Annotated in this window: 48 protein-coding genes, 1 rRNA gene and 2 riboswitches; of the genes, 30 read left to right on the top strand and 19 right to left on the bottom strand. The window is 73.6% G+C overall.

Going from position 1 to position 56850, the window contains the following annotated elements:
* The 12 genes from rrf to ACFQ6N_RS23630 all read left to right on the top strand — a co-directional run.
* Nucleotides 1–92 (top strand): 5S ribosomal RNA (gene rrf / locus ACFQ6N_RS23575); the annotation flags it as partial.
* A 98-nt stretch (nucleotides 93–190) separates the two neighbouring features.
* Nucleotides 191–811, top strand: a complete 621-nt coding sequence (locus ACFQ6N_RS23580) for a CDP-alcohol phosphatidyltransferase family protein (RefSeq protein WP_380652302.1) — start codon at nucleotides 191–193, stop codon at nucleotides 809–811.
* A 124-nt stretch (nucleotides 812–935) separates the two neighbouring features.
* Nucleotides 936–3431, top strand: coding sequence for a sugar phosphate nucleotidyltransferase (locus ACFQ6N_RS23585; protein ID WP_380652305.1), 2496 nt, complete (start codon nucleotides 936–938; stop codon nucleotides 3429–3431).
* Between the two features lie 178 nt (nucleotides 3432–3609).
* Nucleotides 3610–4695, top strand: a complete 1086-nt coding sequence (locus ACFQ6N_RS23590; protein ID WP_380652308.1) for a DUF881 domain-containing protein — start codon at nucleotides 3610–3612, stop codon at nucleotides 4693–4695.
* Nucleotides 4692–5024: a small basic family protein gene (locus ACFQ6N_RS23595; protein WP_030062488.1), complete on the top strand. Its 333-nt coding sequence runs from the start codon at nucleotides 4692–4694 to the stop codon at nucleotides 5022–5024. The genes ACFQ6N_RS23590 and ACFQ6N_RS23595 overlap by 4 nt, the downstream gene beginning before the upstream one ends.
* A 280-nt stretch (nucleotides 5025–5304) precedes the next feature.
* Entirely contained in the window at nucleotides 5305–6213 is a 909-nt protein-coding gene (locus tag ACFQ6N_RS23600; RefSeq protein WP_380652489.1) for a DUF881 domain-containing protein, read from the top strand.
* A gap of 226 nt (nucleotides 6214–6439) precedes the next feature.
* Nucleotides 6440–7321, top strand: a complete 882-nt coding sequence (locus ACFQ6N_RS23605; protein ID WP_380652311.1) for an FHA domain-containing protein — start codon at nucleotides 6440–6442, stop codon at nucleotides 7319–7321.
* Between the two features lie 179 nt (nucleotides 7322–7500).
* The gene (locus ACFQ6N_RS23610; protein ID WP_380652492.1) at nucleotides 7501–8196 is read left to right on the top strand and encodes a MerR family transcriptional regulator; all 696 of its coding nucleotides are present in this window, start codon (nucleotides 7501–7503) and stop codon (nucleotides 8194–8196) included.
* Between the two features lie 97 nt (nucleotides 8197–8293).
* Nucleotides 8294–8770, top strand: coding sequence for a bifunctional nuclease family protein (locus tag ACFQ6N_RS23615; protein ID WP_030303568.1), 477 nt, complete (start codon nucleotides 8294–8296; stop codon nucleotides 8768–8770).
* Between the two features lie 223 nt (nucleotides 8771–8993).
* Nucleotides 8994–9638, top strand: a complete 645-nt coding sequence (locus tag ACFQ6N_RS23620) for a MerR family transcriptional regulator (RefSeq protein ID WP_380652313.1) — start codon at nucleotides 8994–8996, stop codon at nucleotides 9636–9638.
* Nucleotides 9639–9731: 93 nt separating this feature from the next.
* A complete protein-coding gene (locus ACFQ6N_RS23625) occupies nucleotides 9732–10454 on the top strand; it encodes a vancomycin high temperature exclusion protein (protein ID WP_380652315.1) in 723 nt (240 codons plus the stop codon).
* A 129-nt stretch (nucleotides 10455–10583) separates the two neighbouring features.
* Nucleotides 10584–11993 carry a DNA polymerase IV gene (locus tag ACFQ6N_RS23630; protein ID WP_380652318.1) on the top strand — a complete coding sequence of 470 codons (1410 nt, stop codon included), beginning with the start codon at nucleotides 10584–10586 and terminating at the stop codon, nucleotides 11991–11993.
* Between the two features lie 143 nt (nucleotides 11994–12136).
* Here the strand turns inward: ACFQ6N_RS23630 and ACFQ6N_RS23635 are convergent, their stop codons facing one another.
* Nucleotides 12137–13633, bottom strand: a complete 1497-nt coding sequence (locus ACFQ6N_RS23635) for an MFS transporter (RefSeq protein ID WP_380652321.1) — start codon at nucleotides 13631–13633, stop codon at nucleotides 12137–12139.
* A 164-nt stretch (nucleotides 13634–13797) separates the two neighbouring features.
* Nucleotides 13798–15003: a PRC and DUF2382 domain-containing protein gene (locus ACFQ6N_RS23640; RefSeq protein WP_380652324.1), complete on the bottom strand. Its 1206-nt coding sequence runs from the start codon at nucleotides 15001–15003 to the stop codon at nucleotides 13798–13800.
* A gap of 152 nt (nucleotides 15004–15155) precedes the next feature.
* Nucleotides 15156–15259: riboswitch (glycine riboswitch) on the top strand.
* 238 nt (nucleotides 15260–15497) lie between these two features.
* Here ACFQ6N_RS23640 and gcvP point away from each other — a divergent pair.
* Nucleotides 15498–18398 carry an aminomethyl-transferring glycine dehydrogenase gene (gene gcvP, locus ACFQ6N_RS23645; protein ID WP_380652327.1) on the top strand — a complete coding sequence of 967 codons (2901 nt, stop codon included), beginning with the start codon at nucleotides 15498–15500 and terminating at the stop codon, nucleotides 18396–18398.
* A gap of 146 nt (nucleotides 18399–18544) precedes the next feature.
* Here gcvP and ACFQ6N_RS23650 read toward each other — a convergent pair whose 3' ends face one another.
* Together ACFQ6N_RS23650 and ACFQ6N_RS23655 are read right to left on the bottom strand one after the other, a co-directional pair.
* Nucleotides 18545–18736, bottom strand: a complete 192-nt coding sequence (locus ACFQ6N_RS23650; protein WP_380652330.1) for a DUF5999 family protein — start codon at nucleotides 18734–18736, stop codon at nucleotides 18545–18547.
* Between the two features lie 418 nt (nucleotides 18737–19154).
* Entirely contained in the window at nucleotides 19155–19727 is a 573-nt protein-coding gene (locus tag ACFQ6N_RS23655) for a hypothetical protein (RefSeq protein WP_380652333.1), read from the bottom strand.
* Between the two features lie 379 nt (nucleotides 19728–20106).
* Here ACFQ6N_RS23655 and ACFQ6N_RS23660 point away from each other — a divergent pair, with 379 nt between their 5' ends.
* Complete coding sequence (locus tag ACFQ6N_RS23660) at nucleotides 20107–21612, top strand: glutamate--cysteine ligase (RefSeq protein ID WP_380652336.1); 1506 nt, start codon at nucleotides 20107–20109, stop codon at nucleotides 21610–21612.
* A 110-nt stretch (nucleotides 21613–21722) separates the two neighbouring features.
* Nucleotides 21723–22511 (top strand): CPBP family intramembrane glutamic endopeptidase, encoded by a 789-nt coding sequence (locus ACFQ6N_RS23665; RefSeq protein WP_380652339.1) that lies wholly within the window; start codon nucleotides 21723–21725, stop codon nucleotides 22509–22511.
* On the opposite strand, the gene ACFQ6N_RS23670 is transcribed toward ACFQ6N_RS23665, so the two are convergent.
* The 5 genes from ACFQ6N_RS23670 to ACFQ6N_RS23690 all read right to left on the bottom strand — a co-directional run bounded on the left by ACFQ6N_RS23670 (nucleotide 22489) and on the right by ACFQ6N_RS23690 (nucleotide 26971).
* A complete protein-coding gene (locus tag ACFQ6N_RS23670) occupies nucleotides 22489–23049 on the bottom strand; it encodes an HAD domain-containing protein (RefSeq protein ID WP_380652342.1) in 561 nt (186 codons plus the stop codon). The two genes, ACFQ6N_RS23665 and ACFQ6N_RS23670, sit on opposite strands and share 23 nt — an antisense overlap.
* 227 nt (nucleotides 23050–23276) lie before the next feature.
* On the bottom strand, nucleotides 23277–23978 hold the full coding sequence (locus ACFQ6N_RS23675; protein ID WP_380652345.1) for a dienelactone hydrolase family protein: 702 nt from the start codon (nucleotides 23976–23978) through the stop codon (nucleotides 23277–23279).
* A 57-nt stretch (nucleotides 23979–24035) separates the two neighbouring features.
* Nucleotides 24036–25448 carry a sugar porter family MFS transporter gene (locus ACFQ6N_RS23680; RefSeq protein ID WP_380652348.1) on the bottom strand — a complete coding sequence of 471 codons (1413 nt, stop codon included), beginning with the start codon at nucleotides 25446–25448 and terminating at the stop codon, nucleotides 24036–24038.
* A 116-nt stretch (nucleotides 25449–25564) separates the two neighbouring features.
* Entirely contained in the window at nucleotides 25565–26287 is a 723-nt protein-coding gene (locus tag ACFQ6N_RS23685; protein WP_380652351.1) for an FMN-binding negative transcriptional regulator, read from the bottom strand.
* A gap of 12 nt (nucleotides 26288–26299) precedes the next feature.
* A complete protein-coding gene (locus ACFQ6N_RS23690) occupies nucleotides 26300–26971 on the bottom strand; it encodes a pyridoxamine 5'-phosphate oxidase family protein (protein ID WP_380652354.1) in 672 nt (223 codons plus the stop codon).
* 34 nt (nucleotides 26972–27005) lie between these two features.
* Between ACFQ6N_RS23690 and ACFQ6N_RS23695 the strand changes: the two genes are divergently transcribed.
* Together ACFQ6N_RS23695 and ACFQ6N_RS23700 are read left to right on the top strand one after the other, a co-directional pair.
* Nucleotides 27006–28343, top strand: a complete 1338-nt coding sequence (locus ACFQ6N_RS23695) for an aminotransferase class I/II-fold pyridoxal phosphate-dependent enzyme (protein WP_380652357.1) — start codon at nucleotides 27006–27008, stop codon at nucleotides 28341–28343.
* A 226-nt stretch (nucleotides 28344–28569) separates the two neighbouring features.
* On the top strand, nucleotides 28570–29763 hold the full coding sequence (locus ACFQ6N_RS23700; RefSeq protein ID WP_380652360.1) for a GDSL-type esterase/lipase family protein: 1194 nt from the start codon (nucleotides 28570–28572) through the stop codon (nucleotides 29761–29763).
* Between the two features lie 49 nt (nucleotides 29764–29812).
* Here ACFQ6N_RS23700 and ACFQ6N_RS23705 read toward each other — a convergent pair whose 3' ends face one another.
* Nucleotides 29813–31171, bottom strand: a complete 1359-nt coding sequence (locus tag ACFQ6N_RS23705) for an NAD(P)/FAD-dependent oxidoreductase (protein ID WP_380652363.1) — start codon at nucleotides 31169–31171, stop codon at nucleotides 29813–29815.
* Nucleotides 31172–31354: 183 nt separating this feature from the next.
* On the opposite strand from ACFQ6N_RS23705, the gene ACFQ6N_RS23710 reads away from it, so the two are divergent.
* From ACFQ6N_RS23710 to purB, 4 genes are all read left to right on the top strand, one after another.
* Nucleotides 31355–32110 (top strand): HipA family kinase, encoded by a 756-nt coding sequence (locus tag ACFQ6N_RS23710; protein WP_380652366.1) that lies wholly within the window; start codon nucleotides 31355–31357, stop codon nucleotides 32108–32110.
* On the top strand, nucleotides 32107–32523 hold the full coding sequence (locus ACFQ6N_RS23715) for a DUF3037 domain-containing protein (protein WP_380652369.1): 417 nt from the start codon (nucleotides 32107–32109) through the stop codon (nucleotides 32521–32523). The genes ACFQ6N_RS23710 and ACFQ6N_RS23715 overlap by 4 nt, the downstream gene beginning before the upstream one ends.
* Before the next feature lie 158 nt (nucleotides 32524–32681).
* A complete protein-coding gene (locus tag ACFQ6N_RS23720) occupies nucleotides 32682–33137 on the top strand; it encodes a MarR family winged helix-turn-helix transcriptional regulator (RefSeq protein ID WP_380652372.1) in 456 nt (151 codons plus the stop codon).
* 111 nt (nucleotides 33138–33248) lie between these two features.
* Nucleotides 33249–34679, top strand: coding sequence for an adenylosuccinate lyase (gene purB, locus ACFQ6N_RS23725; RefSeq protein WP_380652375.1), 1431 nt, complete (start codon nucleotides 33249–33251; stop codon nucleotides 34677–34679).
* A 23-nt stretch (nucleotides 34680–34702) separates the two neighbouring features.
* Here purB and ACFQ6N_RS23730 read toward each other — a convergent pair whose 3' ends face one another.
* Nucleotides 34703–36238 (bottom strand): MFS transporter, encoded by a 1536-nt coding sequence (locus tag ACFQ6N_RS23730; RefSeq protein ID WP_380652378.1) that lies wholly within the window; start codon nucleotides 36236–36238, stop codon nucleotides 34703–34705.
* Between the two features lie 282 nt (nucleotides 36239–36520).
* A riboswitch (cyclic di-AMP (ydaO/yuaA leader) is annotated at nucleotides 36521–36731 on the top strand.
* A 2-nt stretch (nucleotides 36732–36733) separates the two neighbouring features.
* On the opposite strand from ACFQ6N_RS23730, the gene ACFQ6N_RS23735 reads away from it, so the two are divergent.
* Entirely contained in the window at nucleotides 36734–37699 is a 966-nt protein-coding gene (locus tag ACFQ6N_RS23735) for a peptidoglycan DD-metalloendopeptidase family protein (RefSeq protein ID WP_380652381.1), read from the top strand.
* A gap of 597 nt (nucleotides 37700–38296) precedes the next feature.
* On the top strand, nucleotides 38297–39733 hold the full coding sequence (locus ACFQ6N_RS23740) for an APC family permease (RefSeq protein WP_380652494.1): 1437 nt from the start codon (nucleotides 38297–38299) through the stop codon (nucleotides 39731–39733).
* 65 nt (nucleotides 39734–39798) lie between these two features.
* On the opposite strand, the gene ACFQ6N_RS23745 is transcribed toward ACFQ6N_RS23740, so the two are convergent.
* From ACFQ6N_RS23745 to ACFQ6N_RS23760, 4 genes are all read right to left on the bottom strand, one after another.
* Complete coding sequence (locus ACFQ6N_RS23745) at nucleotides 39799–40518, bottom strand: DUF2470 domain-containing protein (protein WP_380652384.1); 720 nt, start codon at nucleotides 40516–40518, stop codon at nucleotides 39799–39801.
* 196 nt (nucleotides 40519–40714) lie between these two features.
* On the bottom strand, nucleotides 40715–41143 hold the full coding sequence (locus ACFQ6N_RS23750) for a RidA family protein (RefSeq protein ID WP_380652387.1): 429 nt from the start codon (nucleotides 41141–41143) through the stop codon (nucleotides 40715–40717).
* Nucleotides 41144–41171: 28 nt separating this feature from the next.
* Nucleotides 41172–41921, bottom strand: coding sequence for an IclR family transcriptional regulator (locus tag ACFQ6N_RS23755; RefSeq protein WP_380652390.1), 750 nt, complete (start codon nucleotides 41919–41921; stop codon nucleotides 41172–41174).
* A 31-nt stretch (nucleotides 41922–41952) separates the two neighbouring features.
* Nucleotides 41953–43074: a sugar kinase gene (locus ACFQ6N_RS23760; protein WP_380652393.1), complete on the bottom strand. Its 1122-nt coding sequence runs from the start codon at nucleotides 43072–43074 to the stop codon at nucleotides 41953–41955.
* Between the two features lie 222 nt (nucleotides 43075–43296).
* Between ACFQ6N_RS23760 and ACFQ6N_RS23765 the strand changes: the two genes are divergently transcribed.
* The 5 genes from ACFQ6N_RS23765 (at nucleotide 43297) to ACFQ6N_RS23785 (ending at nucleotide 49979) form a co-directional block, all read left to right on the top strand.
* Entirely contained in the window at nucleotides 43297–44628 is a 1332-nt protein-coding gene (locus tag ACFQ6N_RS23765; protein WP_380652396.1) for an amino acid deaminase, read from the top strand.
* Nucleotides 44628–46325, top strand: coding sequence for an amidohydrolase family protein (locus tag ACFQ6N_RS23770; protein ID WP_380652399.1), 1698 nt, complete (start codon nucleotides 44628–44630; stop codon nucleotides 46323–46325). Before ACFQ6N_RS23765 ends, ACFQ6N_RS23770 begins: the two co-directional genes overlap by 1 nt.
* Nucleotides 46322–46954, top strand: coding sequence for a bifunctional 4-hydroxy-2-oxoglutarate aldolase/2-dehydro-3-deoxy-phosphogluconate aldolase (locus ACFQ6N_RS23775; protein WP_380652402.1), 633 nt, complete (start codon nucleotides 46322–46324; stop codon nucleotides 46952–46954). Before ACFQ6N_RS23770 ends, ACFQ6N_RS23775 begins: the two co-directional genes overlap by 4 nt.
* A 200-nt stretch (nucleotides 46955–47154) precedes the next feature.
* Nucleotides 47155–48756 (top strand): alpha-amylase family glycosyl hydrolase, encoded by a 1602-nt coding sequence (locus tag ACFQ6N_RS23780; protein WP_380652405.1) that lies wholly within the window; start codon nucleotides 47155–47157, stop codon nucleotides 48754–48756.
* A gap of 170 nt (nucleotides 48757–48926) precedes the next feature.
* Nucleotides 48927–49979: a hypothetical protein gene (locus ACFQ6N_RS23785; RefSeq protein ID WP_380652408.1), complete on the top strand. Its 1053-nt coding sequence runs from the start codon at nucleotides 48927–48929 to the stop codon at nucleotides 49977–49979.
* Nucleotides 49980–50110: 131 nt separating this feature from the next.
* Here ACFQ6N_RS23785 and ACFQ6N_RS23790 read toward each other — a convergent pair whose 3' ends face one another.
* The 3 genes from ACFQ6N_RS23790 to ACFQ6N_RS23800 are packed head-to-tail and all read right to left on the bottom strand — an operon-like array spanning nucleotide 50111 to nucleotide 54065.
* Complete coding sequence (locus ACFQ6N_RS23790) at nucleotides 50111–51283, bottom strand: acyl-CoA dehydrogenase family protein (protein ID WP_380652411.1); 1173 nt, start codon at nucleotides 51281–51283, stop codon at nucleotides 50111–50113.
* Nucleotides 51280–52461 carry a CaiB/BaiF CoA transferase family protein gene (locus tag ACFQ6N_RS23795; RefSeq protein WP_380652414.1) on the bottom strand — a complete coding sequence of 394 codons (1182 nt, stop codon included), beginning with the start codon at nucleotides 52459–52461 and terminating at the stop codon, nucleotides 51280–51282. The genes ACFQ6N_RS23790 and ACFQ6N_RS23795 overlap by 4 nt, the downstream gene beginning before the upstream one ends.
* Nucleotides 52458–54065: an APC family permease gene (locus ACFQ6N_RS23800; RefSeq protein ID WP_380652417.1), complete on the bottom strand. Its 1608-nt coding sequence runs from the start codon at nucleotides 54063–54065 to the stop codon at nucleotides 52458–52460. The genes ACFQ6N_RS23795 and ACFQ6N_RS23800 overlap by 4 nt, the downstream gene beginning before the upstream one ends.
* A 294-nt stretch (nucleotides 54066–54359) precedes the next feature.
* Here ACFQ6N_RS23800 and ACFQ6N_RS23805 point away from each other — a divergent pair, with 294 nt between their 5' ends.
* Nucleotides 54360–55112 carry a FadR/GntR family transcriptional regulator gene (locus ACFQ6N_RS23805; RefSeq protein WP_380652420.1) on the top strand — a complete coding sequence of 251 codons (753 nt, stop codon included), beginning with the start codon at nucleotides 54360–54362 and terminating at the stop codon, nucleotides 55110–55112.
* Nucleotides 55113–55164: 52 nt separating this feature from the next.
* Nucleotides 55165–55896 (top strand): hypothetical protein, encoded by a 732-nt coding sequence (locus tag ACFQ6N_RS23810; RefSeq protein ID WP_380652423.1) that lies wholly within the window; start codon nucleotides 55165–55167, stop codon nucleotides 55894–55896.
* Between the two features lie 102 nt (nucleotides 55897–55998).
* Here ACFQ6N_RS23810 and ACFQ6N_RS23815 read toward each other — a convergent pair whose 3' ends face one another.
* Complete coding sequence (locus tag ACFQ6N_RS23815) at nucleotides 55999–56823, bottom strand: (2Fe-2S)-binding protein (RefSeq protein ID WP_380652426.1); 825 nt, start codon at nucleotides 56821–56823, stop codon at nucleotides 55999–56001.
* Nucleotides 56824–56850 lie beyond the last annotated feature (27 nt).

A 56850-nucleotide genomic window follows, 5' to 3' on the forward strand; every position in this document is an offset into this window, starting at 1 on the left:
CGCCCGGTTACATTCCGAACCCGGAAGCTAAGCCTCACAGCGCCGATGGTACTGCAGGGGGGACCCTGTGGGAGAGTAGGACGCCGCCGAACAATTCTTCTAGAGAAGCCCCCGCCGGGTGAACCGGACGGGGGCTTCTCTGTTGTAGGGTCAATGTGCATTGTCATCGCACCGGACAGGAGGCCCCCGGGTGGAGGTCCAGGAGACGCGGGTCCAGACCGATCGCGTCCTCACCATCCCCAACCTGCTGAGCATGGGTCGGCTGGTCGGCGTCCCGTTTTTTCTCTGGCTCATTCTGTGGCCGGTCTTCGACGGCCCCAACAATGACGGCTGGGCGCTGCTGATCCTGATGCTGAGCGGCATCAGCGACTACCTGGACGGAAAGCTCGCCAGGCGGTGGGGGCAGATCAGCCGGGTGGGCCAGGTGCTCGATCCGCTGGCCGACCGGCTCTATGTGCTGTCCACGCTGGTCGGATTGACCTGGCGTGAGATCCTGCCGTGGTGGCTGACGGCGATTCTGCTGGCCCGCGAGGCGTTCATCGCCGTGCTTCTGCCCATTCTGAACAAGCACGGCTACGGGCCCTTGCAGGTGAGTTTCCTCGGCAAGGCCGCCACCTTCAATCTGATGTACGCGTTTCCGCTTCTGCTGCTCGGCAGTGTGGACAGCTGGATCTCGCGGCCGGCCGAGGTGGTGAGCTGGGCCTTCATCTGGTGGGGGACCACGCTCTACTGGTGGGCGGCCATTCTTTACGCGGTTCAGGCGCGCCGGATCGTCAAGGGCAGCCAGGCCGGCCCGGCGTCCGCAGTCTGAGACGTGATCTGAGAGAAGCCCCACGCTCCATCGGTGCGTCGGACGATACCTTCCGGGTAGAGAACCCTCTGGAACGGTTTGATGGACCTGCTGGTCCACCACCGCGAAGGAGGACGCACCCGTAATGAAAGCCGTAGTAATGGCAGGGGGCGAGGGCACTCGACTCCGCCCGATGACCTCCAGCATGCCGAAGCCGCTGCTTCCGGTCGCCAATAGGCCGATCATGGAGCACGTGCTTCGGCTGCTGAAGCGGCACGGCCTCTCCGACACCGTCGTCACCGTGCAGTTCCTGGCGTCGCTGGTCAAGAACTACTTCGGAGACGGCGAAGACCTGGGCATGCATCTGACGTATGCCCATGAGGAGACGCCACTGGGCACCGCGGGGAGTGTCAAGAACGCCGAGGACGCGCTCAAGGACGACTCCTTTCTGGTGATCTCCGGTGACGCGCTGACCGACTTCGATCTCTCCGAATTGATCGAATTCCATCGCAGTAAGAACGCTCTGGTCACCGTCTGTCTCACCAGGGTGCCGAACCCACTGGAGTTCGGTATCACGATCACGGACGACGACGGACGTGTGGAGCGGTTCCTGGAGAAACCGACCTGGGGGCAGGTTTTCTCCGACACCGTCAATACCGGGATCTACGTCATGGAACCCGAGGTCTTCGACTACGTCGCGGCGGGTGAGTCCGTCGACTGGTCGAGTGACGTGTTCCCACAGCTGCTGAAGGAGGGCAAGCGGGTCTACGGCTACGTGGCCGAGGGCTACTGGGAGGACGTGGGTACCCACGAGAGCTACGGCAAGGCCCAGGCGGATGTCCTGGAGGGCAAGGTCGACGTCGAGATCGACGGCTTCGAGATCTCGCCGGGCGTGTGGGTCGCCGAGGGCGCCGAGGTGGACCCCGAGGCGGTGCTCCGCGGCCCGCTGTACATCGGGGACTACGCCAAGGTCGAGGCCGGCGTCGAGATCCGCGAGCACACCGTGCTGGGCAGCAACGTGGTGGTCAAGCGCGGTGCCTTCCTGCACAAGGCGGTGGTGCACGACAACGTCTACATCGGGCCGCAGTGCAATCTGCGCGGCTGCGTGGTCGGCAAGAACACCGACGTGATGCGGGCCGCGCGGATCGAGGACGGCGCGGTGATCGGGGACGAGTGCCTGATCGGCGAGGAGTCGATCATCGGGGCCAACGTCCGGGTCTACCCGTTCAAGACCATCGAGGCCGGCGCCGTCGTCAACACCTCGGTGATCTGGGAGTCGCGCGGTCAGGAGCACCTCTTCGGGGTGCGCGGCGTCTCCGGGATCCTGAACGTCGAGATCACCCCTGAGCTGGCCGTCCGGCTGGCCGGCGCCTACGCCACGACGCTCAAGAAGGGAGCCACCGTCACCATTGCGCGTGACCACTCCCGTGGTGCGCGTGCGCTCAAACGGGCGATGATCTCGGGGCTGCAGACCTCCGCGATCGACGTCCGCGACCTGGAGAACGTGCCGATGCCGGTGGCCCGGCAGCACACCGCCCGGGGGAGCGCGGGCGGGATCTTCCTGAGGACCACGCCCGGGGTGCCGGACTCGCTGGACATCCTCTTCTTCGACGAGCGCGGCGCGGACCTCTCGCAGGCCGGGCAGCGCAAGCTCGACCGCGTCTACGCGCGCCAGGAGTACCGGCGGGCCTTCCCCGGCGAGATCGGGGACCTGACCTTCCCGTCCAGCGTCTTCGACGCCTACGCGGGCAACCTGCTGCGGGCGGTGGACACCACGGGGGTCCGGGAGGCCGGGCTGAAGGTGGTCGTGGACACCGCGCACGGGAGTGCGGCGCTTGTTCTGCCGAGCATCCTGGGCAGGCTCGGGGTGGAGGCGCTCACCGTCTCCAGCGGGCTCGACGAGGCGCGTCCGACCGAGGACGCGGAGGCGCGGCGGGCCGGGCTGGCCAGGCTCGGCGAGCTGGTCGCCTCCTCCCGGGCGGCCTTCGGCGTCCGCTTCGACCCGGTCGGCGAGCGCGTCGCGTTCGTGGACGAGCTGGGCCGGGTGATCGACGACGACCGGGCGCTGCTGGTGCTGCTGGACCTGGTCGCGGCCGAGCGGCGCAGCGGGCAGGTGGCCCTGCCGGTGACCACGACCCGGATCGCCGAGCAGGTCGCCGCGTACCACGGCACCCAGGTCATCTGGACCACGACGACACCGGACGACCTCGCGAAGGCCGCGTCCGCCGAGGGCACGGTGTTCGGCGGGGACGGGCGCGGCGGGTTCGTGGTGCCCGAGTTCAGCGGGGTGCTGGACGGGGCCGCGGCCTTCGTCCGGCTGGTCGGCCTGGTGACGCGGACCCAGCTCACGCTGAGCCAGATCGACGCCCGGATCCCGCAGGCGCACATCCGGCGGCGGGACATCGCGACGCCGTGGGCGGCCAAGGGCATGGTGATGCGCTCGGTGGTGGAGGCGGCCGGCAGCCGACGGCTGGACACCACCGACGGTGTCCGGGTGGTCGAGGCCGACGGGCGCTGGACGCTCGTACTGCCGGACCCGGCCGAGGCGACCACGCACCTGTGGGCGGAGGGCCCGGACGACGAGGCCACCGAGGCGCTGCTGGACGAGTGGGCGGCGGTGGTCGAGGGCGCCGGACGGTGACGGCCGGGAGCTGAGGACGCAACGGCCCCGATCGGCGGGGCGCACGGCACGGTCCGTGCGCCCCGCTGTCCGTTTTCGCATCATTCGGAATGGTCCGTCACTTCCGGCATGTGTGCAGCGTGTGTGCAGCTCAGGGGGCGTGCGCGGGCCCCCTCGCCGTCATGGGACGATGGTCTCCATGCCAGCGACGCCGACGCCGAGTGCCCCGAACGGGCGGTACAACCGCCCGGACGCCTCGATGTCCCTGCTGACCGGTGTGATGGACCACAGTCTGGACGAGGGCTACGCCGAGGCGGCCGCGGCCAGGGGCGGGGCGCGCGACAGCCGGATACCCGGAACGCTCCAGGGGCTGCTCACGCTGGGCGCCGGGCTCGCGCTGGTCGGAGCGGTGGTGACGGTGGGCGCGGTGAACGCGCACAAGGCCGAGCCGACGCTGGCCAAGGAGCGGGACGCGCTGATCCACCGGATCAACGACAGCAACACCTCGGCCGACCAGCTGCAGAAGCAGGTCCAGGAGCTGAGGCGCAAGGTCGACAGCACGCAGCAGCAGGCGCTCGCCTCGGGGGACGCGGGCCAGGGCGGACTGGCCGGCAGCGTCGGCCTGGGCGAGGTGGCCGGGCCGGGCGTGAAGCTGGTCCTGGAGGACGCGGCAGGAACGGGTCTGGGCGGCAACGTCGACCCCCGGGCTGGGCAGGGCTTCTCCAACAGCGGCCGGCTGCGTGACCGCGACCTGCAACTGGTGGTGAACGGCCTCTGGGGATCCGGGGCCGAGGCGGTGTCGATCAACGGCCAGCGGATGACCGCGCTGTCCGCGATCCGGGCCGCGGGCGAGGCGGTGCTGGTGGACAACCGGCCGCTGGTGCCGCCCTACACGATCCAGGCGATCGGGGACGGGCCGAAGCTCCTCACCGCCTTCGAGAACGACATGGCCGGGCAGTACCTGCGGCTGCTCCAAGAGAAGTACGGCATCAAGTCGACGCTCTCCACGCAGAAGAGCCTGACGCTGCCGGCGGCGGTGGGGGTGACGCTGCGGACCGCGCTGCCGGTCACGCCGGAGCCCTCGGCGACGGTGACTCCCTCGTCCGTGCCGGCACCGGGTGGAACGTCCTCGCCCGGCGCCGGAACCCCGGAGAGCCCGAACGCGTCCGTCTCACCATCGGCCTCAGCTTCACCATCCGCGCCCGGCGGTGGCCCGACCCCCAAGCGGCGGCCGTCGACCGGAGCCGCCAAGACCACGACAGGGACAGGAGCAGCCAGACCGTGATTGCCGTACTGGGTCTTGTGATCGGGGTGGTCGTCGGCCTCTTCGTCCAACCCGAGGTGCCGGACGCCGTCGTTCCCTACCTGCCGATCGCGGTGGTCGCGGCGCTGGACGCGGTGTTCGGCGGCGTCCGGGCGATGCTCGACGGGATCTTCAACGACAAGGTGTTCATCGTCTCGTTCCTGTCGAACGTGGTCGTCGCCGCCCTGATCGTCTTCCTGGGCGACCAGCTGGGCGTCGGCTCGCAGCTGTCCACGGGTGTGGTCGTCGTCCTCGGCATCCGCATCTTCTCCAACGCGGCCGCGATCCGGCGTCATGTCTTCCGTGCCTGAGCCGGGCCGCGAGCAGGCGGAGGAGAAGCGGGAGAAGGAGCGGGAGCCGGCTGCCCAGACGACCGTCGGGGAGACCGCCGGGAAGCCGGTCGAGGCGCCCGTGCCGGAGCCGGACGGCGAGGCCGGTCCGGACGGGGCGGCGGACGCCGACGGGGCGGCCGTGGAGCCGCCGGAGCCTGCCGAGGACGCGACGCGGGCCGCGGCCGGGGCGGAGTCCGACGCCGAGGCCGAGGTCGAGGCTGAGGTCGAGGTCGATTCGCCGCCGGAGCCGACGCTGCGGCTGCTGAAGCCGGTCCGGCCGGAGCCGGTGCCGGGTCCTCGGGCCGAGCCCGTTCCCGAGCCTGACGCTGAACCTGAACCTGAGCCTGAGGCCGTTCCCGAGCCTGAGCCCGAGCCCGGGCCCGAGCCCGGGCCGGGCCCTGCCGAGGGGGAGGCCGTCGAGCCGCCGCCCGCGGCGGACCGGAACGCCGGGCGGCAGCGCCTGCAAGCCGCGCTGTGGCCCCCGCGACTGTCGCGCGGGCAGCTGGTGGTGGCACTGCTGCTGTTCTCGCTCGGCCTGGCACTGGCGATCCAGGTGCGGTCGACCAACGACCACCACAGCCAGCTGCGCGGGGCCCGCCAGGAGGACCTGGTCCGGATCCTCGACGAACTGGACAGCCGTCAGCAGCGTCTCCAGCAGGAGAAGGCCGAGCTGGAGCAGTCCCTGGCGAAGTTGGAGAACAGCTCCAACCAGGCCAAGGAGGCCCAGGAGCAGACCAGGAAGAAGGTGACCGAGCTGGGCGTGCTGGCCGGTACGGTCAAAGCCACTGGTCCGGGCATCGTACTCACGGTCGATGATCCCCAAGGGCAGGTGAAGGCAGATATGCTGCTGGACACCCTGCAGGAACTTCGAGCGGCGGGGGCGGAGGCGATTCAGATCAACGATGTGCGCGTGGTGGTCAACACCTACTTCACCGACCTCCCGGGCGGTGGGGTGCAGATCGACGGGAAGAAGGCCTCGCAGCCCTATCGGTTCACCGTCGTGGGGAACCCGCAGGACCTGACGCCCGCGCTGAACATCCCGGGTGGTGTCGTCCGCACGCTGGAGAGCCACCAGGCGCGGGCGACGATCACCCAGCAGCAGAAGGTCGTCGTGGACGCGCTCGTGGATCCGAAGACGCCGCAGTACGCCAAGCCGGCTTCGAAGTGACGCGGCGCTCGACGAACGGCCCGTCACGGGCGGGCGGCACCCGGTGCGGGGCGCCGCCGTCACGTGGGCGAGACTGGTTCGGACCAGTACGCTCCGCAGCAACAACCGCCGCACCAACCGTCGGAGTACCACTCCAGCGGGCCCGAGCCGCAACCGGGCTCGCGGCCTGTCCGAGGTTCTCACCCTGCCCCGCGGGCGGGTCTGTCACACGCAAGGGGATTCGCCCGTGAGTTTCTTCTCGAAGTTGTTCGGTCGCAACAAGGGCCGCGACGCGGCCGCCGTCGAGGCGCCGACCGCGCGCCACCGCCGGCCAGAGGACGAGCCCGCCGTGCCGGGCATGCGACCCGCCCCCGAGGCGGCGCCGTACGCGGGACAGCAGGCGTACCGCGACGGCGGCGCCGCCCAGTACGCGGGGAATCCGGCGGGCTACGGCGCGTCGGTTGACCCCTCCGGCGACCCGCGCATAGGTTTCCCGTCAGCACCCTCAACCTCTGGTGGAGGGTTTGCTCCGGACCCGTACGCCGGGCACAACCCGTCGGGTGTGCCGCGCCAGGAGGCTGTGAACATGGCTGGCCCCTCTCCGTGCCCCAGGTGCGGCAACCGGAACCCGGCCGCGGCCCGGTTCTGTTCCAACTGCGGTACGGCGCTGCGCGGCGGCCTGCTGCCGGAGGGGGCGGCGGAGACCACGTCGACCATCTCCATCTCCGGCCTGGAGTCGTACGACCCCACTACGACGACCGGTACCGGTGCCACGCCGGCCCTGTCGGCCGAGGTGCTGTCGGCGATCGACGCCCTGCCGCCGGGCTCGGCCCTGCTGATCGTGCAGCGCGGTCCGAACTCGGGCAGCCGCTTCCTGCTGGACTCGGACGTCACCACGGCGGGGCGTCACCCGCAGGGCGACATCTTCCTGGACGACGTCACGGTCTCGCGCCGGCACGTGGAGTTCCGTCGCACCCCGGTCGGCTTCAGCGTCGCGGACGTGGGCAGCCTCAACGGCACCTACGTGAACCGGGAGCGGATCGACGAGGTGTCGCTGAACAACGGCGACGAGGTCCAGATCGGGAAGTACCGGCTGGTGTTCTTCGCCGGCCACAACCGGGGGTACTGAAACCAACGTCGGCAGGAGCCCGAGTGAATACGAATACCCCTTCCTCTTCTCTCGGGGCGACCACCCCATCCCCGTCCGGTCCGTCTGCGGACCGCGGCGGGCGCGGGGTGGTCGCGGGCCCCAGGCAGCCGGTCCGCGCCGAGCGGGCCGTCGGGCGCCGGCGCGGCGGTGACGAACTGCTGAGCATTGGTGCGGTGCTGGCCTTCCTGCGCGACGACTTCCCCGAGGTGACCATCTCCAAGATCCGCTTCCTGGAGGCGGAGGGGCTGGTCGAGCCGCAGCGCACGCCCTCCGGGTACCGCAAGTTCAGCCCCGCCGACGTCGAGCGGCTGGCCTACGTCCTGCGGATGCAGCGTGACCACTACCTGCCGCTGCGGGTGATCCGTGAGCACCTGGACGCCATCGAGCGCGGCGAGGCCCCGCCCGCCCTGCCCTCCGCGGCCGACACCCGGCCCGGGCCGATGGAGGAGGCGGACCGGGAGCTGGTGGCCTCCGCCGAGGTGTCGTCCGGGGTCAGGCTGGGTCGCGCCGAGTTGCTGGCCGCGGCCGAGGCCGGGGAGCGGGAACTGGTCGAGTGGGAGGCGTACGGGCTGGTCGCACCGGGGCCGGACGGCGGGTACGACGGCGAGGCGCTGCAGGTGGCCCGGCTGGTCGCGGAGCTCGGCCGGTACGGGCTGGAGCCGCGGCACCTGAGAGCCATGAAGGCGGCGGCCGACCGCGAGATCACGCTGGTGGAACAGGTGGTGGCGCCGTTGCGGCGGCACCGGAACCCGCAGACCAGGGCGCACGCGGAGGCCACCGCGCGGGAGCTCGCGACGCTGTCCGTACGGCTGCACGCGGCCATGGTCCAGGCCGGTCTGCGAACCCGCGGGTAGCCGCCGAGGCGGCTACCAGGCGCCGGGGGCAGCGCGCTGACCAGCGGCGTCGGCCCTGCGCTTTCATATCCGGGATCGGAGCCATAGGGTTGCGTGTGTGAATGAGCTCGACGTCGTGGGTGTCCGAGTGGAGATGCCTTCCAACCAGCCGATCGTGCTGCTGCGGGAGGTCGGGGGAGACCGCTACCTGCCGATCTGGATCGGCCCCGGCGAGGCGACCGCGATCGCCTTCGCCCAGCAGGGCATGACGCCGGTGCGCCCGCTGACGCACGACCTGTTCAAGGACGTCCTGGAGGCGCTCGGGCAGCAGCTCACCGAGGTGCGGATCACCGACCTGCGGGAGGGTGTGTTCTACGCCGAGCTGGTGTTCGCCGGCGGTGTCGAGGTGAGCGCCCGGCCGTCCGACGCGATAGCGCTGGCGCTGCGGACCGGGACGCCGATCTACGGGAGCGAGGAGGTGCTCGCCGAGGCGGGCATCGCGATCCCGGACGAGCAGGAGGACGAGGTCGAGAAGTTCCGCGAGTTCCTCGACCAGGTGTCGCCCGAGGACTTCGGGGGCAGCGGCCCGCAGTAGCGGGGACCGGTTGCTCGACTGTTCGGTCTGCCGTTTTGCCAAAAACCGTCGACCTACCCACACTAGGGGCACGAAAAACCACTCTCCTGAGTGAAGTGGTTTGCCCGGCCCGGCGTGGCGATCGTTGACGGGTCATAGGGGACTGCCTACCGTCAGGAGTGGCTGTCCGGGTGGCCGATGCCCGCAGTCGGGATGCCCGCAGCACAAGTGGACGGAGGCAGGCATGAGCAGCACCGGCGATGACGCGGCAGTGGGAGGCCTGTGCGCCGTGCACGTACCGCGCACCGCTCGCACCGTCACGGACCTGTCCCGGGTGGGCAGGTTCCCGGCCGTGCAACCGGGCCAGCCGGCCATCGAGCGGCTGGCCCCGACATCCGAACTGATCGGTTTCCGCGGCCCGACGGCCTGCGCGGCGGCCGGGATCACCTACCGCCAGTTGGACTACTGGGCCCGCACCGGGCTGCTGGAGCCCAGCGTCCGGACGGCGTACCCGGCGACCAGCCAGCGGCTCTACAGCTTCCGCGACGTCCTGCTGCTGAAGATCGTGAAGCGGCTGCTCGACGCCGGCGTCTCGCTGCAGAACATCCGCGTGGCCGTCGCCCACCTCCAGGCCGCCGACCAGGCCGGCCTGGCCGGGATGACGCTGATGTGCGACGGCGCGACGGTGTACGAGTGCACCACCCCGCAGCAGGTGGTGGATCTGCTGAAGGGCGGTCAGGGGGTCTTCGGCATCGCGGTGGGAGCGGTCTGGCGGGAGCTGGAGCTCACCCTCGGGCGGCTGCACGCGGAGCGCACCGACACCGGCGAGACGCTGGTCGGGCAGGACCCGGCCGACGAACTGGCCCAGCGGCGCAACCGGGCGGTCTGAGCAGGCTTTCGACGGGGCCGCGGGCCCGGACGGGGAACCGTTCGGGGCCGCGGCCCCGTCGTGTTGCCTGGCGAAACGATCGAGGGAGGGCACATGGGGGTCGGCACCGGGATAGCCGGGCTGCTGCGGCGCAGGGCCGGACTGCTGCGGACGCGGCTGCGGCAGCGGAGGACGCAGCGCAGGGTGTTCCAGGCCGGGACGGTGCTGTGCGCGCTGGCGCTGGCGCCGAGCGCCTGGGTGTGGCTCTCAGCGGGGGACCGGGTCGGCACCGTGGAGAGCGCGCCGTCCGCGCCGGTCGCGGTGGTCTTCGGCGCCGGGCTGGACGAGGGCAGGCCGTCGCCCTACCTGGAGCACCGGCTGGTCGCGGCGGTCGACCTGTACCGGACGGGCAAGGTGCGGGCGATCCTGGTGACCGGGGACAACGGGCGGGTCGAGTACGACGAGCCCGACGCGATGTTCACGTACCTGACCGGGCACGGGGTGCCGGCGGACCGGGTCGTCCGGGACTACGCGGGCTTCGACACCTGGGACTCCTGCACCCGGGCGCACCGGATCTTCGGGGTGGACCGCGCGGTGCTGGTCAGCCAGGACTTCCACGTCCGGCGGGCGTTGGCGCTCTGCGAGGCGGCGGGGATCTCCTCGTACGCGGTCGGGGTGCCGGAACTGCACGACACGACCTGGCTGTACGGCGGGCTGCGGGAGGTCGCCGGGGCGGGCAAGGCGGCGGTCAACGCCTGGCTGCGGCCGGACCCGGTGTTCCTCGGGCCCAAGGAGGACGGCATCCCGAAGGCGCTGGCGGAGGCCGCGGGGGAGTAGCCGGCACCGCCCCGGCCACAGGGCTTCGGGCGGGGCGTCGGCCGGGGCCGACGGGGGGCGACGGCGGGACGGCCGCCGGCACCGGCCGGGTTCGCACGCACTGTCGGACCCGTACGCGATGATCGGCGGGTGCGATCACTGCCGAGCATCATCCACCTCGACATGGACGCCTTCTTCGCGGCGGTGGAGCAGGCGGCCAAGCCGAGCCTGCGCGGAAAGCCGGTGATCGTCGGCGGGCTCGGCGGGCGCGGGGTGGTCTCCACGGCCTCGTACGAGGCGCGGAAGTTCGGGGTGCACTCGGCGATGCCGATGGCGCAGGCGCGCCGGCTCTGCCCCAACGCGGCGTTCCTGTCCGGCCGCTTCGAGGCCTACCGGCAGGTCAGCGAGATCGTCATGGGCCTGCTGCGGGAGCTGTCGCCGCTGGTGCAGCCGCTCAGCCTGGACGAGGCCTTCGTGGACCTGGAGGCCGGTCCGTACGGCCCGGTGCTGCTGGAGGCGGACCACGAGACCGGCGAGCGGCTGGTGCTCGCGCTGGCGGAGGACCTGCGGGCGGACATCCGGCGGCTGACCGGGCTGACCGGCTCGGTGGGGGCGGCCGGGACGAAGCTGATGGCCAAGGTCGCGTCCGAGCAGGCCAAGCCGGACGGCCTGGTGCTGATCGAGCCGGGGCAGGAGCGGGCCGTGCTGGGGCCGATGCCGGTGCGGGCGCTGCCCGGGATCGGGCCGGCCACCGAGCAGGTGCTGCGGCGGGCCGGGCTGGCGACGGTGGCCGACCTCGCGGAGGCGGGGGAGGCGGAGCTGGTCCAGTTGCTCGGGCGGGCGCACGGCGCCGGGGTCCACCAGATGTCGACGGGGGTGGACGAGCGGCCCGTGGTGGCCGACCAGGACGCCAAGTCGGTCTCGGTGGAGGACACCTACGAGGTGGACCTGGCCGACCGGGAGCGGGTGCTGCGCGAGGTCGAGGCGCTGGCCGCGCGGTGCGTGCGGCGGCTGCGGGCGGCCGGGCGCTCGGGGCGGACGGTGGTGCTCAAGGTCCGCCGGTTCGACTTCTCGACGCTGACCCGCTCGGAGACGCTCGGCGGGCCGACGGACGACGAGGCGGTGATCACCGCGACCGCCCGGCGGCTGGCCGAGCAGGTCGACATCACCGGTGGGGTCCGGCTGCTCGGTGTCGGTGTCGCCCAACTCGCCGACTACACCCAGGAGGACCTGTTCGCCCAGGCCCTGCGGGAGGAGGCGGCGGAGCACGCGGAGGCGGTGGCCGAGGCCGCGGAGGCCGAGGAGGAGCCGGAGGCCGTCGTGGTGCGCCGCTGGATGCCCGGACAGGACGTCCGGCACGCGGAGTTGGGGCCCGGCTGGGTGCAGGGCAGCGGGGTCGGGCGGGTCACCGTGCGGTTCGAGACGCCGTGGAGCGGGCCGGGGCGGGTGCGCACCTTCGCGGTGGAGGATCCGGCGCTCGAACCGGCCCGGCCGCTGCCGCTGCGCCGGCCCGAGGGGGAGGGCGACGACGGGGGAGCGGCCGGGGGCGAGGGGCCGTGAGACACGAAACGGCCCCACCCGGTGGGGGAGTACCGGGTGGGGCCGTATCACCGTGCCGGTCCCCGTACGTTCGTGATGCCCTCGCGACGTACGGAGGCCGGGGCCCCGCGCCCTGTCCCTGAGCGCGGGGGCCGGACGCCCTGTCAGGCGTCGGTCTTGACCAGCTTGTCGCTGGAGTCCTGCCGGGCCGAGCCGCCGATGACGGTCGAGACGGCGGCCGGCTTGGCGGTGCGGATCAGGAACGGGACGACGCCGGCGACGAGGCAGACGACGGCCGCGGTCCAGAACGCGTGCTTGTAGGCGTCCAGGGTGGGCAGGGTGAGCGGGATCTGCGGCGGCAGCTTCATGGTGTCGCCGGTCAGGATGGCGGCCATGACGGCGGTGCCGATGGCGCCACCGACCGTGCGCAGCACGGAGTTCATGCCGTTGGCGATGCCGCTCTGCTCGACCGGGACGGCGCCGTTGATGTAGGCCGGCATCGCGGCGAACGCGAGGCCGACGCCGAGGCCGAAGATCGCCGACGAGGTGTAGAGGTCACCCTCGTGGCCGTGCCGCAGGGCCAGGTAGGCCATCGCGACGGCGCCGAGGACGCCACCGAGGACCAGCGGAAGGCGCGGGCCGCGACGGGCGATCAGCAGGGCGCCGACCGGGGCGGCGACCATCGAGCCGATCGCGGACGGCAGCAGCAGGATGCCGGCGTGCAGGACGGTGGCGGTGAAGCCGTAGTGGGTCAGCTTCTCCGGGGTCTGGGCGAAGTTGCTGATGACCATGAAGGAGCCGTACATGCCGAAGCCGATGAGCAGGCCGGCCGTGTTGGTGAAGGCCACGGCCGGGCGGGACATCATCTTCATGTCCACCAGGGGGTGCGCGACCTTGGTCTCGATGACGCCCCAGACCAGGGCGACGACGGCCGCGACCGCGAACAGGCCGAGGGTCTTGGTGGAGGTCCAGCCCCAGTGGTTGCCCTGGCTGACCGCGACCAGCAGGGCGGAGAGCCAGCCGGCCAGGGTGATCGCGCCGAGCGGGTCGGCGCCGCCCTCCTTGTCGGTGACCGGGTCGGACGGGACGCGGACGGCGACGAGCGCGATCGCGATCAGGCCGAAGACCAGGCCCATCCAGAAGATCGACTTGTAGTTCCAGTGCTCCAGCAGGAGACCGGTGGCGACCAGGCCGAGCCCGGAGCCGACGCCCATCGAGGCGCTGATGGCGGCGACGCCGCCGGTCACCTTCTGCTTGGGCAGCTCGTCGCGGACGATGCTGATCGCCAGCGGCATCACGCCACCGCCGGCGCCCTGGAGGACGCGGGCGACGACCAGCCAGGTGAAGGAGTGGGTGCTGACCGCCAGCGCGGAACCGGCGACGAGGCCCGCCAGCGAGATCAGCAGCATCGGCTTGCGGCCCCGGAGGTCGCCGAAGCGGCCCAGGAGGGGAGTCAGCACGGCTGCGGAGAGCAGGTTGGCGGTCATCAGCCAGGTGACGCTGGAGGCCGAGACGCTCAGTTCCTTGGCCAGCGAGGGCAGGATCGGGACGACCGCGGTCTGCACCACGCTGAACGACAGCATCGCCAGGATGAGGGCCGGCAGGACCCGGGCGCTGCTCTGCTTCTCGGCCGCGGTGGTGGGCTGTGGTGCCTCACTCACGGTTGCTTCCTCCCGTACATAGTGAATGAACTGAAGTAACCATGCAGGGAGATACTTCAGAGTGTCAAATATCGAGCGGTTAAGCTTTGGCAAAGGCGGAGGACCCCGGCCGTGACGGCCGGGGTCCTCTCGTGTGCTGGGGTCGGGTCTGTACGGTGGTCGGGTCAGACGAGGGGGCGCAGGGCGGCCGTACGGGCGGTGTCCGGCGCCGGTGCGGCGGTCGCGTGCGGGGCCGGGGCGGCCGAGTGCGGCGGGGTGGCGGTGGCCGCGGGCGGGGTGCCGTCGTGGATCTCGACCTGCTCGCGGCGGAGTTCCTCGCGGATCACCTCCTCCTCGGTGTAGCGCTCGACGACGAGGCGGACGCGCTCGACCGGGGCGAGGTACTTGCGGACCACCGCGCGTTCCTCACGGAGGGTGACCTCTTCGACAGCCTCGGCGATGTCCCGCTCGGTCAGCGCGGCCCGCTCGGCCTCACCGACCGGGATCCGCTCGACCCGGACGCGCTCGCGGACCACCGGGACGCGGCGCTCGACCTGTTCGGTCGTCACGTACTTGCGGAGCTTGGCGGTGCCCACCGTGTGCCACTCGGTGGTGACGTCCAGCCGCTCCTCGCGGCAGGTGATCTCGACCGGGCCGCTCGGGGCGGTCCGGGGCGTGCCGGCGGCGGGGGCGGCGGCGGTCGACGCCGCGGTGGGCCGGGGCTTCGGTTCCACCACCGGGCTCGGGGCCGGGGCGGCTGTCGAGGCCACGGGTGCCGGGGGCGTGACGACCGGCGCGGCGGTGGAGAGGGTGCGCACATCGGCCTCCGGGGCGTGGTCGGTGGTGGTGGTGGAGGTGGCGGCCGGGCCCGGCTCCGAGGAGTGGAAGGCGAGCGGCTTGACGGCGGCCGCCGCGGCCGGGGCGGCCGCGGTGACGGCCGACGTGGTGCCGAAGTCGAGGTCGGGCTCGGCCCGTTTGCCGTTCCGGTCGGCCGGGTGGCCGTCCACCGGGGTGTCGAGGCCGTAGTAGCGGTAGAGCTGGAGCTCCTGGGCGGGGGACAGGTGCTGGCCCACGCCGAAGTCCGGCGACTCCTTGACCAGCGACTTGTCGTACGGCACCCGGAGCTCGTCGCCGGAGAACTCGCTCGTGGTGAGCGGGACGAAGGCGTCCCGGCCGAAGATGCCGGTGCGGACGGCGGCCCACTCGGGCCGGCCCGTCGCGTCGTCCAGGTACACCTCGTCGACCGTGCCGATCTTGTCGCCGTTGCGGTCGACCGCCTTGTGGCCGATGAGGTCCCGGGGGTCGATGTCGGTCTGCACTCTTTCCTCCAGTGCGCTGCGCTTGCGGAACTCCCGCAGGAAGGCGGCCGGATCACCCGTGCCCTCGGCCACTTCACACCAAATGCCATGAATCGGGCGGGCGCGACCGGGGGTGCGCCGGACGGGGTGCTTGCTGGGCCGTCCGGGGGACGCGCGTAGATCCGGGGTGACCTGAAGCACCCGTGATCGGGGGGCCTCCCGCTGGTACCCTGGGCGGCGACCGCAGAGCCCGCTCGGGAGAGTCTCCGATCGCGAAAAGCGCTGGTCGGAGCGCCGAAGGAGCAACTCCTCCCCGGAATCTCTCAGGCATCCGTACCGTGTGGGGTAGGTCACTCTGGAAAGCAGGGCAGGAGTGTCGGCGCGGGAGCCGGCCACCACCACCCTCACCGACGGTGCAAGCCGACGGAGCGCCCACAGCGCGCCGTGCGGGTGAAGCTCTCAGGTCCCGATGACAGAGGGGGAGGCCTGTCGGGTCCGTTCGTCGTGGTCGAGCCGCTGTCCGCAGCGGGGATGGCCGGTCGGCGTGCGCACCCCAGCCGGTCCGTGACCAGGAGGCCTCGACCACCATGAACGCCCAGCCGAACGCGGGACGCCCCACCGGCGCCTCGACCCTCACCGAGCTTGAGCTGGCCAGTCCCTTCGAGAACCGCCACATCGGCCCCGACGCCGCCGCGCAGGAGAAGATGCTGGCGTCCGTCGGCTACGCCTCGCTGGACGAGCTCTCCGCCACCGCCGTGCCCGAGGCGATCCGCTCCATCACCGGCCTGGACCTGCCCGCCGGTCGGAGCGAGGCCCAGGTCCTCGCCGAGCTGCGCGAGCTGGCCGGCCGCAACCAGGTGCTCCAGCCGATGATCGGCCTGGGCTACTACGGCACCTTCACGCCGCCGGTGATCCTGCGCAACGTCATGGAGAACCCGGCCTGGTACACCGCGTACACCCCGTACCAGCCGGAGATCTCGCAGGGCCGCCTGGAGGCGCTGCTCAACTTCCAGACCATGGTCTCCGACCTGACCGGTCTGTCGACCACCGGCTCCTCGCTGCTGGACGAGGGCACCGCGGCCGCCGAGGCGATGGCCCTGGCCCGCCGCGTCACCAAGGTCAAGGGCGGTGTCTTCCTGGTCGACGCCGAGACCCTGCCGCAGACCATCGCCGTGATCAACACCCGGGCCGTGCCGACCGGTGTCGAGGTCGTCGTCGCCGACCTGTCCGAGGGCATCCCGGCCGAGATCGCCGAGCGCGGCGTCTTCGGCCTGCTGGTGCAGTACCCGGGCGCCACCGGCGTGGTCCGCGACCTCGCCCCGGTGATCGAGCAGGCGCACGGCCTGGGCGCGATCGTCGCCGTCGCCGCCGACCTGCTGGCGCTGACCCTGCTCAAGTCCCCGGGCTCGCTGGGCGCCGACATCGCCTGCGGTACCTCGCAGCGCTTCGGTGTCCCGATGGGCTTCGGCGGCCCGCACGCCGGCTACCTCTCGGTGCGCGCCGAGTACGCCCGCTCGCTGCCCGGCCGCCTGGTCGGCGTCTCCGTCGACTCCGACGGCAACCGCGCCTACCGCCTGGCGCTGCAGACCCGCGAGCAGCACATCCGCCGCGAGAAGGCCACCAGCAACATCTGCACCGCCCAGGTGCTGCTCGCCGTCATGGCCTCGATGTACGCGGTCTACCACGGCCCGGACGGCCTCGCCGACATCGCCCGCCGCACCCACCGCTACGCCGCCGCCCTGGCCGAGGGCCTGCGGGCCGGCGGCGTCGAGCTGCTGCACGGCGAGTTCTTCGACACCGTCACCGCCGTCGTCCCGGGCCGCGCGGCCGAGATCGCCGCCGCCGCCCGCGCGAACGGCATCAACCTGTACCAGGACGGCGCGGACCGGATCTCCGTCTCCACCGACGAGACCACCACCCGCGAGCACCTGGCCGGTGTCTGGGCCGCGTTCGGCGTGCCGGCGGTCGAGGCCGCCGAGGGCGCCGAGGCGCTGCCGGGCGCGCTGCTGCGCGAGGACGAGTACCTGACCCACCCCGTCTTCCACAGCCACCGCTCGGAGACCGCCATGCTGCGCTACCTGCGCCGCCTGTCGGACCGGGACTACGCGCTGGACCGCGGCATGATCCCGCTGGGCTCCTGCACCATGAAGCTCAACGCGACCACCGAGATGGAGGCGGTGACCTGGCCGGAGTTCGGCCAGCTGCACCCCTTCGCGCCGATCGAGCAGGCCCAGGGCTACCTGACCCTGATCCGCCAGCTGGAGCAGCAGCTGGTCGAGGTGACCGGCTACGACGCCGTCTCGATCCAGCCGAACGCCGGTTCGCAGGGCGAGCTGGCCGGCCTGCTGGCCGTCCGCGCCTACCACCACGGCAACGGCGACACCCAGCGCGACGTCTGCCTGATCCCGTCCTCCGCGCACGGCACCAACGCCGCCTCCGCGGTGATGGCCGGCATGCGCGTGGTCGTGGTGAAGACCCTGGTCGACGGCGACGTGGACGTCGAGGACCTGAAGGCCAAGATCGAGCAGCACCGCGACAACCTGTCGGTGCTGATGGTCACCTACCCGTCCACCCACGGCGTGTACGAGACCCAGATCACCGAGATCTGCGCCCTGGTGCACGAGGCCGGCGGCCAGGTGTACGTCGACGGCGCCAACCTGAACGCCCTTGTCGGCCTGGCCAAGCCGGGCAAGTTCGGCGCGGACGTCTCGCACCTGAACCTGCACAAGACCTTCTGCATCCCGCACGGCGGTGGCGGCCCGGGCGTCGGCCCGGTCGCGGTGCGCGCCCACCTGGCGCCGTACCTGCCGAACCACCCGCTGCAGGAGGAGGCCGGCCCGGCCACCGGCGTCGGCCCGATCTCGGCCGCGCCGTGGGGCTCGGCGGCGATCCTGCCGATCTCCTGGGCGTACGTCCGGCTGATGGGCGGCGAGGGCCTCAAGCACGCGACCCAGGTCGCGGTGCTGAACGCCAACTACATCGCCAAGCGCCTGGCCCCCCACTTCCCGGTGCTCTACACCGGTCCGGGCGGGCTGGTCGCGCACGAGTGCATCATCGACCTGCGCCCGCTGACCAAGGAGACGGGCGTGACGGTGGACGACATCGCCAAGCGCCTGATCGACTACGGCTTCCACGCGCCGACGATGTCCTTCCCGGTGGCCGGCACGCTGATGATCGAGCCGACCGAGTCCGAGGACCTGCACGAGATCGACCGGTTCTGCGACGCGATGATCGAGATCCGCGCCGAGATCGACAAGGTCGGCTCGGGCGAGTGGGCGGCCGACGACAACCCGCTGCGCAACGCCCCGCACACCGCCGCCGAGCTGGCCGGCGACTGGGCGCACGGCTACTCGCGGCAGGACGCCGTCTTCCCGGCGGGCGTCAACCCGGCGGACAAGTACTGGCCGCCGGTGAGCCGGATCGACGGTGCGTACGGCGACCGCAACCTGGTCTGCTCCTGCCCGCCGCTGGACGAGTACGGCGTCTGACGGATCCCGGCAGCGCGCGGCGTCCGGAAGGATCGCCGCGCGGCGCGGACGGACGGCAGGGCCCCGGCGGAGACTTCCGCCGGGGCCCTGCCCGTTCTCGTGCGTCGGTTCGGCGGCTGCCCCCGCCGTACGGCCGGACCGAGGGGTCAGGCCGCGTGGGCGACAGGGCGGCGCGGGGCGATGACCCGGCCGTCGGGCAGCAGCTCTCCGGTGTCCTCGAACAGGACAACGCCGTTGCAGAGCAGGCTCCAGCCCTGCTCCGGGTGGCAGGCCACCGATACGGCGGCCTCGCGGTCCTCGGACTCGGCCGACGGGCAATCAGGACGGTGCTGGCACATGCGTACCCTCGCTTCGCTCTGCGATCCTCCCCGTGGTGCGGTCGCCGGAGGTCGTGCCGGTCCGGGGCCGCCGCGGTAGTCGGATCCTGTCCGGGCACCGACCAGGTGTTGACCGGCGCTCAAGTGGGTAGGACAGGTGGTCCTTCCACGCTGGTTCCCAGTGTCGGCATCGGCGGACGTGCGCGCAGGTATTTCGTGACATGCGCCACAACTCCCGGGCAGAGATCACCCGTTCAGGTGGCGAAGAGGGGACGATCCGCACCGGTGGGCCAGGCGGGGGATGACCCGATCGGGCCATGGCGGGTGGCCTGTCCGGGTGCTCGCCGTTCGAGTGGGGCACCCGCCGACGGGCGCCGGGGCACGGCGGAGGGCCGCCGGGCGGGTGGTCCGGCGGCCCGTGCGTACGGCTGCGGACGGCTCAGGAGGAGCCGAGCAGCAGCGGCCTGACGAGCGGCGCCCGGGCCAGCAGCGGCAGGAGCTCGGCGGCGGGGTAGGCGCGGTGCGCGGTGACGCCGAGTGGGGCCGGGGCGAGCGGGATCAGCAGGTCGGCGGCCGGACCGGTGTCGGGGCTGTGCAGCCAGAGCGCGGTGGCGTACTGGCCCGGGAAGGTCAGCAGCCGGGGCTGCCGGCGGCCCGGGGAGGTCTGGGCGAGCTGCCAGGCCTCACGCAGCGCCCGGACCGTCGAGTCGAGGTAGGGGCCGGCGGTGAAGTGGGAGAACGTGTGGCCTTCGACGCCCTGTACCACCTCGGCGGCGGCGGCCACCTCGGCGCCGTCCTTGATCAGGAAGCGCCAGCCGGTGCGGCGGGCGGCGGGCAGTTCGGGGCGTGGGCCGTCCAGGACGTGCACCGCGAGCGGGTGGGCGGGGACGAGTGGGCCGGCCGGGTGACGAAGCGCTGCGGCGGCGGGCTGGCGCAGCGCGGTCTCCGAGTCGAGTGCGCCCAGGACCGCGCGCAGGGCGCTCGGTGGGGGCTGGGGGGTCTGCAGGGTCATGGCGGTGTCCGCCTCTCCAGGCGAGATCGGCGTGCGAGTGCGGCATACCGGCATGGCGCGGCGCGTCATCGGTGACGGGGCCTGGCCGTGTCCGGTTGTGCAGGATCGCGGTGCCGGCGCGGTCGCCGCCGTCGAGAGGGCGTCGGGGCGGGAGCGGACCGGCCGGAGCGCTGTGCGAATTCCATCGAACAGATGCGCAGGGTGATCTGTTTATCACAGGCAGTGGCGCCGGGCAAGTCTGCAGATGGTCTGAATTTCCGTCAGTTGCCTTGCATTGCAAGCCAGTACAAGCATTCGGGTATCGATCTTCGAGCCGGGCATGATGGTTGCACGGTCGGTCGGCCGGTGGCTCGACAGGGTGTCTCAGGAGGAGGGGACCGTGGGCGAGAAGGTCGTGGCGACTCGGGCGGATCTGGCGGACCGGCAGTTGTACCGGCGCAAGCTCCAGGCCTGTCAGGAAGCACTGGGACGGATGCTGCGGGAGGACCGCTTCGACCGGCCACGGGCCGTGATGGGGCTGGAGATCGAGCTCAACCTGGCCGACGAGCAGGGCCTGCCGGCCATGAGCAACGCCCAGGTGCTGAGCGCCATCGGCTCCAGCGACTTCCAGACCGAGCTGGGAAAGTTCAACATCGAGGTCAACATCGCCCCGCACCGGCTCTGCGGGCACGTCTTCGAGGACCTGCGCGAGGAGATCGACACCGGGCTGCGCTACGCCGACCGGCGGGCCGCCGAGGCGGGCGCCCGGATCGTCATGGTCGGCATCCTGCCGACCCTGGAGCACGCCCACACCGGGCTGGACGCGATGAGCCACAACCAGCGGTACACCCTGCTCAGCGACCAGATCCTGGCCGCCCGGGGGGAGGAGATCGCGCTGGACATCGACGGCGTCGAGCACCTCCAGCTGGAGTCCATCACCATGGTCGCCGAGGCCGCCGCGACCTCGCTGCAACTGCACCTCCAGGTGACCCCGCAGCGCTTCTCCTCGGTGTGGAACGCCGCCCAGGCGCTCTGCGGGCCGCAGCTCGCGATCGGGGCGAACTCGCCGTTCCTGTTCGGGCGGGAGCTGTGGCGGGAGACCCGTCCGGTGCTCTTCCAGCAGGCCTGCGACACCCGTTCGGCGGAGCTCAAGGCCCAGGGCGTGCGCCCGATCACCTGGTTCGGCGAGCGCTGGGTCGACTCGGCGTACGACCTGTTCGAGGAGAACCTGCGCTACTTCCCCGCGCTGCTGCCGATCTGCGACGACGAGGACCCGCTGAAGGTGTTGGCCTCCGGCGGCGCGCCCAAACTCGCCGAGATGCGGCTGCACAACGGCACCATCTACCGCTGGAACCGGCCCATCTACGACATCGCGGGCGGGGTGGCGCACCTGCGGGTGGAGAACCGGGCGCTGCCGGCCGGGCCGACGGTGGCCGACACCCTGGCCAACGCCGCCTTCTACTACGGGCTGGTGCGGGTGCTCGCCGAGCAGCCCCGGCCGGTCTGGACCCGGCTGCCGTTCGAGCGGGCGGACGAGAACTTCCGCCAGGGCGCCCGGTACGGCATCGACGCGGTGTTCCAGTGGCCGCGCCCCGGCCGGGCCGGGCGCGGCGGCGGGCTGCAGACGGTGCCCGCCGTCGACCTGGTGCTCAACGAACTGCTGCCGATGGCCTACCAGGGGCTCGACGAGTGGGGCGTGGAGCCCGCCGACCGGGACCGCTACCTGGGCATCATCGAGCAGCGCTGCCTGCGCCGCACCAACGGCGCGTCCTGGCAGAGCGCGACCTTCCACCGGCTGCGCGAGCAGTACGGGATGGACCGGCCGGCGGCGCTCGCCGCGATGACCCGGCGCTACGCCGAACACATGCGCGGCGGGGAGCCGGTGCACACCTGGCCCGTCGGCTGAGGCCGCTGATCGCTGATCGCCGGACCCGGCCCGGTCGGGGCGCTGTGTCAGGATGATCGCTCCCGCGGTCGGCCGACCGCCGGAGCGACCGCCCGTCCGCTGGAGCCCCCGTGACCACCGTCCCGACCGCACCGGAGACCGAGCAGCCCACCCGCCGGCTGCTCGGGGCCGAGCTGCTGATCGTCCTCGGCCTCTCGCTCGGGGCCAGCGGGATCAGTGCGCTGATCAGCTTCACGGGCTCGCTCACCGAGCCGCTCAAGCTCGGCCGGCAGGTCGCCACGCTGAACGGCTCGCGGGCGCCCGGGCGGCCCTGGCTCGACCTGGTGTGGCAGCTGTACTACATCGGGCGCGGCCTGATGCCGGTGGTGCTGGTCGGCTACCTGCTGGTGCGCGAGGGCGTCACGCTGCGGGTCCTGGGCTTCGACCTCGGGCAGAAGCTGCGCGACCTCGGCCGCGGCGCCGCCGTCGCGGCCGCGATCGGCGGGTCCGGGCTGGCGCTCTACCTGGCCTCGCAGGCGGCCGGGTACAACCTGACGGTCGCGCCCTCGGGGCTGCCGGACGTCTGGTGGCGGGTGCCGGTGCTGCTGCTCTCGGCCTGGCAGAACGCCGCGCTGGAGGAGGTCGTCGTCCTCGGCTACCTGCTGCGCCGGCTCGGGCAGCGCGGGTGGTCCTGGCCGGCGGCGGTGGCGGCGAGCTCGGTGCTGCGCGGGTCGTACCACCTGTACCAGGGGGTCGGCGGGATGGTCGGCAACATGGTGATGGGGGCGGTGTTCTGCCTGCTGTACCGGCGGTGGGGGCGGGTGATGCCGCTGGTGGCGGCGCACGCGCTGATCGACACCGTGGCCTTCGTCGGGTACGCGCTGCTCGCCGGGCACGTCAGCTGGCTGCCGACCCCCTGAACGGCGCCCCCTTGAGGGCCGCCGTCCGCAGGGCCGACCCCTTGAGCGGGCCCGGCGGGCGGGCGAGCAGCCGGTCGACGTGCCGGCGTTCCAGGCCCTGGCCGGGGTCGACCGGCACCAGCAGGCGGTCGCGGCGCCAGAGGGACTTGCGGAGCAGCCGGGAGGGGATGACGTCGTCCACCCAGGCGAACGGGCGGCCCTCGGCGTAGCGCAGCAGCGGGGCCCACTTCTGGGCGGAGAACAGCTCCATCAGCGGGACGCGCGGGTCGCCGGGCTGTGGGACGTAGCCGGCGAAGCGGACCACCGGGAGTTGGTCCAGGCCGATCGCCGGGGCGACGTGGGTGTTGGCCTCCTCCTCCCAGGTGGTGGCCCAGACCAGTTCGTACGTCCCGGCGAGTTCGCGCAGCCACTGCCCGTGCCGGGCGGAGAGCAGCACGGAGTAGCCGAGCAGGGTGTGGGTGTCGAACCCGGCGTCCGGATGGGGACAGACCGGGTTCAGGACGCCGTCGACGTCCAGGAACAGCAGTGGCTTCGGCACCGGTGGCCCCCCAGAGCGGTTGTGCTTCCTCCCTGTGCGACGCACCATCCGTCCCTTTGGTTGCCCACGGGTGGGCGCACGCGGGGGCGCAGAGGGCGCTCAGGACGTGGACGGTGCTTCGGTGGCGGGCATCAGTGCGTCCGCCGTGCTCCGGCGGGCGGCGCGGCCCGCCCGCCCCGGGGCGGTGGTGCGTGGCGCGTGCGGTGGGCCCGGTGGGGCCGGGGCGGTCAGCCGAGGTGGCCGGAGAGGAAGGTGACGGTGCGCCGCCAGGCGATCCGGGCCTGGAGGGGGTCGTAGGTGCCGAGCAGGTTCTCGTCGTTCATGAAGGCGTGCCCGGCCGGGTAGAAGTGGATCTCGGGGCGGACGTCGGTGGCCTCCCCGATCCGGATCGCGGCCTCGTCCACCGCGGCCATCGGGATCGAGCCGTCCAACTCGCCGAAGTGGCCGAGGACGTGGGCGGTCAGGCCGCGGTAGTCGAAGTCCGGGTCGGGCGGCAGGCCGTAGAAGGGCACCACGGCGGCCACCGCGTCGCCGGCCCGGGCGGCCAGCAGCAGCGCGAAGCCGCCGCCCATGCAGAAGCCGACCACCCCGACGGCGTCGCCGACCACGCCGTCCAGCGAGAGCAGGTGGCCGACGGCACCCGAGAGGTCCTCGACGGCCTGCTCGACCGGGAGTTCGCGCCTGAGCCGGGCCGCCTCGGCGCGGTCGTGGGTGGTCGCGCCGCCGAACAGGTCCGGGGCGAGGACGGTGAAGCCCTCGGCCGCGAAGCGGTCGGCGACGGCCGCCATGTGCGAGGTGAGCCCCCACCACTCCTGCACCACCACCAGGCCGGGTCCGACGCCCTGCGGCGGGCGGGCCAGGTACCCGTGCGCGGTGCGGCCGTTGCTCGGGAAGGTGACGTTCTGCCGGGAGCCGCGCTGCTCGGGCATGGCTTCCTCTCGGTGGGTCGGGCCGCGTGCGGCGGGGGTACGGCGGGGCGGGCGGGGTCAGCCCATCTCCTCCAGGGCGCGGCCCTTGGTCTCCTTGATGCAGAAGGCCACGAAGGGGATGGAGAGCAGGGCGAAGGCCGCGTAGATGACGTACGTCGCCGAGAGGTTCCAGTCGGCGAGGTCCGGGAAGCTGACGGTGATCGCCCAGTTGGCGAGCCACTGGGCGGAGGCGGCGACGGACAGGGCGAGCGCGCGGATCCGGTTGGGGAACATCTCGCCGAGCAGGACCCAGACCACGACGCCCCAGGAGAAGGCGAAGCACAGCACGAAGACGTGCGCGGCGATCAGGGCGACGGTGGCGTGGGTGTTGTCCAGGGTGGCGGTGTCGCCGGTGCCGTTGCGGAAGGAGAACGCCCAGGCGGCGGTGCCGAGCGCGGCGGCCATGCCGATCGAGCCGGCCAGGGCCAGCGGCTTGCGGCCGATCCGGTCCACCAGGACCATCGCGATCACCGTGCCGATCACGTTGATGATCGAGGTGGAGAGGCTGATCAGCAGCGAGTTGGACTCGTTGATGCCGACCGACTGCCAGAGGAAGGACGAGTAGTAGAAGATCACGTTGATGCCGACGAACTGCTGGAACACCGAGGCGCCGATGCCCACCCAGACGATCGGCAGCAGGCCGAAGCGGCCGCCGAGCAGGTCCTTGAGCCGGGGCTTGTGGGAGGACTCCAGCACCGACCGGATCTCCGCGACCCTGGCGTCCAGGTCCACGCCCTCGCCCTCGACCTCCACCAGCACCTTGCGGGCCTGCGCCTCGCGCTGGTCGGCGATCAGGAACCGCGGCGACTCCGGGATGGAGAGCGCCATCAGGCCGTACACCAGGGCCGGGATGGTCTCCACGCCGAGCATCCACTGCCAGGCCTGGACACCGCCGAGGTGGCCGGTGGACTCGCCGCCCGCGGCCTGGTTGAGTGCCCAGTTGGCGAGCTGGGAGACGGTGATGCCGAGCACGATCGCCATCTGCTGGAACGAGGCGAGCCGGCCGCGGTAGGCGGTCGGCGCGACCTCGGCGATGTAGGTGGGCGCGATCACCGAGGCGATGCCGATCGCGATGCCGCCGACCACCCGCCAGGCGGCGAGGGCCTCGATGTTCGGCGGGAACATCGAGCCGATGCCGCTGGCCGCGAACAGCACCGCGGCCAGCAGCATCGTGCGCACCCGGCCCAGGTGGTCGGCGAGCCGGCCGGCGGCCACCGCGCCGGCGGCCGAGCCGAGCAGCGCGATGGCCACCACGAAGGCGGTGGTGCCGTGGCCCACCGCGAAGTGCTTCTGGATGCCCGTCACCGCGCCGTTGATCACCGCGCTGTCGTAGCCGAACAGGAAGCCGCCCATGGCGGCGGCCGCCGAGATGAAGACCACGTGGCCGAGGTGGGCCTCGCCGGACTCCCGTCGGCTGTTGAGTGAGGACACGCGCGCTCCCGGGGTGGACGGGCCCGCTCTGACGCGGAGTGGGCAGGGCTCGTCTCACATTCGAGCAGCGCGGGGACCGACCTGCGCGAGTTCGCGGCCGATCGGGTGAGGCGGGGTCAGTCGGCGGCGCGCGGTGCGGCGGTGCGCCGTGCGCCGGCGCGTCCCCCGGTGCCGGCCGGCCCGGCGGCGGCGGCCGCGGCGTCGACGCGTCGGCGGTGGCGGCGGAGCAGCTGGCCGCGGGCGGCGGCGTACTGGTCCCGGGCGCGCCCGCCGCCGTCCGCGCGTTCGGCGAGGCGGTCGGCGATCGTGTGCTGTGCCTCGACGGGCTTCTTGTCGTCGTACTTGAACTTGGCCCGCACCTCGGTGACGGTCAGCCGGAGCCCGCGCAGGCCGGGCAGCTGCCGGGCCAGCTCACCGCCGCCGGGCACCACCCGGACCTCCGGCGTCTCGGGCTGGAAGTGCGCCAGCTGGCGGTTGAGGATCTCCGCCTTGCCGGCCGCGGACTCCACCACCTCGGCGGTGCAGTGGAAGTGGACCGAGGCGTAGTAGCTGGTGGGCGTGCCCGGGGCGCCGCGCCAGTGGCCCGGTGCGAAGGCGTAGCCGTCGGTGACCGCGAGGGTGACCTGCGGGTCGGCTCGGACGGCGGCCAGCAGCGGGTTGGGCGCGGCGAGGTGGAGCAGGATCTCGCCGCGCTCGGCGTCCAGCAGGAAGTGCGTCGGGACGAGCACCGGGCCCTCGCCGGGGCCGCCGTTGGCGGCGAGGAGGCCGAAGTCGCGGCCCTCGTCGAGCCAGGCGCGCCACTCGGCCTCGTCGCCGCGGTCCCAGGACCTGATCAGCACGGTGGCCTCCCGTCAGCGGGGGTAGCCGCGCAGGTGCGCGGGGAGCGGGACGGTGCTGCCGGCGTGCGGCTGGGGGGTGCCGTAGCCGGAGGTGACCGGGATCAGGCCGGACCAGTACGGGAGGTCGGCGTCGTCCGGGTCGTCGGAGGCGTCGTCGGCGCGGGACTTGGCCGAGACCTCGTCCAGCTCCAGCCGGACGACGGCGGTGGCGGCGAGCTCCTTGGCGTTGGCCGGGCGGACCTCGGCGGAGCGGCCGGGTATCGCGTGGTCGACCAGCGCGGCCAGCGCGACGTCCAGCTCCTCGGGGTCGGTGACCTGGTACGCGGTGCCGTGGGCGACGACCGAGCGGAAGTTCACCGAGTGGTTGAAGGCGGACTTGGTCAGCACCAGCGCGTCGACCTGGGTGACGGTGACGCAGACCGCCATGCCCTGCTCGTCGGAGGCGCCGCGCATCGGGCGGCTGCCGGTGGAGCCGTGGACGTAGAGCCGGCTGCCGACCCGGGCGAAGATCGTCGGCAGGACGACGGGGGCGCCGTCGGCGACGAAGCCGAGGTGGCAGAGGTAGGTGCTGTCGAGGATGGCGTGGATCGCCTCCTGCTCCCAGGTGGCCCGGTCCCGGTAGCGGGTCGGGGTGGTCCTGGGGGTGCGGGCGTAGGTCGGCGAGCCTTCCGGGCTGTCTGACATGACATCCTCTATGTACTAGTGCATAATTTGCTTTGTGCTAGGAGACTATCCGCTGAAAGGGCGACGCGCCAGCGAAATCGCGGCGCACATCGAACAGGGCGTGAGCAGCGGACTGCTCGCCCCGGGAACCGCGCTGCCCCCGCTGCGCGACCTCGCCGCCGAACTCGGCGTCAACCCCAACACCGTCGCCGCCGCCTACCGGCTGCTGCGCGACCGCGGCGTGATCGAGACGGCCGGCCGCAAGGGCAGCCGGATCCTGCCCAGGCCCGCGCTCACCCCGCGCGACCAGATCCGCGTCCCCGTCCCCCCGTACGCCCGGGACCTGTCCACCGGCAACCCCGACCCGGCGCTGCTGCCCGACCTCGCCCAGGCCCTCGCGGCCGCCGCCGAGGCCGCCCGTGCCGATCCGGTGCTCTACGGGCACCCCGCCGTCGACCCGGCGCTGCTCGCGCTCGCCCGGGCCGGCTTCGAGGCCGACGGACTGCCCGGAGGCCCGATCGCCGTCGCCTCCGGCTCGCTCGACACCATCGAGCGCATCCTCGGCGCCCGGCTGCGCCCGGGCGACGCGGTGGCCGTGGAGGACCCCGGCTGGGGCAGCCTGCTCGACCTGCTGCCCGCGATGGGCCTGAAGCAGGTCCCCGTCCGGCTGGACGACGAGGGCCCGCTGCCGGGCGCGCTCGCGGCGGCGCTGGCCGAGGGCGTCCGGGCGGTCGTGGTCACCAGCCGGGCGCAGAACCCGACCGGAGCGGCGCTCACCGCGCGCCGGGCCGAGGAGCTGAGGGCCGTCCTGGCCGGGCACCCCGGGGTGCTGCTGATCGAGGACGACCACGGGCACGGCATGGTCGACCAGCCCTACCACCCGCTGGTCGGCACCGGCACGCGGCACTGGGCGGTGGTGCGCTCGGCGGCCAAGGCGTACGGGCCGGACCTGCGGATCTCGACGGCGGTCGGCGACGCCGAGACGATCGGACGGGTGACCGGGCGGCTGCGGCTGGGCGCGGGCTGGGTCAGCCACCTGCTGCAGCGCACCGTCGCCGAGCTGTGGCGCGGCGACGCGGCACCGGTCGCGCGGGTGGCCGCCGTGTACCGGACCCGGCGGGACGCGCTGCTGGGCGAGCTGGCGGCGCGCGGGATCGAGGCGCACGGGCGGAGCGGGCTGAACGTCTGGGTGCCGGTGCCGGACGAGACCTCGGCGCTGGCGGCGCTGGTGCAGCGCGGCTGGGTCGCGGCGCCCGGCGCGCGGTACCGGATCCAGTCGCCGCCCGGGCTGCGGTTCACCACGGCGCGGCTGGAGGCGGCGCAGGCCAGGGAGCTGGCGGAGGACCTCGCGGCAGTGTTGGGGGCGGGCGGGGGCGGTTCACGGCTGGTGTGAAGGGCGGGGCAGGTGAGGCGGGTGTGAACCGGGGGCGGCATCCGGTCGTCGGGTGCCGCCCTGGTCTGAACCCGGCGGTAACAAAAGCGGAAACCTGCCGCAGATACCTAGCGGTAACAGGCGGGGGCATGTCATCTTCATCGCGCCACCGGCCGGCGGCCCACCCTCACTGACGCGTCTTCCCGTTCCCCATCCCACGGGGAGACCGAGCCGCAGGAGTTCCGCCGTGCCCGAAAACTGTTCGAGCATCACCCGCAGTGCGCCTCGACTCGGCCGACGGCTGCTCGCCGCAGCCTTCGCCCTCCCGCTCGCTGTCGCGGGCCTGGCGGTCGCCACCCCGGCCTCCGCCGCCCCGGCCGCGGTGCCGTCCGGGCCCACCGCCAGCGTCACGCTCGGCGACAGCTACATCTCCGGCGAGGCCGGCCGCTGGATGGGCAACTCCGCCGGCACCAGCGGCAGCCGCAACGGCACCGACCGCGCCTGGACCGGCGGTTCGTACGACCCCCCGCGGGTCTACGGCGCCACGGCGGCGAGCGGCTGCGACCGCTCGGACGTCGCCGAGGTGCTCAGCGCCTCGACCGGCGCCCAGAACGAGATCAACCTGGCCTGCTCCGGCGCCGTCGCCGCGAACGTCTTCCGCGCCTCCAACGGCGGCCAGTCGCTCAAGGGCGAGGCCCCGCAGGCCGACCAGCTGGCCACCGTCGCGCGGCAGAACAACGTCAAGCTGATCACCCTGTCGATCGGCGGCAACGACCTGGGCTTCTCCGGCATCATCTCCGACTGCGTGCAGGACTACCTGATCTGGTACTCGTACTGCCACGGTTCCGCGCAGTCCTCGATCGACTCGAAGCTGCCGACGGCGATGGCCGGGGTCGGGAAGGCCGTCGACGAGATCCGCGCGGTGATGGCCGGCGCGGGCTACGCGAAGTCGGACTACCGGCTGGTGCTCCAGTCCTACCCGTCGCCGATCCCGCGCAGCGCCGAGATGCGCTACCCGGAGAGCGGCTGGACCCGCTCCAACACCGGCGGCTGCCCGTTCTGGGACGGTGACGCCGACTGGGCCCGCGACTCGATGGTCCCGCAGATCTCCCAGGCGCTCGCGGGCGTCGCCGCGTCCAAGGGCGCGCAGTTCCTGGACCTGTCGGACATGCTGCAGGGCCGAGAGGTCTGCTCCACGGCCACCGCGCAGCCGACCGCGGGCTCCGGCCCGTCCGCGACCACCAGCGAGTGGGCGCGCTTCCTGGACGGCGGGCTCAACTCCACCCAGGGCGTGCTGCAGGAGTCGATGCACCCCAACTACTACGGCCAGCAGGCGGTCGGGCGCTGCCTGACGCTGCTCTGGGGCCGTTCCAGCGGTGACTTCGCCTGCCGCAACACGGCCGGGCAGGACGCGGGCGGGATGTACCTGACCGCGCGCTGACCCCACATGCTCCGGCGCCCCCGCAGGGGCGCCGGAGCGCACGTCCCGCTCAGCCCTTGGCGAGCAGCGACTGGGCGTGGGCGCGGACCTGGTCCTTGGTCAGGTACGCGTCGGTGTACTCGAAGTCGCGCAGCCGGGCGGGCTGGCGGGCGAGGAAGCCGGTACGGACGAAGTCGTCCCCCGCGGTCGCGTTGAGCAGCCAGTTGGCGCCCACCCGGAACTTGGCCGCGTTGGTGCGCATCGCCATCAGGTGGTAGCCGCGCGCCACCAGCTGGGCGGGCACCCCGCGCAGCTCCACGCCGACCGGCTTGGACACCGCGTCCTTGCCGCCGAGGTCGACCACCAGGCCCAGGTCCTTGTGGTAGTAGGGCTCCAGCGGCTGGTTGCGGAGCGAGGAGATCACGTTGTCGGCCACCGCGCGGCCCTGCCGGGCGGAGTGCTGGGCGGTCGGCGGGCAGACCGCGCCGTCGCCCTTGGCGAGGTCCGGCACGGCGGCCGCGTCGCCCAGCGCGAACATGCCCTCGAACTGCGGCACCCGCATCTCCGCCGTCACGGCGAGCCGGCCGCGGACCGTCTCGGCGTCCAGGGTGCCGATCAGCGGGCTCGCGGCCACGCCGGCGGTCCAGATCAGGGTGCGGCAGGGGAGTACCCGGCCGTCGGTGAACTTGACGGACTCGGCGCCGACTTCGGCCACCGAGACGCCCAGCGACACCTCGATGCCGCGCCCGCGCAGCACCTCCAGGGCCGCCTGGCCGAGTGGGTCGCCGAGCTCCGGCATCAGCTTCGGGGCGATGTCGATCAGGTGCCACTTGATCTGCCGGGCGTCCAGGCGGGGGTAGCGGTGGGCGGCGGCGGTGGTCAGGCGCTGGAGGCAGGCGGCCGTCTCGGTGCCCGCGTAGCCGCCGCCGACCACCACGAACTGGAGCCGGGACTCGCGCTCCCGCTGGTCCAGGGTGGCCGAGGCGAGGTCGAGTTGGGCGATCACGTGGTCGCGGACGTACGTGGCCTCGGCGAGCGTCTTCATGCCGCGGGCGTAGTCGGTGAGGCCCGGGATGTCGAAGGTCCTGGTGACACTGCCGGGGGCGAGCACCAGGACGTCGTACTTCTGCGCGACCACCTCGTCGGTGATCTTGCGGACCACGCACACCTTGGAGGCCGGGTCCACGCCGATGGCGCCGCCGGGGACGATGTGGGTGCGGCGCAGCGTGCGGCGCAGCGAGACGGCCACGGACTGCGGGGTGAGGACGCCGGCGGCGACGTGCGGCAGGAGGGGGAGGTAGAGCTGGTAACTGAACGGTGTGACCAGCGAGATCTCGGCTTCCGAGGGTGACAGCTTGCGTTCGAGGCGGCGGGCGCACTCCAGTCCGGCGAAGCCACCGCCCACGATCAGGATCCGAGGTCGTTCCATCGCTCATCCCTTTGCCGTGAAGGTCCCCGTTACTGTCCGCCACACTCGCACGGAGCAGCGGGGGCTGCCACCGGGGCGGAGCGGACGAGCGAGCGGGCGGCGGGGCCGCGGCACGGCGGTCGGGGCCGGGGCGGGCCGCGGGCGGGCGCACGGCGGGGACAGCGGCACCGATAGGCTGTGCGCGTGCTACCCGAGGTGACGGCGATCCGGTACGTGACGCCACTACGAGAAGGCGGCTCGATGCCGGGCCTGGTCGAGGCCGACGATCGGCGGCTCTACGCGCTGAAATGGGTCGGTGCGGCGCAGGGGCGCAAGGCCCTGGTCGCCGAGGTGCTGGCCGCCGAGCTGGGGCGCCGGCTCGGGCTGCCGGTGCCGGAGCTGGTGACCGTCGACCTGGACCCGGTGCTCGCGCGCAGTGAGCCGGACCAGCAGATCCAGGACCAGATGCGGGCCAGCGGGGGGACCAACCTCGGGATGGCCTTCGTCAGCGGTGCGCTCAACTTCGACCCGCTCTGCTTCGAGGTGGACTCCGAACTCGCGGGCCAGGTGCTCTGGTTCGACGCGCTGATCGGCAATGTGGACCGGTCCTGGCGCAACCCCAACCTGCTGGTGGCGACCGGCGGGCTGCGCCTGATCGACCACGGCGCGAGCCTGATCTTCCACCACAACTGGCCGGGGGCCGGGGCCTGGGTGCGCCGCCCGTACGACGCCTCCGACCACGCGCTGCTGGCGGCCCGGCCGGACCTGGCCGCCGCCGACAAGGTGCTCGCGCCGCTCGCGGAGGCGGCGGTGGAGGCGGCCGTGGCGCAGATCCCCGACGTCTGGCTGACGGACGAGTCCGGCTTCGACTCGCCCGACGAGGTGCGCGCCGCGTACCTGGCCCAGCTGACCGGGCGACTGGCCGGTCCCCGTGACTGGCTTCCGGAGGTGTCCGCATGACCGGGTCGTCGAGGTCCGCGCTGCCGGCCACCGTCGAGCTGCACGATTACGAGTACGCCGTGATCCGGGCGGTGCCGAGGGTCGAGCGCGGCGAGTGCGTCAACGTCGGGGTGCTGCTGTACTGCCGGCAGAGCTCGCACCTGGCGGCCCGCACGCACCTGGACCAGGCGCGGCTGCTGGCGCTGGACCCGGTGGCGGACGTGCAGGGGGTGCGGCGGGCGCTGCACGGGATCGAGGCGGTCTGCCTGGGCGGCCCGCAGGCCGGTCCGGCGGCGGGGGACAGCCCGGGGCAGCGCTTCCGCTGGCTGACCGCGCCGCGCAGCGCGGTCGTCCAGCCGGGGCCGGTGCACACCGGGCTGACCGCCGACCCGGACGCCGAGCTGCGGCGGCTGTTCGACCAGCTGGTGCTCTGAGCGGGCGCCCGCAGGGGCGCCCGAGGGCCGGGTGGGGCGCGTGGGACGTGCGCGAGCGGGCGCGTGGGCGGGCGTGCGGGGCGGATGCGGGGCGGCTCGCCGACGGTTGCCCCGGTCAAAGCTTGAGTTGGTGAAGCACCTGGTCGTACGCTGACCCCATGGGTTCGACAGCGACGACGACCGTACCGACCAACGCCGAGCTGATGGAGGTGTTGGCCTCCGTCGGTGCCGCGTACTTCCAGGACTTCGCGGCGGCCGCGGCCCGGCACGGCCTCTCCTCCTCGCAGGCCAAGGCGCTGGGGGCGGTGCAGGAGCCGGTGCCGATGCGGGCGCTGGCCGGGCGCCTCGGCTGCGACGCGTCGAACGTCACCGGGATCGTGGACCGGCTGGAGTCGCTGGGCCTGGCCAACCGGGCGGCGGCGGCCGGCGACCGCCGGGTGAAGATCGTGGTGATCACGGCCGAGGGCCGCGAGATCCTCAACCGGATCCGGGGCGAGATGGCCCGCACCCACCAGGCCTTCGAGGCGATGACCGACGACCAGCGGATCGCCCTGCACTCGATCTGCTCGCAGGTCCTGCCGGTCCTGGCGGGCCGGACGCCCGGCGCCCAGTAAGGCGTGTCCGACACGCCCAGGCGCCGCGCCGACGGTCCGGCGGTGGGCCCCGACCGGGCCCACCCCATCCGCCGACGTCCGGCATGACCTCGGCTGTTACCCTTGCGAAGCGTGAGCGCGAAGCCCCAGATCCCCAATGTCCTGGCCTCCCGGTACGCCTCGGCGACCCTGGCCCAGCTGTGGTCCCCCGAGCACAAGGTGGTCCTCGAGCGCCACCTGTGGCTCGCCGTCCTGAAGGCCCAGCAGGACCTCGGCGTCGAGGTTCCCGCGACCGCCGTCGCCGACTACGAGCGGGTCGTCGACCAGGTCGACCTCGGCTCGATCGCCGCCCGTGAGCGGGTCACCCGCCACGACGTGAAGGCCCGGATCGAGGAGTTCAGCGAACTCGCCGGCCACGAGCAGATCCACAAGGGCATGACGTCCCGGGACCTGACCGAGAACGTCGAGCAGCTGCAGGTCCGCCAGTCGCTGGAGCACGTCCGCGACCGTACGGTGGCCGTGCTGGTGCGCCTGGCCAAGCTGTCGGCGCAGCACTCCGAGCTGGTCATGGCCGGCCGGTCGCACAACGTGGCCGCGCAGGCCACCACCCTGGGCAAGCGCTTCGCGTCGATCACCGACGAGCTGCTGGTCGCCTTCCGCCGCCTGGAGGAGCTGATCGCCCGCTACCCGCTGCGCGGGATCAAGGGCCCGGTCGGCACTGCCCAGGACATGCTGGACCTGCTCGGCGGCGACACCGACAAGCTGGCCGAGCTGGAGCGCCGGGTCGCCGGGCACCTCGGCTTCGAGAACGTGCTGACCAGCGTCGGCCAGGTCTACCCGCGCTCGCTGGACTTCGAGGTGCTCACCGCCCTCGTCCAGCTGGCCGCCGCGCCGTCCAGCCTGGCCAAGACCATCCGCCTGATGGCCGGCCACGAGCTGGTCACGGAGGGCTTCAAGGAGGGCCAGGTCGGCTCCTCCGCGATGCCGCACAAGATGAACACCCGCTCCTGCGAGCGCGTCAACGGCCTGGCCGTCATCCTGCGCGGCTACGCCTCGATGACCGGCGAGCTGGCCGGCGACCAGTGGAACGAGGGCGACGTCTCCTGCTCGGTGGTGCGCCGGGTCGCGCTGCCGGACGCGTTCTTCGCCTTCGACGGCCTGCTGGAGACCTTCCTGACCGTCCTCGACGAGTTCGGCGCCTTCCCCGCCGTGGTCGAGGCCGAGCTGGACCGCTACCTGCCGTTCCTCGCCACCACCAAGGTGCTGATGGGCGCGGTGCGCGCGGGCGTCGGCCGGGAGACCGCGCACGAGGTCATCAAGGAGCACGCCGTCGCCTCCGCGCTGGCGATGCGCGCGGGCGCCCGGGAGAACGAGCTGCTGGACCGCCTGGCCGCCGACGAGCGGATCCCGCTGGACCGGGCCGCGCTGGACGCGCTGCTGGCCGACCGGCTCTCCTTCACCGGTGCGGCCGGCGCCCAGGTCGCCGAGGTGGTCCGCCAGGTGGACGCCGTCGCGGCCGCCTACCCGGCGGCCGCCAAGTACGCTCCCGGCGACATCCTCTGATACGCCCGTGAGTTGACGCCGGGTCAGCTCGGCTTCGAGGGCCCTGCCACCGGACCGGTGGCAGGGCCCTCGTGCGTGTGGACGTGGCCCGGGTCGAGCGGCGGGGTGGTGCCGCAGCTCCACTCGCAGTCGGGCTCGGCCACCGGGTGGTCCTCGGGGGCGAGCACGTTGCCCCGGACGGTGGTGAAGGCGATCAGCCCGCCGGCGGCCAGCAGGCCCGCGCAGATCAGCATCGCGGTGTGGAAGGCGGAGTCGACCGAGGCCGGTACCCGGTAGGCGTCGCCGCTCAGCCCGGCCAGTGCCGGGAGGGCGGCCACCGCGAGCAGGCCGGCCGCGCGGGCGGCGGCGTTGTTGACCCCGCTCGCGATGCCCGCGTGCCGGACCTCGACGGCGGCCAGCACGGTGGCGGTCAGCGGTGCGACCAGCAGCGTCATCCCGCAGCCCATCACCGTGACGGCGGGCAGCACGTCCGCCCAGTAGGAGGAGTCCGGGCCGGTGCGCAGCATCAGCAGCACCCCGGCGGCGCACAGCAGCGGGCCGATCGTGAGCGGGATCCGCGGGCCGATCCGCTTGCCGAGCCGGCCGGCCCGCGCCGACAGCGCCAGCATCAGCACCGTGATCGGCACCAGCGCGAAGCCCGAGACCAGCGGCGAGAAGCCGGCGACGATCTGGAGCTGCACCACCAGGAGGAAGAAGACGCCGCTGAAGGCCGCGTACACGCAGAGGGTGACCAGGTTCACGGCGGTGAACAGCCGGGAGGAGAACAGGCCGAGCGGCAGCATCGGGTCGGGTGCGCGGCGTTCGACGGCCACGAACGCGGCGGCGAGCACCAGGCCGATCGCCCCGGTGACCCAGACCGCGGGGGACAGGCCCTCGCCGGCGGCGGTCAGCGCGTAGGTGACCGCGCCGAGCGCCAGTGCGGCGAGCACAGCGCCGAGCACGTCGAAGCGGCCGGACGCGCCCTTGTCCCGGCTCTCCGGCACCGATCTGGTGGTGACCGCGATCACGGCGGCCGCGAGCGGCAGGTTCAGCAGGAAGATCCAGCGCCAGCCGGGGCCGTCCACCAGCCAGCCGCCGAGGAAGGGGCCGACCGCGGCCGACACCCCGCCCAGGCCGGACCACAGGCCGACCGCGGCCGAGCGGTCGTCAGGGTGGAAGACCGCCTGGAGCATGGCGAGCGAGCCGGGGGTGAGCAGCGCGCCGCCGATGCCCTGGACGGCCCGGGCGGCGACCAGCACCTGGATGTTCGGCGCGGCGGCGCAGGCCGCGGAGGCGGCGGCGAACCAGACCACGCCGATCAGGAAGACCCGGCGCCGTCCGTAGCGGTCGCCGAGCGCGCCGCCGAGCAGGATCAGGCCCGCCAGGGTGAGCAGATAGGAGTTCAGCGTCCATTGGAGGGACGCCAGGGAGGCACCGAGATCGGTGCCGATGCGGGGCAGGGCGACGTTCACCACGGTGCCGTCGAGCATCGCCATGCTGGAGCCGAGCACGGTCGCCAGTAGTACCCAGCGACCCTGCGCGGTGCCCAGGCGCAGGGTGCCGGCCTCGGAGGTGGCCACGGCCCGATCCTGCGCCTCCCGAGGCGTACGTGACAAGGGTCACCGGTGGGTGTGTCGGTGGCGTGCGGTGCGTGAGCGGGCGACTGCGCGGCGGCGTCGACTTCGGCGCAGGGTCGTGGATCAGTGGCGGGGGGTGAATGGGTTGTGTACGCACTGTGCGGGCCGGTATCCGGAGGGTGACGGTGACCAGGGAGATGGTTGCCGATTCAAGAGATCGACATTGCTTCACCCGAACGGATGGGTTTTAGTTCAGCGACCGCCCGGCCAGTCCGGACGGATCCGCCGGGTGGAACGCCGAATCCTGCCGCTGCCCGGTGGTTCGATCTGAACTCTGTACGGCAGGAGCGGGGGACCCACAGGTAAGTCGCCGGACCGGAGTTCGCGCCTCAGGGCGCGGGCGTCCAGGACCGGCTTGGGGTGAAGCCGCACATGCGGCCGGGCAACTCCAGCCCGAACCCGACAGCTCACCTCGCAGGCGTCGGAGAGGAAAATTCCATGCCTGCACAGGCTCGTCGTATCGCCCTGCCCCGCGCCGCCCGGATCGGCATCGCCACCGCTGTGACCGGTGTCTCCTTCGCCCTTCCGCTGGTGACCGCGATCAGCGCCCAGGCCCACACCGCCCCGGCCCCCGCCGCCGCCTCCGCGCCGGCGGCCCAGGCCGCCGCGCCGGCCCCGGCCGCCTCGGCCGCCTCGGCCGAGAGCTACCGCGTCGTCAGCGGGGACACCCTGTCCAAGATCGCCGACGCCCGGAACGTCCAGGGCGGCTGGCACGCGCTGTACGAGCAGAACCGCTCGCTCGTCGGTGCCGACCCGAACCTGATCTTCCCGGGTCAGCAGCTCGCGCTCGCCGGCCACGCCGCCGCCCCGGCTGCTCCGGCCGCCCCGGCGAAGCCCGCCAAGCCGGCCGCGCCGGTCACCCAGGCCGCCGCCGCCAAGCCGCAGGCCCAGGTCCAGGTCCAGACCGAGGCCGCCAAGCCGTCCGCCCAGGTGCAGACCCAGGTTCAGACCGCGGCCCCGGCCCCGGCCGTGACCGCCGTCCCGGTCGCCGCCAGTGCCGCCTTCGTCGCGCCGCTGGCCAACCCGAAGCTGGGCACCGCCTACGGCGTGGCCGGCTCGATGTGGGCCTCCGGCCACCACACCGGCCAGGACTTCGTCGCCTCCACCGGCACCCCGCTGCGCGCCGTCGGCAACGGCGTCGTGGTCAAGGCCGGCAACGGCGGCGCCTACGGCAACGAGGTGGAGATCAAGCTCGCCGACGGCCACTACGCCGAGTACGCGCACCTCTCCTCGATCGGTGTGACGATCGGTCAGTCCGTCACCGTCGGCCAGCAGATCGGCCTCTCCGGCGCCACCGGCAACGTGACCGGCCCGCACCTGCACTTCGAGATCCGCAACGGCTCGGAGTACGGCTCGGACATCGACCCGGTCGCCTACCTGCGCGCCCACGGCGTCGCGCTCTGACCCTCCGGGGTCTCAGGAACCACCGCTGCTGCGGAGCGAATCGGTCCTCCGGGATGGTCATGTCGGGTGACCGCTCGACCGGGTGACCGCCGCGCGGCGGACATGGGCGCGGGACACGCCCAGGCCGGCCCGGCTCGCGGGACATACCCCCTCGCGAGCCGGGCCGGCCACTGCCGTTTCCGGGGCGTCCGGTCGTTCGAGGCCGGCTCCGGGCGGTCGAACATGGCGTCAACTCTGCCGTCAGGCAGCGGGGTTGTCGGATGATCCGCGCCTTGCGGGGCGCCTGGCGGCACCCGATGCTTTCGGCAGTCAGCGCCCGGCCGGTCCGGCGGGCGGGAGAGCCGGGGCAGGCGAGGAGGCCGGATGGCCGTCCGGGGCGAGGGCGTGGTCGGGGGCCGGTCGGGGAAGCCGCCGGGGACGGGGCCGTCGGGGAAGCGGCCCGGCGGGGATCCCGCGTCGGCGGGGGAGGCGGCGGACGGCGCTGGTCCGGGGGAGGCGGGGACGCCGGCCACGGCGGACGGCGCGGAGGCGGTGGGGGGCGCGGCGGCGGTGGACCGGCTGAAGGCGGGCTCGGTCGGCCTGGTCGGCGTGGTGTTCATGGCCGTCGCCACCGCCGCCCCGATCACCGCGATGACCGGCAACCTGCCCATCGTCGTCGGCCAGGGGAACGGCGTCGGCGCGCCCGCCGCGTACATCGTGGCGACCGTCGTGCTCACGGTGTTCTCGATCGGGTACGTGGCGATGGCCCGGCACATCACCGCGGCCGGGGCGTTCTACGGGTACGTCTCGCACGGGCTGGGGCGGGTCGCCGGGATGGCGTCGGGGCTGCTCGCGCTGCTCGCGTACATCGTCTTCGAGGCCTCGGTCCTCGGCTTCTTCGCGTACTCGCTGCGCGGGCTGGTCCGGGCCCAGGTGGGGGTGGATCTCGGCTGGGGCTGGTACGCGCTGTTCGGACTGGTCGTGATCGGGGTGACGGGCTGGTTCGACCTGCATCTGACGACGGGGGTGCTCGGGGTCGCGCTGGTGCTGGAGGTCGCGGTGCTGGGCGCGGTCTCGGTGGCGGTGCTGTGCTCCGGCGGCGGGCCGGACGGGATCGTCGGGGCGGCCGTGAACCCGCTGAACGCGCTGAAGGGGGTGGGGAGTTCGGGGGCGGAGGCGGCCGGGCTCGGACTGTTCTTCGCGTTCTGCTCCTGGGTGGGCTTCGAGTCGACCGCGATGTACGGCGAGGAGTCCCGGGACCCGAAGCGGGTGGTGCCGAGGGCGACCCTGGTGTCCGTGGTCGGGGTCGGGCTGTTCTACGTCTTCGTGTCCTGGATGATCGTCTCCGGCAACGGGGTCCGGCACGCGATCGCGGTGGCGGGCGGCGCGGTGCCGGGCAAGGACGGCAACAGCCTGTTCTTCGACCCGCTCGGCGAGCACCTCGGGGCCTGGGCGGTGACGGTCTTCCAATGGCTGGTCGTCACCGGCTCGTTCGCGTGCGCGATGGCGTTCCACCAGTGCGCGGCGCGGTACCTGTACGCGATCGGGCGGGAGGGACTGCTGCACCCGGCGCTGGGGCGCACCCACCGGCGGTACGGCTCGCCGCACGTGGCCTCGGTGGTGCAGTCGGTGATCGCGGCGGTGCTGGTGGCGGCGTTCCTGGCGGCGGGGATGGACCCGTACGCGCACCTGTACACGCTGCTGGCGCTGCTCGGGACGATGGCGATCCTGGTCGTGCAGACGCTCTGCTCCTTCGCCGTGGTCGGGTACTTCCACGTGCGGGGCCGTCATCCGGAGACGGCGCACTGGTTCCGGACGCTGGTCGCGCCGCTGCTGGGCGGGGTGGCGATGGCCGGGGTGGTGGTGCTGCTGGTCCTGGCCAGGGACGCCGCGGCGGGGGCGGCGGCGCACACGCTGCTGTTCCGGGTGATCCCGTACCTGGTGATCGGGGTGTTCGCGGGCGGGATCGGGCTGGCCCTCGCGGTGCGCCGGTGGCGGCCGGAGCTGTACGGGCGGATGGGGCGGATCGTGCTGGAGGACGCCGTCGAGCGGTGACGGGGTTCGGGCGTCGGGGTCGGCCGTGAGCCGGGTGGCCGGCGTGGCGGGGCGTCGGGGCCCGGTCAGTTGCGGTGGACCGGCAGGCCGTGCTGGGCGGCGGCCAGCAGGTCGTGCATCCGGTGGCCGAAGTCCTCGGTGTCGCGGGCCGGTTCGGGGAAGACGAGGCGGACGTCGCGGTGGCCGTCGGGGTGGTCCAGGCGCAGCACCAGGCCGTGCCGGTCGAGGGCGAGGGGACGGACGTCCGGGGTACGGGCGAGCAGTACCGGGTCGAGCAGGCGGGTGAGGACGTCGAGCGCGTCGGCGTGGTCGTCGGCGAGGTGGGTGAGCAGCGGGGCCTCGTGGCGGGCCAGCGGGTCGGGGGCGGCGAGGGCGAGGTCGGCGGCGGTGACCGCGCCGGTGCGGTACGGGGTGGCGAGGACGGCGTGGGCGACGTCGACGCCCAGGTGGACGCTGAGGCCGTCGTCGGCGAGGTGGGCCAGGTGTAGCCGGCCGGCCAGGGTGAGGCGGGCGCGGACGCGGTCGCGGACAGCGACGGGGGAGACGTCGGTGACGTCGAGGACGACGGCCAGGCCCTCGGTGGCCTGGGCGGCGGCCACGGTGAGCGGGGCGTCCAGCGGGGCGCGCATCCGCAGCCGGGTGCCGTGGACGGAGACCGGGGTGTCCAGGTCGTGGTGCTCGCCGAGGGCACGGACGGTGAGCGAGGAGGCCGTGGCGAGCAGGCTGAGGATCCGTTCGGCGGTGGTGGGCTCGGGGACCTCGGTGTCGCCGGTGGGCAGGCTCATGGACGGACCTCCAGATAGTTAGGTGAGGCTAACCTAATATCCGGGTCGAGGTGTGGCAAGCAGGCATCGACGGGGACGGAGGCGGGCGGAGGTGGGGGCGCGCGGGGACGGCGGCGGGCCGGGATGTGCCGAGGGCTCGGACGCACCGAGGGCCCGGACGCGCGGGAGCGTCCGGGCCCTGCGGGCGGGCGGCCCGTCAGCCGATGACGGCCTGGGCGTCGATCTCGACCAGCATCGGCTCCTGCGGCAGCTCGACGAAGATCGTGGTGCGGCACGGCTTCACGCCGCCGGGCTTGATGTTCTCGTCGATGAACTCGGCGTAGACCTCGTTCATCAGCGGGAAGTCGGCGCGCTTGGTGAGGTAGACGCGGAACATCACCACGTCCTCGACGGTGGCGCCGCCCGCCTCGACGATGGCCTTGACGTTCTCCAGGGTGCGCCGGGTCTGCGCCTTCACGTCGCCGCGGTGGAGGTACTCGCCGGTCGCCGGGTCCTGCGGGCCCTGGCCGGAGACCTGGAGGATCGGGCCCTTGCGGACGCCCTGGGAGAACATCCAGGCGGGAGCGGGGGCGCCGTCGGTGCGGATCTCGGTCTTCTCGCCGGTCCGGGGGTGCTCGGTGGACATCGTCTTCCTTAGGGTTCTTGACGGTTCGTCAGATATGGTCGGGGCGGCCGCAGTCGGCCGACACGGCGCGGGCGGTGGCGAGCAGCTGCGGAAGCAGGTCCAGCACCTGCTCGTACGGCAGGACGACGTCCGGGACGGAGATGGACGCGGCCGCGACGACCCGTCCGCTGGCGTCCCGGACGGGCGCGGCGACGCAGTTGATGAAGGCCTCGTGCTCGGCGTGGTCCTGTGCCCAGCCCTGCGCGGCGACCTTCTCCAGCTCGGCGAGCAGCGCCTCGGGCGTGGTCAGGGTGCGTTCGGTGTGCGGGGTGAAGTCGATCCCGGCCACCACCCGGCGCCGCTCGGGCAGCGGCAGGTCGGCCAGCAGCACCTTGGAGACGGCGGCGCTGTGCAGCGCGGCGCGCAGGCCGATCCGGGAGTACATCCGGACCGGGTGGCGGGAGTCGAACTTGTCGATGTAGACCACCTCGCCGCCCTCGTAGGCGGCCAGGTGCACGGTCTGGCCGGTCGCGGCGTTCAGCTCGGCCAGGTGCGGGGCGGCGATCCGGCGGATGCCGCGCTGCTCCAGAGCCAGGCCGGAGAGCGCGAACAGGCCGGCGCCCAGGTGGTAGCGGTAGGCCGCGTCGCGGTAGACGAACCGTTCCTCTTCGAGGCTCTGCAGCAGCCGGAGCACGGTCGTCTTGTGGACGCCGAGCTTCTCGGCGAGCTGGTCGAGGGAGCGTTCGCCCTCGCCGAGCTCGGCGAGGATGCGCAGGGCGCGGGTGACGGTCTGGCTCATCGTGCTCCGCTTCGGGGGCTGGGGTTCCTGCTCATTGTGCCCGGGCCCGCTCGGCGGACGGCCTCCGGTCGGCGGACGCTGCCCGGACGGTCGGCAGGGCCGGGCCGGCGATGCCGTCCGCGCTGACCCGGGTGGCGGCCCACTGCGCGGGGGAGGCGTCGAGCAGCGCGGCCACCACGGGTGCGGGCGGCAGTTCGGCCTGGTCGCCGGGGGCGGTCAGCGCGCAGGCGGCGCTCAGGTGGCCGAGCCGCAGCCGGCGGCGCTGGTCCAGGCCCCGCAGGGTGCCGGCCAGGTAGCCGGCCGCGAAGGCGTCGCCCGCGCCGGTGGCCTCGACGACCTCGACCGCGAGGGCGGGCTCGCTGACCGCCGTGCCGTCCCGCTCCAGGGCCGTGACGTACCGGTCGGCGTCCTTCACCACGAGGGTGGCGGGCGACGGGAAGCGGCGGCGCAGGGCGGCCGGGTCGCCGGTGCCGAAGGCCGCCTGCGCCTCGTCGGCGCCGAGCAGCAGCAGATCGGCGGAGTCCAGCAGCGGGGGCAGGACGGCCGGGTCGCGGTCCCGCCAGAGCGAGGGGCGCCAGTTGAGGTCGAAGCTGACCGTCCGGCCCGGGCGGCGGTCCGCCAGCAGGGCGCGCAGCAGGGCCAGGCAGTCGTCGGAGAGCGCGGCGGTGATCCCGGACAGGTGCAGCAGACGGGCGCCGGCCAGCAGGGCGGCGGCGGCCGGGTCGGCGAGCAGCGCGGGGGACAGCGCGGCGGCCGCGGAGCCGCGCCGGTGGTAGTGCAACCGGCTGCGGCCCGGGCCGAGGTCGTGGTCGCGGCCGGTGCTGCCGCCGACCTCCTTGAGGTAGAGGCCGGTCGGGCGGTGCGGGTCGACCGCGACCGCGGAGACGTCCACGCCGCGGGCGGCGACCTCGGCGACCAGCCGGCGGCCGAAGCCGTCGTCGCCGACCCGGCTGATCCAGGCGGTGGGCACCTCCAGCGCGGCCAGGGCACCGGCCACGTTGGACTCGGCGCCGCCGACGGAGAGCCGGAAAGTCTCCACCGACTCCAGCGGCCCCGGGCGGTCCGGCAGCAGGACGGCCATCGACTCGCCCACGCACACGGCCGTCGGGGGAGGACCGGGGCGGGTCGGGCCCTGGGTGTCCTGTCGCGGCATGTGCTGGGCTCCTCGTCTGCGGCCGTTCCGTCGAGAGCGGGCCGACTCCGTTGACCGTGCGCCGACTGCGCCGGGCGGCGGCCGGGCCCGTCGGGGGCGCGTCCGGTCCGTGGTCCGGGAGTCGGTTCCGTTGACCGTGATCCGGCGCCGATGCTAGAACCGTGCTGCCAACATGTGCAACCCTCGTTGCACATGCTGCAACATGGCGGATGGAGGAACACGGTGGATCAGACCTTCGCACACAGCGGAACCGGGCCGGGTATCGACGGCGGCGCGGTGGCGGCCCTGGCCGAGGAGCCGCTGGACTGGCGGTTCAAGGCCGCACCACCGGACACCCCCGCGGGCCGGCGGCCCGGCAGCGCGACCGACGGCCGCACCGTCCGGGACTGGCTCGCCACCGGACCGACCCTCTCCTCGCTCGGCACCCCGCTGCTCACCCTCGACGGCGCCGCGCTCGACCACAACGTCCGCACCATGGCCGACTGGTGCGCCAAGGCGGGGGTCGCCCTCGCCCCGCACGGCAAGACCACCATGGCGCCCGCCCTCTGGCAGGCCCAACTCGCCGCCGGCAGCCACGGCATCACCCTCGCCAACCTGCCCCAGGTGCGCGTCGCCCGGGCCTTCGGGGTGCAGCGCGTCCTGCTCGCCAACACCCTGCTCGACCCGCTCGGACTGGCCTGGATCGCGGCCGAACTGGCCGCCGACCCGGACTTCGCCTTCCTCGCCTGGGTCGACTCCACCGAGAGCGTGCGGCTGATGGACGAGGCGCTGCGCGCCGCCGGAGCCGAACGGCCGGTCGAAGTGCTGGTCGAACTCGGCGGCCCCGGCGGGCGGACCGGTGCCCGCGGCGTGGACGCCGCCGTCGAGGTCGCCGCCGCCGTCCTGCGCGCCCCCACCCTGCGCCTCGCCGGCGTCGGCGGCTACGAGGGCGCGCTCGCTCACGACGCCACGGCCGAAGGACTGGACACCGTCCGCCGCTACCTGCGGACCCTCGCCGAACTCCACGGCCGGCTCGCGAGCGCCTACCCCGACGACGCGCCGCCCGTGGTCACGGCCGGCGGCAGCGCCTACTTCGACCTGGTGGTCGAGGAGCTGACGGGACTGCCGGACGCCCTGGTGGTGCTGCGCTCCGGCGCCTACATCGCCCACGACGACGGCTTCTACCGGGGCATCTCACCGCTCGCCCGCGACGGTGGCGAGTCGCCGTTCCGCGGTGCGCTGCACGGCTGGGCCCGGGTGGTCTCCCGGCCCGAACCGCAACTCGCCCTGCTGGACGCCGGCAAGCGCGACCTGCCCTTCGACGAGGGCCTGCCCGAGCCGCAACGGGTGCGCGGCGGAGCCGAACTGACCGGGACGACGGCCCGGATCACCGCGCTCAACGACCAGCACGCCTTCCTGCGCGACGCCGGCGACCTCGCGCCGATCGGCGCGGTGGTGCGCCTGGGCGTGTCGCACCCGTGCACGGCCTTCGACAAGTGGACGGCGATCCCGGTGCTGGACTCGGCGGACGCCGCCGAGCCGAAGGTCACCGGGCTGGTCAGGACGTTCTTCTGATGGCGGGGGAGAGAACGGGCCGCTCCGGGGCGGGCGGGTTGTCCTGGTTGCCCGGGCCGGAGGCGAGCCGTCCCGGGCCGGGCCGTTCCGGGCCGGGCGCGACCGTCTTCCGGGGCGCCACCGTCGTGGACGGCACCGGAGCGGACCGCTACCGGGCGGACGTGCGGATCGCCGACGGCCTGATCACCGAGATCGGCGACCGCCTCGACGCGCCCGAGGTGGTGGACGCCGACGGCCTGGTCCTCAGCCCCGGTTTCATCGACATGCACGCCCACTCCGACCTCGCCCTGCTGCTCGAACCCGAGCACCCGGCCAAGGTCACCCAGGGCGTCACCTGCGAGGTGCTCGGCCAGGACGGCCTGTCGTACGCCCCGGTGGACGACACCACGCTGCCCGCCCTGCGCCGCCAACTCGCGGGCTGGAACGGCGATCCGGCCGGCTTCGACTGGGACTGGCGGGACGTCGCCGGCTACCTGGACCGGCTCGACCGCACCGGCACCGCCGTCAACGCGTGCTACCTCGTCCCGCACGGCACCCTGCGCACGCTCGTCATGGGGTGGGCCGACCGCCGGCCCACCCCGGCCGAACTCGACCGGATGCGGCAGGTGTTGGCGAAGAGCCTGCTGGACGGCGCGGTCGGCATGTCCAGCGGTCTCACCTACACCCCCGGGACGTACGCGGACACCGCCGAGCTGGTCGAGCTGTGCCGGATCGTCGCGGCCTACGGCGGATTCCACGCGCCGCACCAACGCTCGTACGGAGCAGGTGCGTTGGAAGGCTACGAGGAGATGGTGGAGATCTCCCGGCAGAGCGGCTGCGGACTCCACCTGACCCACGCCACGATGAACTTCGGCGTCAACCGGGGCCGGGCCGGCGAGCTGCTGGAACTGCTCGACCAGGCACTCGCGGACGGCGTCGACCTCACCCTGGACAGCTACCCCTACCTGCCCGGGTCCACCACCCTGGCCGCCCTGCTGCCGAGTTGGGCCGCCGAGGGCGGACCGGCCGCGACGCTGGCGAGGCTCGCAGACCCGGCGCAGTGCGCCCGGATCCGTTACGAGGTGGAGGAGAAGGGCAGCGACGGCTGCCACGGCGTCGTCACCGACTGGACCACGATCCAGATCTCCGGCGTCCGGTCGGCGGAGCTGTCCCCCGCCGTCGGCCGCACCGTGGCCGAACTCGCCGTCGAGGAAGGGCGGACCGGGACGGAGGTGTTCCTCGACCTGCTGCGCCGGGACGAGCTGGCCACCACGATCCTCCAGCACGTCGGGCACGAGGAGAACGTCCGGGCGATCATGCGCCACCGCGCGCACACCGTCGGCAGCGACGGACTGCTGGTGGGCGCCCGGCCGCACCCGCGGGCCTGGGGCACCTTCCCGCGCTACCTCGGCCACTACAGCCGGGAGTTGGGGGTGCTGTCACTGGAGGAGACGATCGCCCGGATGACCGGGCGGCCGGCCGCCCGGCTGGGACTGCACCGGCGCGGCCGGATCGCCCCCGGCCACCACGCCGACCTGGTGCTCCTCGACCCCCTGAGGGTCCGGGACGCCGCCACCTTCGAGCACCCCCGGCGCCCCGCCGAGGGCATCGAGTACGTGTACGTCAACGGCACCGCCGTCGTCCGGCAGGGCCGCACCACCGGCGCCCGCCCCGGGCGTGCCCTGCGCCGCACCGACCGAGGAACCCGAGCCACATGAACTCTCTCTCCGCCCTCCAGGACGACCGGGTGATCGCGGTGGTCCGCGCACCGCGGATCCCGGACGCCGCCGAACTGTGCGCCGCGCTCGCCGCCGGAGGCATCACCTGGACCGAATTCACCTACACCACACCGGATGTGACGAAGCATCTGCGACGCGCGGCGCAGGCCGGCTGGCGGGTCGGCGTCGGCACGGTGCTGACCGCGGAGCAGGCCGAGCGCGGGGTCGCCGCGGGGGCGTCCTTCCTGGTCACCCCCGGCTGCCGGCCCGAGGTCGCGGTGGCGGCACGGGCCGCCGGGGTGCCGGTGGTACTCGGGGCGCTCACCCCGACCGAGGTGGCGCACGCGGTGGACCTCGGCGCCGCCGCCGTCAAGATATTCCCGGCCCGGGCGTTCGGCCCCGGCTACTTCAAGGACCTGCGCGGCCCGTACCCGGACGTTCCGCTGGTGGCCTCGGGCGGGGTGAACGCGGGCAACGCCGCCGAGTTCCTGGGGCAGGGCGCCCTCGCGGTCTGCGCGGGGACGGACGTGGTGCCGCCGGAGGCGGTCGCGGCGGGCGACTGGGCGGAGATCACCCGCCGGGCCCGGGTGTTCACGGAGGCCTGCCCGGCGCGGGTGCGGGCGACGTAGCGCACCGGCAGGACGCGGTGGGCCGGGGCGGGGTGGGTGAGCCGAAGCGGCGGCGGGGCGGGGTGAGGCGGACTGTCGGAACGGCCGGGAGCGGACGAGAATCGGTGGCACCCGGTCGTCCGGCCTCCCGGCCGGCACCGGCCCGGCTCAGCCCGGCCCGGCGCACCCCCGGGCCCCGGACCCGGCAGGAGGACCCGCCCATGACCTCGACCCGCCCCGGCCCCGACTGGCTCGCCGAAGCGGTCCTCTACCAGATCTACCCGCAGAGCTTCGCCGACTCCGACGGCGACGGCATCGGCGACTTCGCCGGCATCGCGGAGCACCTCGACCACCTGGCCTGGCTCGGCGTCGACACGGTCTGGCTCAACCCCTGCTTCGCCTCGCCGTTCCGCGACGCCGGGTACGACATCACCGATTACCTCGCCCCGGCCCCGCGCTACGGCCGCACCGAGGACCTGGCCGCCCTGGTCGAGGCCGCCCGCCGCCGGGGCATCCGGATCCTGCTGGACCTGGTCGCCGGGCACACCTCCGACCGCCACCCCTGGTTCCTGGCCGCCGCCGAGGACCCCGCCGACCACCGCTACATCTGGTCCGACCGGCGGGCGGACGGCTTCGTCGCCTCGCCCGGCAGCCGCCCCGGCTGGTACCGGCCGAACTTCTTCGACTGTCAGCCCGCACTCAACTTCGGCTACGCGCGCAGCAGTCCGGACGAGCCCTGGCGCCAGCCGGTGGACGCCGAAGGGCCGCGCGCCAACCGGGCGGCGCTGCGCGAGATCATGGCGCACTGGCTCGGCCTCGGAGTGGCGGGCTTCCGGGTGGACATGGCGTACTCGCTGGTCAAGGACGACCCGGACAAGGCCGAGACCGCCAAGCTCTGGACCGGGCTGCGCGACTGGCTGGACGGCGCCCACCCGGACGCCGCCCTGTTCGCCGAATGGGGCGACCCGGCCGCCGCCGTCGCGGCCGGCTTCCACGCGGACTTCTTCCTGCACTTCGGCGGCGCGGACCACGGCTTGCCACTGCGCTCCCTCTGGAACAACAACGGCGGGACGGTCGAGGAGTTCTGGCACCAGGACGCCTGCTACTTCGAGGCCGAGGGCCGGGGCAGCGCGCGGCCCTTCCTGGACGCCTGGCGCTCGGCCGCCGAACTCACCGAAGGCAGCGGGCACATCGTGCTGCCCAGCGCCAACCACGACTTCTCCCGCCTGGCCGCCGGTCCGCGCACCGCCGAGCAGCTCCCCCCGGCCTTCGCCTTCCTGCTGACCTGGCCGACCCTCCCGGCGGTGTACTACGGCGACGAGATCGGCATGCGCTACCTGCCCGGCCTGCCCGACACCGAGGGCAGCGTACTCGGCCCGCGCTTCAACCGGGCGGGCTCGCGCACCCCGATGCAGTGGGCGCCCGGCCCCACGGCGGGATTCTCCACCGCGCCGCCCGAGCGGCTGTACCTGCCGGTGGACCCGGACCCGCACCGTCCGGACGTGCTCTCCCAGCGGGCCGACCCGACCTCGCTGCTGCACACCGTCCGGCGGCTGATCGCCCTGCGCCGGGCGCACCCCGGGCTGGGCTCGGCGGGCGGGGCGGAGGTGCGGCACGACGGGTACCCGCTGGTGTACACCCGGGCCGGGCGGTACCTGGTGGCGGTCAACCCGCGGCGGGAGCCGGGGGCGGTACGGCTGTCGGAGCTGCTGCCGGGCGGGCTCCCCTCGGGCATGCGGCCGTTGGAGGCGCAGGGCGTCCGGGTGGTGGACGGCGAACTGCGGGCGGACGGGTTCTCCTACGGGGTGTACGCGCTGGACTGAGGGCTCCGGCCGCCGGACCCCGGGGCCGCCGCCGGACCCGGGGCCCGCTTCCCTTCGATGTCGGATAGTTGTAAGCTACATCGATAGATGGTTGCATTTACCACCTTGATTGGTTGCATTTGCCACCCTCTCATGCGAACGGAACACCACCGGAGGACGGTACGACCACCATGAGCACACCCCAGACCCCCGCCGCGGCGCCCACGCTGGGGCACTCGCTCAAGCACCTCGCCGTCCACCTGGTGACCCCGCTGCTGATGTGCCTCGGCATGGCGCTCGCCTACCAGGGCGCCTTCCACCAGCCCGAGCCGCACCACCTCAAGGTCGCCGTCGTCGGCACCACGCCCCAGGCGCACGGCCTGGCCGAGGCGATCCGGCAGAAGGCCGGGGACGGGCTCGACGTCCGGACCGTCGACGACCGGTCCGCCGCCGAACAGCAACTGCGCGACCGCGACCTCGTCGGTGCCTTCGTCCCGGACGCCACGAGCCCCGAGCTGATCGTCGCCAAGGGGAACTCCGAGACCTCGGTGGTGGCCGCGACCGCGGTGTTCACCGCCGTCACCGACCGGCAGGGCGTCCCGCTGCACGTCACCGACCTGACCACGCCCGCCGCGGGCGACCCGACCGGCCAGGGCCTGTTCTTCCTGCTGGTCGCGCTGAGCATCGGCTCGTACGCGAGCGTCGCGGTGATCGGCGCCGCCGGTGCCGCGTTGGGCATGCGGGTCCGGGCGCTGGTCGGGGTCGCCGTCTCGCTGGTGGTCAGCGTCATCGGGATCGTCACCGCCGGCCCGGTGTTCCACGTGGTGGACCACGACCAGGCCGCGGTCTGGGCGCTCGGCTGGCTCTACTCGGCGGGCGTCGTGCTGATCGGCATCGGCCTGCACAGCTTCCTGAAGAAGTGGACCACGCTGGCGCTGATGGTGCTGTTCGTGATGCTCAACTTCACCTCCTCCGGCGGCATCTACCGCCCGGAGCTGCTGAACGGCTTCTTCGGCGCCCTGCACGGCTTCTGGACCGGCGCGGGCTTCCTGGAGGGCGCGCGCAGCCTGCTGTACTTCGACGGCGGCGCGGGCCTCGGCGGGCACGTCGCGACCCTGGTGGCCTGGCTGCTGCTGGGCGGCGCGGCCGTCGCGGCCGGGGCGCTGTACGAGCGCCGCGGCCGCCGTCCGGTGGAGGCGCCGGCGGAGGCCGAGGAGGAGATGGAGGAGGCGGTCGCGGTCTGACCGGACCCCTCGGGAAGGCTTCACCCGGCGCCAGGGGCATCGGCGCCGGGTGGGGATCGGCGGCCCGCGCCCGGCTCTGGACAAGCCGGACGCGGGCCGTGGCGTGGGCGCCGCCCGGGCGCCGCCCGGCCCTACCGGTACGCGGCCTGCCCGGTCAGCGCCTGCCCGACCACCAGGGTGTGGATCTCGCTGGTGCCCTCGTACGTCAGCACCGACTCCAGGTTGTTGGCGTGCCGGATCGGCGAGTACTCCAGCGAGATGCCGTTCGCCCCGAGGACCGTCCGGCACTCACGGGCGATCGCCAGCGCCTCGCGCACGTTGTTGAGCTTGCCGACGCTGACCTGCTCCGGCCGCAGCCGCCCGGCGTCCTTGAGCCGCCCGAGGTGGACGGCGAGCAGCGCGGAGTTGCCGAGCGCGAGCGCCATGTCGGCGAACTTGCGCTGGGTCAACTGGAAGCCGCTGATCGGACGGTCGAACTGGACCCGGGAGTCCGCGTACCGCAGGGCCGCCTGCAAGGAGTCCCGGGCGGCGCCGACCGCGCCGAACAGGATGCCGAACCGGGCCTCGTTCAGGCAGGACAGCGGCCCGCGCAGCCCCTCGGCCCCCGGCAGCCGTGCCTCGGCGGGCAGCCGGACGCCGTCCAGGTGCAGTTCGGAGGTGACCGAGGCGCGCAGCGACAGCTTCCGGGTGATGTCGCGGGTGGTGAAGCCGGGGGTGCCGCGCGGGACGAGGAAACCGCGGACACCGTCCTCGGTGGCCGCCCAGACCGTCGCGACGTCCGCGATGCCGCCGTTGGTGATCCACATCTTGGTGCCGTCGAGGATCCAGTCCGAGCCGTCGCGCACCGCGCGGGTGCGCATTCCGGCCGGGTTGCTGCCGAAGTCCGGCTCGGTCAGCCCGAAGCAGCCGATCGCGGTGCCGGCGGCCAGCCGGGGCAGCCACTCCTGCTTCTGCGCCTCCGAACCCCACCGGTGGACCGAGTGCATCGCGAGCGAGCCCTGGACGGAGACGAAGCTGCGGAGGGCCGAGTCGGCGGCCTCCAGTTCGAGGCAGGCCAGACCGTAGGAGACGGCGTTGGTGCCGGCGCAGCCGTAGCCGTCCAGGTGCATCCCGAGCAGCCCCAAGGCGCCCATCTCGGGGGCGAGTTCGCGGGCGAAGTGGGCGTTGTCGAACCACTCCGGCAGGTGCGGGCGGACCCGGTCGGCGAGGAAGCCGGCGACGGTCGCCTGGATCGCGCGCTCCTCCTCGGACAGCAGGGTGGCGAAGTCGATCAGGTCGAGCGGGTCGGCGAGGGGGGTGCTCATATCGGTTCCTGGGAGGTTGTGGGGGGCGTCGCGGGAGCGTCCAGCCAGGCGGCGAGCTCGGCGGTGTGCTCGCCGAGCCGGGGCGGGGGCAGGTGGTAGCGCGGCGGGGTGCGGGACAGGCCGATCGGGTTGGCGACCAGGTCGAGCGGGCGGCCGTCCGGGCCGGGCAGCGGAACCCGGGGGGCCAGGCCGAGGGAGTCGGCGAGGGCGAAGGCGTCGGCCAGGTCGTTGACCGGGCCGCAGGGCACGCCGAGCGGGGTGAGCACCGCGAACCACTCGGCGGCGGTGCGGCGTTCGAGCCGGGCGGTGAGCTCGCGGGCGAGCGGGCCGACGTGCGCGACCCGGTCGGCATTGGTGGCGAAGCGCGGATCGGCGGCGAGAGCGGGTGCGCCGATGCCCCGGCAGAGCGCGGCGAACTGCCGGTCGTTGCCGACCGCGACGACCAGCGGGCGGTCGGCGGCGGTGAACACCTCGTACGGGGCGATGGAGGGGTGGCGGTTGCCGAGGATGCCGGGCACCGCCCCGGCCAGGGTGTAGCCGGCGGACTGGTTGACCAGGCCGGACAGCAGGGTGGAGAGCAGGTTCAGCTCCACCAGCTGGCCCCGGCCGGTGGTGTCGCGCTCGCGCAGTGCCGCCAGGACGCCGACCGCCGCGTGCAGTCCGGTCAGCACGTCCACCACGGCGACGCCCGTCTTCACGGGTTCGCCGGGTGCCGGGCCGGTCACCGACATCAGGCCGCCGACGGCCTGCACCAGCAGGTCGTAGCCGGGCAGTCCGGCGCCCTGGCCGGTGCCGAAGCCGGTGATCGAGCAGTAGACGAGACGGGGGTTGAGGGCCCGGGCATCGTCGGGGCCGAGGCCGTGGCGGGCCATCGTGCCGGGGCGGAAGTTCTCCACCAGCACGTCGGCGCGGCGGAGGAGTTCGACGGCGCGGGCGTGGTCGGCCGGGTCGCGCAGGTCGAGGGTGAGGGAACGCTTGTTGCGGTTGACGGAGAGGAAGTAGGTGGCCTCGCCCTGGGCGTGCGGCGGGCCCCAGGCGCGGGTGTCGTCGCCGGTGCCGGGCTGCTCGACCTTGATCACGTCGGCGCCGAGGTCGGCGAGCAGCATGGTCAGGTAGGGCGCGGCGAGGACGCGGCCGAAGTCGGCGACCAGGACGCCGTCGAGCGGGAGCCCGGTCATTCGGCTGCTCCCGGGCGGGTGGTGTCGGTCGCTGGGTCCGTCGCCGGGTCGCCGGTCGGGTCGGTCGCCGGGTCGGCGGTACGGTCGGCTGTCGCGCCCGCCGTCACCGCGGCCGCCGCGTCGCCGGAGGGGGCGTCGCCGTGCAGGTGCGGGCGGGCGAGGAGCAGGTAGAGCCCGCCGGCCGCGAACACGACCACCGCGGAGAGCAGGACGAGGTAGTTGTCGTACCACGCGGCGTCCGGGGTGCGGCCCCAGCAGATGTTGACGATCGCGGCGACGCCGTAGACCAGCGCGCCGACGTTGACGGCGAGGCCCCAGCGGCCGAGCCGGAAGTCCCCGCTCGGGCGCCAGCCGCGCAGCCGGGCCCGCAGGGCGGCCAGCACCACCATCTGGAAGGCCAGGTAGATGCCGATGCTGGAGAAGGAGATGATCTTCGTCAGGGCGCCCTCGGAGAGCGCCGAGGCGCCGACGATGATCACGCCCGGCAGGGTCGCCGCGAGCAGCAGCGCGTACGGCGGCACCCGCAGCCGGTCCGAGACGGTGGCCAGCAGGCGGCTGCCCGCGATCATCCGGTCCCGGGCGAAGGAGTACGTCAGCCGGCTCGCCGCCGCCTGGAGGCTCAGCACGCAGGACAGGAAGGAGATCAGCACCACGCCGATCACCACCCGGGCGCCGGTCGCGCCGAACGCCTCGTGCAGCACCTGGGCCACCGGGTCCTTGTCGCTGCCGGAGACCACCGCGCCGATGTCCCGGATCGACATCACCAGTGCCAGGCTGACGCCGATCGCCGCCGCGCCGCCGACGTAGATGGTGCGCCGCATCGACTTGGGGATCTGCCGACCCGGGTCGGGCACCTCCTCGGCGACGTCGCCGCAGGCCTCGAAGCCGAAGAACAGGAAGACCGCGATCAGCCCGGCGGCCAGGAAGGCGTCGGTGTACGAGCCGTCGCCGCCCGCGCCGAAGCTGTCGAAGACCACGCCGAGGCCGTGGTAGCGGTGCGTCAGCAGCAGCCAGGCGCCGACCGCGAGGGCGCCCAGCAGCTCGGCGGCGAAGCCGAACACGGCCGCCGCCGACAGCACCCGGGTGCCGCCGAGGTTGATCACGGTGGCGAGCGCCAGCAGGCCGAGCGCGCACCAGACGGTCGTCGCCGTGCTCGGCTCGACGCCCAGCAGCGCGGCGACGTACGGGCCGGCGCCGTACGAGACGGCCGCGATGGTGGACATCAGCGCCAGCAGGTAGACCCAGCCGGTCAGCCAGCCCCAGGTGCGGCCCCACAGCCGCCGCGCCCACGGGTACACCCCGCCGGCGACCGGGAACTGGGCGACCACCTCGCTGAACACCAGCGCGACCAGCAACTGGCCGACGCCCGCGATCAGGAAGCTCCAGACCATCGGCGGACCGGCGGTCTGGAGGGAGGTGGCGAAGAGCGTGTACACCCCGACGACGGGGGAGAGGTAGGTGAAGCCGAGGGAGAAGTTCGCCCACAGGCTCATGTCGCGCTTGAACTCGGAGGTGTATCCGAGGGCGGCCAGCCGCTCGGCGTCCGGGTCGGGGGCGGCGCCCGGGGGGCGGGCGGTGCTGGCGCGTGCACTGGCATCGGTCATGACCTGCTCCTGGGAACGTGTCGTGATGCGTCGGGGGAGTGCTGCGGGTCCGGAAGGTGCCGGAGAGCGCTACGGGTTCGCGGGCGTGCGAAGGGAGTTCGCGGGTAGTGCCTGGGTAGTGCTGCGGGGTGGCGCGCGTGCCGGGCCTGCGGGCCGGGGTGCGGGCCGGGGTACATGGTGGGGTACGGGGCGGGACTGCGGGAAAACATACGAGATTGAGTTTCTAGCGGCAAGGGTGCGCGCCGGACCGGGGTACCCTGCGGAGATCGTGCGGCGAACGAGGAGGGGCCCGGCGTGACGACCATCGGCAGTGCGACCCCGCTGCTCAGGGCCGTCCTCGCGCCGCTCACCGACCTCGGCCGCGCCGACGCCGTGGCCCGCCGGATCACCGAGGCGATCGCCCTCGGCCTGGTCGCCGACGGCGACCAGCTCCCCAGCGAGAACGACCTCGCCGACCAACTCGGCGTCGCCAACGGCACCGTCCGGGAGGCGCTCGCGCTGCTCCGCGAGGCGGACCTGATCGAGACCAGGCGCGGACGCAACGGCGGCAGCTTCGTCCGCACCCCGGCCGAGGGCTCCGAACACCTCCGGGTCGACCGGCTGCGCGAGACCGCCACGGTGGACCTGCGCGACCTCGGCGACGAGGAACTGGCCGTCTTCGGCACCGCCGCCCGGCTGGCCGCCGAACGCGCCCCCGCCGACCTCGGCCCCCGGCTCACCCGGCTGGTGCACGAACTGCGCGACGCCGCCGGGCCCGCCGAGCAGTGCCGTGCCGACGCCCGCTTCCACATCGAACTCGCGGTCGCCGCCCAGTCGGTGCGCCTCACCCAGCTCGCCGTCCGGCTCCAGGCCGAACTCGGCCCGCTGCTCTGGCTGCCCGCCCCGTACGGCCCCGACCAGAAGCGCTTCGCCGAGCAGCACCGGGAGATCCTGGTCGCCGTCCTGGCCGGCGACGCGGCCGCCGCCCGGGCCGCCGCCGAGACGCACGCCGTCGCGTGCGTGCACCATCTGGTCCGGGGGCACCTGGAGTTGGCGGACGACGGCTGATCCGGCGGCACCGCCGTCGTTCCCGGAACCCCACCCGCCCGCCGGAGCCGTCATGACCAGCACGTCCACCCTGTCCGCCACCACCGGGGACTGCGCCCGGCAGGTCGCCGCCGCCGTCGACTCGGTGCTCGCCGACCTGGACGGCCTGCGGGCGGCCCTCGCCGCGTGCTGGGCCCGGGCGGCCGCCGCGGGGCGCCGGCCCGCGGCCGCCGAACTTGCCGTGCTGCACGGGACGGTGAGCGGGCTGCTGGCCCGGCCGGGGTCGCGCTGGTTCGGCTGCGGCGCCGCCGTGGCGCCCGGCGCGCTCGTCGACGCCGACCTGCACGTGGAGTGGTGGTACCGAGGCGGACGGGGTGCCGGGGAGCGGCGGCTGAGGCTCGCGCTCGACCCGTCGGACGCCGAGTTCTACGACTACCGGGCGCTGCCCTGGTTCGCCCGGCCCCGGGACGAGGGGCGGGCGGTGGTGGCCGGGCCGCAGGTCGACCTGCTCTGTGCCGACCGGTACGTGCTGTGCGTCGCCCGGCCGGTGGCCGTCCCGGGCGCCGGCTTCGTCGGGGTGGTGGCCGGGGACGTCCCGCTGGCCGCGCTGGAGCGGCTGCTGGTGCCGCCGCTGCGGGCGCTGCCCGGTGAGGCCGCGCTGCTCGACGGCGAGGGGCGGGTGCTGGCCGCGACCACCCCGGCGCTGCCGGTGGGCGCGCTGGCCCGGGTGCTGTCCGGCGACCCGGCGGTCGAGCGGGCGGCGGTGCCGTCGGGGGCGGTGGACTGGGCGGTGGTGCGGCTGTGACGGGCTCCCGGGCGGACCTCCATTTGTGAAGGTCTCGATGGTGCCGGGGGCTGACCGGGGCCGGCCGGTGCTCGGCGGGGCCTCGGCGGTTCGCGGTGGTTCTCAGCGGTCCCGCGTCCCGCGCCCCGGAGGCGCGGTGAAGCAGCAGTCCCCGCAGAGCCCGGCGCCCGGCCCGACCCGGTAGTAGAGGCAGCAACTGGTCCGGCGGAAAGCCGTGCCGTGCGGGCCGGTTCGCAGGGTGCCGGCCCCGGCCAGCGGCGGGCGGTCCAGCAGCTCCGAGACCAACTCCCGGGCCGCGAGCGGCGCGTGGACGTCCAGGACCCGCAGGGTGCCGGCCAGTGCGGAGGCGGTGTTGCCGAGCAGCAGGCGCGGGGAGAGCGGCACGGCGGCCCGGACGGCAGCGGCCAGGGGCTCCAAGTTGCCCAGCAGGACGGTGTCGTGGAGCCGGTCGGCGAGGGAGCCGCTGCCCGCCCGGACGGGCTCCGGCGGCGTCCAGAGGTCGAGCGGTCCCTGGTCCGGGATCCGGAACCAGGCGTGCTCCAGGGTCGGGACGGTCCCCAGCAGCACGGCCGAACCGAGGCCCACCGACCAGAAGCGGGCGGCCAGCCCCAGGTGCAGGATCGAGGCGGCGACCCGGGGTTCGGCGGTGCCGAGCCGCTGCGCCACCACCCGCAGGCGTGCTGCCAGCGGGGCGTCCGGCCCGGTGCCGAACAGCTCGGGCAGCGGACGGAAGCCTTCGGGCGGGGCCGGGGCCGGGGCCGTTTCCGCGTCCGTGTCCGTGTCCGGAGCGGTGTCCAGTGCGAAGTACGGTCCGACGGCGGTGAGTCGGCCGTAGTCGGGTCGGCCGTGCTCGGGTGGGCCGTGTTCGGGTCGACTGCCGTCGGGTCGGCCGTGGTCGGGTCGGTGGGGTGGCGGCGCGGGGTTCAACGGCCCACCCCCGTCGGGTCGGTGAAC

Origin of the sequence: Kitasatospora sp. NPDC056446, from assembly GCF_042796115.1 — a bacterium.
Taxonomy (GTDB): domain Bacteria; phylum Actinomycetota; class Actinomycetes; order Streptomycetales; family Streptomycetaceae; genus Kitasatospora.

What these genes read in the sequence shown, in the direction of transcription:
- ACFQ6N_RS23585 (WP_380652305.1), top strand. Translation starts at nt 936, where the DNA reads ATGAAAGCCGTAGTAATGGCAGGGGGCGAGGGCACTCGACTCCGCCCG.
- ACFQ6N_RS23590 (WP_380652308.1), top strand. Translation starts at nt 3,610, where the DNA reads ATGCCAGCGACGCCGACGCCGAGTGCCCCGAACGGGCGGTACAACCGC.
- ACFQ6N_RS23620 (WP_380652313.1), top strand. Translation starts at nt 8,994, where the DNA reads ATGAGCAGCACCGGCGATGACGCGGCAGTGGGAGGCCTGTGCGCCGTG.
- ACFQ6N_RS23625 (WP_380652315.1), top strand. Translation starts at nt 9,732, where the DNA reads ATGGGGGTCGGCACCGGGATAGCCGGGCTGCTGCGGCGCAGGGCCGGA.
- gcvP (WP_380652327.1), top strand. Translation starts at nt 15,498, where the DNA reads ATGAACGCCCAGCCGAACGCGGGACGCCCCACCGGCGCCTCGACCCTC.
- ACFQ6N_RS23650 (WP_380652330.1), bottom strand. Translation starts at nt 18,736, where the DNA reads ATGTGCCAGCACCGTCCTGATTGCCCGTCGGCCGAGTCCGAGGACCGC.
- ACFQ6N_RS23655 (WP_380652333.1), bottom strand. Translation starts at nt 19,727, where the DNA reads ATGACCCTGCAGACCCCCCAGCCCCCACCGAGCGCCCTGCGCGCGGTC.
- ACFQ6N_RS23675 (WP_380652345.1), bottom strand. Translation starts at nt 23,978, where the DNA reads ATGCCCGAGCAGCGCGGCTCCCGGCAGAACGTCACCTTCCCGAGCAAC.
- ACFQ6N_RS23690 (WP_380652354.1), bottom strand. Translation starts at nt 26,971, where the DNA reads ATGTCAGACAGCCCGGAAGGCTCGCCGACCTACGCCCGCACCCCCAGG.
- ACFQ6N_RS23705 (WP_380652363.1), bottom strand. Translation starts at nt 31,171, where the DNA reads ATGGAACGACCTCGGATCCTGATCGTGGGCGGTGGCTTCGCCGGACTG.
- ACFQ6N_RS23715 (WP_380652369.1), top strand. Translation starts at nt 32,107, where the DNA reads ATGACCGGGTCGTCGAGGTCCGCGCTGCCGGCCACCGTCGAGCTGCAC.
- ACFQ6N_RS23720 (WP_380652372.1), top strand. Translation starts at nt 32,682, where the DNA reads ATGGGTTCGACAGCGACGACGACCGTACCGACCAACGCCGAGCTGATG.
- ACFQ6N_RS23735 (WP_380652381.1), top strand. Translation starts at nt 36,734, where the DNA reads ATGCCTGCACAGGCTCGTCGTATCGCCCTGCCCCGCGCCGCCCGGATC.
- ACFQ6N_RS23740 (WP_380652494.1), top strand. Translation starts at nt 38,297, where the DNA reads ATGGCCGTCGCCACCGCCGCCCCGATCACCGCGATGACCGGCAACCTG.
- ACFQ6N_RS23745 (WP_380652384.1), bottom strand. Translation starts at nt 40,518, where the DNA reads ATGAGCCTGCCCACCGGCGACACCGAGGTCCCCGAGCCCACCACCGCC.
- ACFQ6N_RS23750 (WP_380652387.1), bottom strand. Translation starts at nt 41,143, where the DNA reads ATGTCCACCGAGCACCCCCGGACCGGCGAGAAGACCGAGATCCGCACC.
- ACFQ6N_RS23755 (WP_380652390.1), bottom strand. Translation starts at nt 41,921, where the DNA reads ATGAGCCAGACCGTCACCCGCGCCCTGCGCATCCTCGCCGAGCTCGGC.
- ACFQ6N_RS23760 (WP_380652393.1), bottom strand. Translation starts at nt 43,074, where the DNA reads ATGCCGCGACAGGACACCCAGGGCCCGACCCGCCCCGGTCCTCCCCCG.
- ACFQ6N_RS23770 (WP_380652399.1), top strand. Translation starts at nt 44,628, where the DNA reads ATGGCGGGGGAGAGAACGGGCCGCTCCGGGGCGGGCGGGTTGTCCTGG.
- ACFQ6N_RS23775 (WP_380652402.1), top strand. Translation starts at nt 46,322, where the DNA reads ATGAACTCTCTCTCCGCCCTCCAGGACGACCGGGTGATCGCGGTGGTC.
- ACFQ6N_RS23780 (WP_380652405.1), top strand. Translation starts at nt 47,155, where the DNA reads ATGACCTCGACCCGCCCCGGCCCCGACTGGCTCGCCGAAGCGGTCCTC.
- ACFQ6N_RS23785 (WP_380652408.1), top strand. Translation starts at nt 48,927, where the DNA reads ATGAGCACACCCCAGACCCCCGCCGCGGCGCCCACGCTGGGGCACTCG.
- ACFQ6N_RS23790 (WP_380652411.1), bottom strand. Translation starts at nt 51,283, where the DNA reads ATGAGCACCCCCCTCGCCGACCCGCTCGACCTGATCGACTTCGCCACC.
- ACFQ6N_RS23795 (WP_380652414.1), bottom strand. Translation starts at nt 52,461, where the DNA reads ATGACCGGGCTCCCGCTCGACGGCGTCCTGGTCGCCGACTTCGGCCGC.
- ACFQ6N_RS23800 (WP_380652417.1), bottom strand. Translation starts at nt 54,065, where the DNA reads ATGACCGATGCCAGTGCACGCGCCAGCACCGCCCGCCCCCCGGGCGCC.
- ACFQ6N_RS23810 (WP_380652423.1), top strand. Translation starts at nt 55,165, where the DNA reads ATGACCAGCACGTCCACCCTGTCCGCCACCACCGGGGACTGCGCCCGG.